General features: G+C 72.5%; 41 protein-coding genes. 17 read left to right on the top strand and 24 right to left on the bottom strand.

Annotation, left to right across the window (positions count from 1 at the left end):
- Both ABD347_RS03150 and ABD347_RS03145 read right to left on the bottom strand, forming a co-directional pair.
- A partial coding sequence (locus ABD347_RS03150; protein WP_344356027.1) for a helix-turn-helix domain-containing protein occupies window positions 1–956 on the bottom strand: 956 nt, incomplete at its 3' end.
- Window positions 957–1,333: 377 nt separating this feature from the next.
- Window positions 1,334–1,654 carry a hypothetical protein gene (locus tag ABD347_RS03145; protein WP_344356025.1) on the bottom strand — a complete coding sequence of 107 codons (321 nt, stop codon included), beginning with the start codon at window positions 1,652–1,654 and terminating at the stop codon, window positions 1,334–1,336.
- 982 nt (window positions 1,655–2,636) lie between these two features.
- On the opposite strand from ABD347_RS03145, the gene ABD347_RS03140 reads away from it, so the two are divergent.
- Window positions 2,637–3,158 carry a universal stress protein gene (locus ABD347_RS03140; protein WP_344356023.1) on the top strand — a complete coding sequence of 174 codons (522 nt, stop codon included), beginning with the start codon at window positions 2,637–2,639 and terminating at the stop codon, window positions 3,156–3,158.
- 158 nt (window positions 3,159–3,316) lie between these two features.
- Entirely contained in the window at window positions 3,317–3,595 is a 279-nt protein-coding gene (locus ABD347_RS03135) for a hypothetical protein (protein ID WP_344356021.1), read from the top strand.
- Window positions 3,596–3,780: 185 nt separating this feature from the next.
- Here ABD347_RS03135 and glmS read toward each other — a convergent pair whose 3' ends face one another.
- The gene (glmS, locus tag ABD347_RS03130; RefSeq protein WP_344356019.1) at window positions 3,781–5,598 is read right to left on the bottom strand and encodes a glutamine--fructose-6-phosphate transaminase (isomerizing); all 1,818 of its coding nucleotides are present in this window, start codon (window positions 5,596–5,598) and stop codon (window positions 3,781–3,783) included.
- A gap of 37 nt (window positions 5,599–5,635) precedes the next feature.
- Window positions 5,636–5,911, bottom strand: a complete 276-nt coding sequence (locus ABD347_RS03125; RefSeq protein ID WP_064069380.1) for a hypothetical protein — start codon at window positions 5,909–5,911, stop codon at window positions 5,636–5,638.
- Between the two features lie 316 nt (window positions 5,912–6,227).
- Between ABD347_RS03125 and ABD347_RS03120 the strand changes: the two genes are divergently transcribed.
- Window positions 6,228–7,841, top strand: coding sequence for a beta-N-acetylhexosaminidase (locus ABD347_RS03120; RefSeq protein WP_344356016.1), 1,614 nt, complete (start codon window positions 6,228–6,230; stop codon window positions 7,839–7,841).
- A gap of 60 nt (window positions 7,842–7,901) precedes the next feature.
- On the opposite strand, the gene ABD347_RS03115 is transcribed toward ABD347_RS03120, so the two are convergent.
- The 10 genes from ABD347_RS03115 to ABD347_RS03070 all read right to left on the bottom strand — a co-directional run bounded on the left by ABD347_RS03115 (window position 7,902) and on the right by ABD347_RS03070 (window position 20,979).
- Window positions 7,902–9,668, bottom strand: a complete 1,767-nt coding sequence (locus ABD347_RS03115) for an IucA/IucC family protein (protein ID WP_344356014.1) — start codon at window positions 9,666–9,668, stop codon at window positions 7,902–7,904.
- Window positions 9,665–10,216, bottom strand: a complete 552-nt coding sequence (locus ABD347_RS03110) for a GNAT family N-acetyltransferase (protein WP_344356013.1) — start codon at window positions 10,214–10,216, stop codon at window positions 9,665–9,667. Before ABD347_RS03110 ends, ABD347_RS03115 begins: the two co-directional genes overlap by 4 nt.
- Window positions 10,213–11,475 (bottom strand): lysine N(6)-hydroxylase/L-ornithine N(5)-oxygenase family protein, encoded by a 1,263-nt coding sequence (locus ABD347_RS03105; RefSeq protein ID WP_344356012.1) that lies wholly within the window; start codon window positions 11,473–11,475, stop codon window positions 10,213–10,215. The genes ABD347_RS03110 and ABD347_RS03105 overlap by 4 nt, the downstream gene beginning before the upstream one ends.
- Entirely contained in the window at window positions 11,459–12,901 is a 1,443-nt protein-coding gene (locus tag ABD347_RS03100; protein WP_344356010.1) for a pyridoxal phosphate-dependent decarboxylase family protein, read from the bottom strand. The genes ABD347_RS03105 and ABD347_RS03100 overlap by 17 nt, the downstream gene beginning before the upstream one ends.
- Before the next feature lie 299 nt (window positions 12,902–13,200).
- Complete coding sequence (locus ABD347_RS03095) at window positions 13,201–14,070, bottom strand: siderophore-interacting protein (protein ID WP_344356008.1); 870 nt, start codon at window positions 14,068–14,070, stop codon at window positions 13,201–13,203.
- A 4-nt stretch (window positions 14,071–14,074) separates the two neighbouring features.
- A complete protein-coding gene (locus tag ABD347_RS03090) occupies window positions 14,075–15,118 on the bottom strand; it encodes an ABC transporter substrate-binding protein (RefSeq protein ID WP_344356006.1) in 1,044 nt (347 codons plus the stop codon).
- A 179-nt stretch (window positions 15,119–15,297) separates the two neighbouring features.
- Window positions 15,298–16,458, bottom strand: a complete 1,161-nt coding sequence (locus tag ABD347_RS03085) for an acyl-CoA dehydrogenase family protein (protein WP_344356004.1) — start codon at window positions 16,456–16,458, stop codon at window positions 15,298–15,300.
- A 3-nt stretch (window positions 16,459–16,461) separates the two neighbouring features.
- Window positions 16,462–17,421: a hydroxymethylglutaryl-CoA lyase gene (locus tag ABD347_RS03080; protein WP_344356002.1), complete on the bottom strand. Its 960-nt coding sequence runs from the start codon at window positions 17,419–17,421 to the stop codon at window positions 16,462–16,464.
- Window positions 17,418–19,355: an acetyl-CoA carboxylase biotin carboxylase subunit gene (locus ABD347_RS03075; protein WP_344356000.1), complete on the bottom strand. Its 1,938-nt coding sequence runs from the start codon at window positions 19,353–19,355 to the stop codon at window positions 17,418–17,420. The genes ABD347_RS03080 and ABD347_RS03075 overlap by 4 nt, the downstream gene beginning before the upstream one ends.
- Before the next feature lie 7 nt (window positions 19,356–19,362).
- Window positions 19,363–20,979 carry a carboxyl transferase domain-containing protein gene (locus ABD347_RS03070; protein ID WP_344356368.1) on the bottom strand — a complete coding sequence of 539 codons (1,617 nt, stop codon included), beginning with the start codon at window positions 20,977–20,979 and terminating at the stop codon, window positions 19,363–19,365.
- 77 nt (window positions 20,980–21,056) lie between these two features.
- On the opposite strand from ABD347_RS03070, the gene ABD347_RS03065 reads away from it, so the two are divergent.
- The gene (locus ABD347_RS03065; protein ID WP_344355998.1) at window positions 21,057–21,635 is read left to right on the top strand and encodes an SACE_7040 family transcriptional regulator; all 579 of its coding nucleotides are present in this window, start codon (window positions 21,057–21,059) and stop codon (window positions 21,633–21,635) included.
- Window positions 21,636–21,705: 70 nt separating this feature from the next.
- Window positions 21,706–22,473 (top strand): phosphatase, encoded by a 768-nt coding sequence (locus ABD347_RS03060; RefSeq protein WP_344355997.1) that lies wholly within the window; start codon window positions 21,706–21,708, stop codon window positions 22,471–22,473.
- 10 nt (window positions 22,474–22,483) lie between these two features.
- Here the strand turns inward: ABD347_RS03060 and ABD347_RS03055 are convergent, their stop codons facing one another.
- The 4 genes from ABD347_RS03055 to ABD347_RS03040 form a co-directional block, all read right to left on the bottom strand.
- A complete protein-coding gene (locus ABD347_RS03055) occupies window positions 22,484–22,951 on the bottom strand; it encodes a hypothetical protein (RefSeq protein WP_344355995.1) in 468 nt (155 codons plus the stop codon).
- A gap of 15 nt (window positions 22,952–22,966) precedes the next feature.
- On the bottom strand, window positions 22,967–23,851 hold the full coding sequence (gene tesB, locus ABD347_RS03050; RefSeq protein ID WP_344355993.1) for an acyl-CoA thioesterase II: 885 nt from the start codon (window positions 23,849–23,851) through the stop codon (window positions 22,967–22,969).
- A gap of 5 nt (window positions 23,852–23,856) precedes the next feature.
- On the bottom strand, window positions 23,857–25,014 hold the full coding sequence (locus ABD347_RS03045) for an acyl-CoA dehydrogenase family protein (RefSeq protein ID WP_344355991.1): 1,158 nt from the start codon (window positions 25,012–25,014) through the stop codon (window positions 23,857–23,859).
- Between the two features lie 107 nt (window positions 25,015–25,121).
- Window positions 25,122–26,540: a PucR family transcriptional regulator gene (locus ABD347_RS03040; protein ID WP_344355990.1), complete on the bottom strand. Its 1,419-nt coding sequence runs from the start codon at window positions 26,538–26,540 to the stop codon at window positions 25,122–25,124.
- A 157-nt stretch (window positions 26,541–26,697) separates the two neighbouring features.
- Between ABD347_RS03040 and speB the strand changes: the two genes are divergently transcribed.
- The 6 genes from speB to ABD347_RS03010 all read left to right on the top strand — a co-directional run bounded on the left by speB (window position 26,698) and on the right by ABD347_RS03010 (window position 37,198).
- The gene (gene speB / locus ABD347_RS03035) at window positions 26,698–27,678 is read left to right on the top strand and encodes an agmatinase (RefSeq protein ID WP_344355989.1); all 981 of its coding nucleotides are present in this window, start codon (window positions 26,698–26,700) and stop codon (window positions 27,676–27,678) included.
- A gap of 548 nt (window positions 27,679–28,226) precedes the next feature.
- Entirely contained in the window at window positions 28,227–29,909 is a 1,683-nt protein-coding gene (locus tag ABD347_RS03030) for a thiamine pyrophosphate-binding protein (RefSeq protein WP_344355987.1), read from the top strand.
- Between the two features lie 116 nt (window positions 29,910–30,025).
- Entirely contained in the window at window positions 30,026–30,943 is a 918-nt protein-coding gene (locus tag ABD347_RS03025; protein WP_425575569.1) for a serine hydrolase, read from the top strand.
- Window positions 30,944–31,106: 163 nt separating this feature from the next.
- Complete coding sequence (locus tag ABD347_RS03020) at window positions 31,107–34,871, top strand: ABC transporter ATP-binding protein (protein ID WP_344355984.1); 3,765 nt, start codon at window positions 31,107–31,109, stop codon at window positions 34,869–34,871.
- A gap of 297 nt (window positions 34,872–35,168) precedes the next feature.
- Complete coding sequence (locus ABD347_RS03015) at window positions 35,169–35,576, top strand: hypothetical protein (protein ID WP_344355983.1); 408 nt, start codon at window positions 35,169–35,171, stop codon at window positions 35,574–35,576.
- A 200-nt stretch (window positions 35,577–35,776) separates the two neighbouring features.
- The gene (locus ABD347_RS03010; protein WP_344355981.1) at window positions 35,777–37,198 is read left to right on the top strand and encodes an aminopeptidase; all 1,422 of its coding nucleotides are present in this window, start codon (window positions 35,777–35,779) and stop codon (window positions 37,196–37,198) included.
- A gap of 250 nt (window positions 37,199–37,448) precedes the next feature.
- Here the strand turns inward: ABD347_RS03010 and ABD347_RS03005 are convergent, their stop codons facing one another.
- From ABD347_RS03005 to ABD347_RS02990, 4 genes are all read right to left on the bottom strand, one after another.
- Window positions 37,449–39,272 (bottom strand): glycoside hydrolase family 3 protein, encoded by a 1,824-nt coding sequence (locus ABD347_RS03005; RefSeq protein WP_344355979.1) that lies wholly within the window; start codon window positions 39,270–39,272, stop codon window positions 37,449–37,451.
- A gap of 168 nt (window positions 39,273–39,440) precedes the next feature.
- The gene (locus ABD347_RS03000; protein ID WP_344355977.1) at window positions 39,441–40,124 is read right to left on the bottom strand and encodes a hypothetical protein; all 684 of its coding nucleotides are present in this window, start codon (window positions 40,122–40,124) and stop codon (window positions 39,441–39,443) included.
- Window positions 40,125–40,619: 495 nt separating this feature from the next.
- Complete coding sequence (locus ABD347_RS02995) at window positions 40,620–41,405, bottom strand: sugar phosphate isomerase/epimerase family protein (RefSeq protein WP_344355975.1); 786 nt, start codon at window positions 41,403–41,405, stop codon at window positions 40,620–40,622.
- Window positions 41,406–41,700: 295 nt separating this feature from the next.
- Window positions 41,701–42,765, bottom strand: coding sequence for a LacI family DNA-binding transcriptional regulator (locus ABD347_RS02990; RefSeq protein WP_344355973.1), 1,065 nt, complete (start codon window positions 42,763–42,765; stop codon window positions 41,701–41,703).
- A gap of 172 nt (window positions 42,766–42,937) precedes the next feature.
- Here ABD347_RS02990 and ABD347_RS02985 point away from each other — a divergent pair, with 172 nt between their 5' ends.
- From ABD347_RS02985 to ABD347_RS02975, 3 genes are read left to right on the top strand one after another with little or no spacing between them, the layout of a single operon-like run.
- Window positions 42,938–44,089 carry a Gfo/Idh/MocA family protein gene (locus ABD347_RS02985; RefSeq protein ID WP_344355971.1) on the top strand — a complete coding sequence of 384 codons (1,152 nt, stop codon included), beginning with the start codon at window positions 42,938–42,940 and terminating at the stop codon, window positions 44,087–44,089.
- Complete coding sequence (locus ABD347_RS02980) at window positions 44,086–45,264, top strand: dihydrodipicolinate synthase family protein (protein ID WP_344355969.1); 1,179 nt, start codon at window positions 44,086–44,088, stop codon at window positions 45,262–45,264. Before ABD347_RS02985 ends, ABD347_RS02980 begins: the two co-directional genes overlap by 4 nt.
- Window positions 45,261–46,073, top strand: coding sequence for a sugar phosphate isomerase/epimerase family protein (locus tag ABD347_RS02975; protein WP_425575558.1), 813 nt, complete (start codon window positions 45,261–45,263; stop codon window positions 46,071–46,073). Before ABD347_RS02980 ends, ABD347_RS02975 begins: the two co-directional genes overlap by 4 nt.
- A gap of 225 nt (window positions 46,074–46,298) precedes the next feature.
- Here the strand turns inward: ABD347_RS02975 and ABD347_RS02970 are convergent, their stop codons facing one another.
- Together ABD347_RS02970 and ABD347_RS02965 are read right to left on the bottom strand one after the other, a co-directional pair.
- Window positions 46,299–46,523, bottom strand: coding sequence for a DUF397 domain-containing protein (locus ABD347_RS02970; protein WP_344355968.1), 225 nt, complete (start codon window positions 46,521–46,523; stop codon window positions 46,299–46,301).
- On the bottom strand, window positions 46,510–47,334 hold the full coding sequence (locus ABD347_RS02965) for a helix-turn-helix domain-containing protein (RefSeq protein WP_344355966.1): 825 nt from the start codon (window positions 47,332–47,334) through the stop codon (window positions 46,510–46,512). Before ABD347_RS02965 ends, ABD347_RS02970 begins: the two co-directional genes overlap by 14 nt.
- A gap of 133 nt (window positions 47,335–47,467) precedes the next feature.
- Here ABD347_RS02965 and ABD347_RS02960 point away from each other — a divergent pair, with 133 nt between their 5' ends.
- From ABD347_RS02960 to ABD347_RS02950, 3 genes are all read left to right on the top strand, one after another.
- Window positions 47,468–47,764 (top strand): hypothetical protein, encoded by a 297-nt coding sequence (locus ABD347_RS02960; protein WP_344355964.1) that lies wholly within the window; start codon window positions 47,468–47,470, stop codon window positions 47,762–47,764.
- Window positions 47,761–48,057 (top strand): hypothetical protein, encoded by a 297-nt coding sequence (locus ABD347_RS02955; protein ID WP_344355962.1) that lies wholly within the window; start codon window positions 47,761–47,763, stop codon window positions 48,055–48,057. Before ABD347_RS02960 ends, ABD347_RS02955 begins: the two co-directional genes overlap by 4 nt.
- Window positions 48,058–48,134: 77 nt before the next feature.
- Window positions 48,135–48,674 (top strand): YrrC family ATP-dependent DNA helicase (locus tag ABD347_RS02950; protein WP_344355960.1); only part of this gene is annotated, 540 nt, incomplete at its 3' end.

Raw genomic sequence — 48,674 nt, 5'->3', positions numbered from 1 at the left:
CGGCGGAAGTGCCCGCGCAGCGCGACCGGCGAGCGGAAGCCGCAGCGGCCCGCCACCTCGTCGACCGAGTAGTCGGACGTCTCCAGCAGCCGCTGGGCCTGGAGCACCCGCTGGGTGATCAGCCACTGGAGCGGGGCGGACCCCGTCAGTGAGCGGAAGCGGCGGTCGAACGTCCGCCGGCTCATGTACGCCCTCGCCGCCAGCGTCTCCACGTCGAACTGCTCATGGAGGTGCTCCAGCGCCCAGGCGACCACCTCGGCGAGCGGGTCGGCCCCGATCTCCTCCGGCAGCGACCGGTCCAGGTACCGCTCCTGCCCACCGCTGCGCCGGGGCGGCACGACGAGCCGGCGGGCGAGTGCCCCGGCCGCTTCCGTGCCGTGGTCCGTGCGCACGATGTGCAGACAGAGGTCGATCCCGGCCGCCGTTCCGGCGGAGGTCAGCACGTCGCCGTCGTCGACGAACAGCTCCTGCGGGTCCACGTGGACCGACGGGTAACGCTTGGCGAGTGTCGGCGCGTACATCCAGTGCGTGGTGGCGGGCCGCCCGTCCAGTAAGCCGGCGGCGGCCAGTACGAACGCGCCGGTGCACAGGCCGACGATGCGGGCGCCCTCCTCGTGCGCCCGGCGCAGCGCGTCGAGCGCCTCGGCCGGTGGCGGCGAGGTGATCGACCGCCAGGCCGGTACGACGACGGTGCCGGCCCGGCTGATGGCTTCCAGGCCGTACGGCGCGCTGAGTTCGAGCCCGCCGGTGGTCCGCAGCGGTCCGTCCTCGCCCGCGCAGACGAGCAGCCTGTATCGCGGAACCCCGGCGTCCTGGCGGTCAATCCCGAACACCGAGAGTGGGATGGAACTCTCGAAGATGGGGCCGCCGCTGAACAGCAGTACTGCGACGACCTCGCGGCGGCGCCGTCCGGACAGTTTCCGTCCGGTCTCCGGTGCGGCGGAGTCCTGGCTCATGACGCTAAGCCCCCCTCGGTGTTCGCGTCTCCTAGGTCCTGTCGCTCCTGCACGTTTCCCCTCGGTTTTGCACGAGTCCCCAGTCTTCGATAGTCATGATCGAATCTACTGCGTCCCGTGGCGCCGGAGTGACAAGTTCCGCATCCGGCACTAAGTCGACAAGGCAACTTGGCGCGAAGCATTCGATCACGAAGCGTTCCACTCGCGGGCCCCGCAGGGAAGGCCGCCTCACGCGCATGGCCCATCCGCGTAGGGTGCGAGCGGCCGCCGCGGTCCTTTCTCGCCTGGTGACAAGGGGGTTGGCAGGCCATTTCGGCAAGGAATGGCCACCCGACCGAAGTTGGCCGAAAACATACGGGCGCGTCTGTGCGAACACGTCAGTCCCGGGGTGTGCACCCCACGCCGTGACGGCCCCCGCGGTGCGCCCCGGGCCCCGGTCGCGAGTGCCGGCCCGCGCGGTGCGGGACGGTTTGGCGCCGGTCCTCCTCGGCCACCCGCTCGGATCGGCGCAGCAGGACCCGGCAGGCGGCGGTCACGGCGGCCAGTCCCACCGCCGTGCCGGCCGCGCCGCCGAAGGACGTGCCGTAGACCAGGAGGACCACGGGGACCAGGGCACAGCTGAAGGCTGCCCAGCGCACCACGTCGCTCGCCGACTCGGACGCGGACGACGGGGCGGGGGCGGGCGGGTGTGCGGGCACGGAGGCTCCCTTGGGCTGTGGACCGCGGACTGGGGACTGCGGTATGACCGGTCGGACCGAGTGGCCAACGACGACCGGCCGCCCCGGTCACTGCCCCGCGCCCCCGGACGGACGGGGGTGGCGGGGGCGCCGGGGGTACGCCTTCGGGCGGTCCGTGATCCTGGCCGGAGCGCCGGTGATAGTACCGGTCGGTCGGCATGGTTCCGGCCATTGCTACGCAGCGTGACGAAGGGCGGCCGCGGGCGCCCCGCCGGGCGTCGAGTCCGGCCGGGCGGTGCCCTTCCCGGCCGGTCGGCGAACCGCCGGCGCGGCGATCCGGACCGCCCGTACGCCCCCGGGGCCCTCGCCACCGGCCCTCGTCGTGCGCCGCGCCGGCCCGGGCCCCGCGCGCGTGCGGCGCGTCGGCCCCGGGGGGCGCCGAACCTGGTGCATCGGCCCTGGGCGGGGCGCCGGCCCCGGGGGCGCCGAACCTGGTGCATCGGCCCTGGGCGGGGCGCCGATCCCGGCCGGTCGGCTCCCGGAGGGCGTGGGGACCGGGTGGTACCTGATGCCGTCGTGTCGGCCCCGGCGGGGCGCCGATCCCGGGCGCGTCGGCCCCGGGTGCGGGCGTCAGGGCCACCGAGCGGGGCGTGCACGGCCCCAGGAGGGGGTGTCGGCCCGGCGTGTTCACCGGCCTCCGGGGCGGGCGGCCCCGGACGGGTGGGCGTCCCGGTGTGGTCACCGGCCCCCGGGGCGGGCGGCCCGGCGGGGCGGCGGCGGACGGCTGTAAGGGGCATCCGGCATTGCCATACGGCACGGGCTCGTGCATGCTCCCTGGAACGCCGTGTGGCCGCCGCGGCAGGGTGGCGGGCACTGGGCAGTGGAGGAGTGTCGCCGTACCCTTGGGGGTATGGGGTTGGGAAGATGATTCCCGGACAGAGCTCCGCCGCCAACCGATGTACCCCTGCTCCTTCCCACGAGGACGTTCTTCGCCGAGACACCGATGGCCGGTCACGAAATCCCTGAACCCGCGGACCGCAGGCAAGTCGCCGACTCCCCGGTCGACCCCCTCGCGGCGGACCAGACACGCCACTCCTGCGACCCCGCCTTCCAGCACGGGGTGGTCGTCGGATTCGACGGCTCGACCTCCAGCGAGCGAGCGCTCGCGTACGCCATCGGCATGGCCCGCCGTTCCGGCTCCGGTCTGATCATCGTGCATGTGGCGAACCGGCTGCCCACCACCGTCTGGGCCGGCTGCGAGCCGCCCGTCTTCGTCGACGTACCGGATCACCGCACCGAGGTGCTCGGGCTGGAGCTGGCCTGCGCCGACTACCTCTCCGAGGTGCCGTGGATCCTGGTCGAGCGCGGCGGCGACATCTGCCACGAGCTGGAGGAGGTCGGCCGGGAGTACTCGGCCGACGCCATCGTCGTCGGCTCCACGCACGGCATCGTCGGCCGCATCTTCGGCTCGGTCGCCGGACGGCTGGCGCGGCGCGCCCAGCGGCCGGTCGTCGTCATCCCGTAGCACGCGCCCTGGCCGCCGTCCCTCGGTGACGCGGCGTCACGTCCCGCTCCCGCAGGGGAGATCGGGCCGCTTCGACAGGTGCGTCGTGCGCTTGTGAAGGGTATATCCAGGTGGCTGGGAAACAGCGCGACCGCACCTGAGCACGGAGGGAGCCCGCTGTGGACGACGACGCCTCCGCGGGGAGTGCCGCTTCCGCTCTCGGCCGCCTCGCTCTCGGCCACCTCGCACTCGGTCCGACGCCGCCGGCGTTCGGTGCCGGCGGCACCGGTGTGCTCGGCAACGTCACGGCGTCCGACGCCGCCTCCCTCGCGACCCGGGCCGGCGGGGTCACCCTCTCCGTCTCCGGCGCCTCCGCGCTGCGCGCGACCGCGTCGCCCGCCACATGCCCCCAGCTCGGAGGACGCGCCGCGGACCGGGGTGTGACGGCCACCGGCTGAAGCGGCCACGAGGCCGGTGCGCGGGCGGCACCGGCCGTACGAAAGGGCGACCCCCGGCGCGTTGGTGGTACGCGCCGGGGGTCGTCGCCGCCTCCCCGCGCCCGAGCCGGCGCCGCTCTCGCGGACGTGGTCGCTCGGCGCGGGGGCTGCCCGGTTGTCGCCTCGGCCGTCAGTGGCGGCGCGAACTACTCGACCGTGACGGACTTCGCGAGGTTCCGCGGCTTGTCGATGTCCCGGCCCAGGGCCAGGGCCGTGTGGTAGGCCAGGAGCTGGAGCGGGATGCCCATGAGGATCGGGTCCAGCTCGTCCTCGTTCTTCGGGACGATGATCGTGTGGTCCGCCTTCTCCTGCTCCTGGTGCGCGACCGCGAGGATCCTGCCGCTGCGGGCCTTGATCTCCTCCATCGCGGCGCGGTTCTTCTCCAGCAGGGAGTCGTTCGGGACGATCGCGACGGTCGGCATGGCGGGCTCGATGAGCGCCAGCGGGCCGTGCTTGAGCTCGGAGGCCGGGTACGCCTCGGCGTGGATGTAGGAGATCTCCTTGAGCTTCAGGGAGGCCTCCAGGGCCACCGGGTAGCCCCGGACGCGGCCGATGAACATCATCGACTTGGCGTTCGCGTACTCGGCGGCGAGCTTCTTGATGTCCTCCTCGCTCTCGAGGATCTCCTGGATCTGACCGGGCAGCCTGCGCAGGCCCTCGATGATCCGCTTTCCGTCGGCGACCGACAGGTCACGGATCCGGCCCAGGTGCAGGGCGAGCAGCGCGAAGGCGACCACGGTGTTGGTGAAGCACTTGGTGGAGACGACGCAGACCTCGGGGCCCGCGTGGACGTACACGCCGCCGTCCGCCTCACGGGCGATGGCGGAGCCCACCACGTTCACGACGCCCAGGACGCGGGCGCCCTTGCGCTTGAGCTCCTGGACGGCGGCCAGCACGTCGTAGGTCTCACCGGACTGCGACACGGCGATGTACAGGGTGTCGGGGTCCACGACCGGGTTGCGGTAGCGGAACTCGGAGGCCGGCTCGGAGTCGGCCGGGATCCGGGCCAGCCCCTCGATCAGCGAGGCGCCGATCAGGCCGGCGTGGTAGGAGGTGCCACAGCCGAGGATCTTCACCCGGCGGATGCCGCGGGCCTCGCGGGCGTCCAGGTTCAGGCCGCCGAGGTGCACGGTGGAGAACTTCTCGTCGATGCGGCCGCGCAGGACGCGGTCCACGGCGTCGGCCTGCTCGGAGATCTCCTTGTGCATGTACGTGTCGTGGCCGCCCATGTCGTAGGAGGCTGCCTCCCACTCCACGGTCTCGGGCGTGGCGGTGGTCAGCGTCCCCGAGGTGGTGTACGTACGGAACTCGTCGGCCTTCAGGGTGGCCATCTCGCCGTCGTCGAGGGTGACGATCTGACGGGTGTGGGCGATCAGCGCGGCGATGTCGGAGGCGACGAGCATCTCCTTCTCGCCGATGCCGAGGACGACCGGCGAGCCGTTGCGCGCGACGACGATGCGGTCGTTGAAGTCGGCGTGCATGACGGCGATGCCGTACGTGCCCTCGACGACCTTGAGCGCCTCGCGGACCTTCTCCTCCAGCGTCTCGGCCTGGGAGCGGGCGATCAGGTGGGTGAGGACCTCGGTGTCGGTCTCCGAGGCGAACACCACGCCGTCCGCCTCGAGCTTCGCGCGCAGCTCGGCGGCGTTGTCGACGATGCCGTTGTGGACGACCGCGACCTTGTTCTCGGGGTCCATGTGCGGGTGGGAGTTGACGTCGCTCGGGGCGCCGTGCGTGGCCCAGCGGGTGTGGGCGATGCCGGTGGTGCCGGTGAAGCGCTTGGGGACGCGGGCCTCCAGGTCACGGACCCGGCCCTTGGCCTTGACCATCTTCAGGCCGCTGGACTTCGGGCTGGTGATGACCATGCCCGCCGAGTCGTACCCCCGGTACTCCAGCCGCGCCAGACCCTCCAGCAGCAGCGGAGCCACGTCGCGCTTACCGATGTAACCGACGATTCCGCACATAAAGTGTTGCCCCTCCGAAATGATTGCGGGTGTGTGCTCAGCCGTAGACGATGCGGCGCAGCTGCCGGAGCGAGAGCTCCGGTGGCGCCACGGCGCGGTGCGGCAGTTCGGCCGCGATCCGCTCGAAGATCGTGGCGTTGACCTCGCCGCCGGACTGCAGTTCGCGGTGGCGGCGGCGGACGAACTCCTCCGTCGTCTCGTCGAAGTACGCCAGCACGTCGAGCACCACCCGGGCGGCCTCACCGCGCTGGAGCGCGGTGCTGCGGACCAGGTGGTCGATGAGGTCGTCGTGCGACGGGCGGTGTTCGAGCACTCGTAGATATTGGAGGACGGGCATGCGGATGGCAACATTCCTGCCCGGTATCGGGCAGGGGTGGGTCCGTTTTGCTTACAGTTGCTGGAGAACTGCCTGTTTTCGTGGTGGTGAACTCGTGGCCGGTGAGGACCCCCGTCCGGTGCGGCTCGCCCGGCTCCCGCAGCAGCCGCGGCAGGGCGTCCGGGTGCGGCCGTACCGTGATCGAGGGAGTCCGGAAGTGGTCTACACCTTGACCGGTCCTGGGGTGCACGGTACGCATGGTGACCGTCCGGTTGCACGGCCACAGTCGCGACGCCCGTCGAAGGGACCGCTTGTGAGACAGCGCAGCACGTTCCCCCGCCTCCGCCTGCTCGGTTCACTGCTGCTCGTCGTGGTGGCCGGGGCCGCCGGCACCGGAGCCGCCCCCGGCGGGACCGCCGCCCCGCCCGCCGCGCGGCCACTCGGCGACATCGTGCCGGCACCCGCCTCCGTACGCCCCGGCGGCAGCCCCTACACCCTGACCGCCCGCACCCGGATCCGCGTGGACGGCGACGCGCGCGAGGCCCGCCGCATCGGGACCTACCTCGCGGAGGTGCTCCGGCCCTCCACCGGGTACGCCCTGCCGGTCACCGGCGACGGCGGCACCGGCGGCATCCGGCTGCGGCTCAGCGGCCGCGAGACGGCGCTCGGCGAAGAGGGCTACCGGCTGGAATCGGGGCCGGGGGGCGTCACCATCACCGCCCGCGAGCCGGCCGGGCTCTTCCACGGCGTCCAGACGCTGCGCCAGCAACTGCCGGCCTCCGTGGAGAAGGACACCCGGCAGCCCGGCCCCTGGAAGGTCGCCGGCGGCACGATCACCGACACTCCCCGCTACGCCTACCGGGGCGCGATGCTCGACGTGTCCCGGCACTTCTTCACCGTCGAACAGGTCAAGCGCTACATCGACCAGATGGCGCTCTACAAGATCAACAAGCTGCACCTGCACCTCAGCGACGACCAGGGCTGGCGCATCGCGATCGACTCCTGGCCGCGCCTGGCCACCCACGGCGGCTCCACCCAGGTCGGCGGCGGCCCGGGCGGCCACTACACCAAGGCCCAGTACCGCGACATCGTCGCGTACGCCGCCTCCCGCCACCTCGAGGTCGTACCCGAGATCGACATGCCCGGCCACACCAACGCCGCGCTGGCCTCGTACGCCGAGCTCAACTGCGACGGCGTCGCCCCGTCCCTCTACACGGGCACCGAGGTCGGCTTCAGCAGCCTGTGCGTGGCCAAGGACATCACGTACGACTTCGTCGACGACGTCATCCGTGAGCTCGCCGCGCTCACCCCCGGCCGGTATCTCCACATCGGCGGTGACGAGGCGCACTCCACCCGCCACGAGGACTACGTCGCCTTCATGGACCGGGCGCAGGCGACCGTGGCGAAGTACGGCAAGACGGTCGTCGGATGGCACCAGCTCGCCGGCGCGAACCCGGCGAAGGGCGCGCTCGTCCAGTACTGGGGCCTGGACCGCACCGGCGACGCCGAGAAGGCACGGGTGGCGGAGGCCGCGCGGAACGGCACCGGCCTGATCCTGTCGCCCGCCGACCGGCTCTACCTCGACATGAAGTACACCAAGGACACCCCGCTCGGCCTGTCCTGGGCCGGATACGTCGAGGTGCGGCGGTCCTACGACTGGGACCCCGGCACCTACTTGCCGGGCGCCCCCGCGAGCGCCGTCAGGGGTGTCGAGGCACCGCTGTGGACCGAGACCATCTCCTCCGGCGCGCACATCGACCGGATGGCCTTCCCCCGGCTGCTGAGCGCGGCGGAGCTGGGCTGGTCCCCGGCCGCGTCCCACGACTGGGAGGGCTACCGGCAGCGGCTCGCGGGGCAGGGGCCGCGCCTGGAGGCGCTGGGCGTGGACTTCCACCGGTCGCCGCAGGTGCCCTGGCGGACCGGGTGAAACAGCCGGGGCGCCGGACGGAGGACCGTACTCCGTTCAGCGCCCCGGCCGGCCCGTGACTTACGCGAAACGCGCGATCGGGTTCACCAGCGTGCCCACGAACTGCAGCGCGCCGGAGGGGTCCGCCAGGTCCACCATCTGCTTGTTGTTGCGCAGCTGGAGGCGGTTGAGGCACGAGAGCGTGAACTCGTCGGCGAACATGTCGTACTGCGCGAACTTGTCCGCCAGCTCCGGCTTCGCCTCCTGGTACGCCTTCACGCACTCGGCGACCGTCCGCCAGAAGTCGTCCTCGCCCACCACGCCCTCGGCGGCGAGGGTCGCGCCCAGGAAGCGGAAGAAGCAGTCGAAGACGTCCGTGAACACGGACAGCAGTTTCGCGTCCTCCGGGACGTCGGCCCTGATCCGCTCGACCGCCGGCGGCAGCACCGCGTCGGGGTCCATCACCACGATCTCCTCGGCGATGTCCTTGAAGATCGCACGCTGGACCGTGCCGTCCTCGATCACCAGGATCACGTTCTCGCCGTGCGGCATCCAGGCGAGGTCGTAGGCGTAGAAGGTGTGCAGGATCGGCAGCAGGTACGCGTCCAGGTAGCGGCGCAGCCACTCGGTGGGCGCGAGCCCCGACTCGGCGATCAGCGCGCCCGCGAACGACGCGCCCTCGTCGTCGGTGTGCAGCAGCGACGCCATGGTGGCCAGGCGCTGCCCGTCCTCGACGGTCGGCACCGGGCTCTCCCGCCACAGCGCGGCGAGCATCTTGCGGTACGGGGAGTACCGGTCGGTCGCGGCCTCGTACTCGAGGTGGCGGTAGCCGACCGCGGCGCGCTCGCGGATGATCGAGAAGCGGGCCGCCTTCAGGACGTCGTCGTTCTCGATGACGCCGGCCAGCCAGTCGTTGATGGCCGGGGTCGCCTCCATGTACGCGGCGGACAGGCCGCGCATGAAGCCCATGTTGAGGACCGAGATGGCCGTCTTGACGTAGTGCTTGGCCGGGTCGTTCGTGTTGAAGAACGTACGGATCGACTGCTGGGCCAGGTACCGGTCGTCACCCTCGCCGAGGAGGACCAGGCGCCGCTGGGCGATCTCGGCGGCGAAGGTGACGGACAGCTTGTTCCACCACTGCCAGGGGTGGACGGGCACGAGGAGGTAGTCGGCGAAGTCCAGGCCCTGGTCGGCGAGGGTCCTGGCGAAGCCGTCGACGGCCGCGTCACCGAGCTCGGCGCGGACGAACGTCTCGTAGTCGATGCCCGCGCCGGCCGTGAAGGTGGTGCGGTCGCGGTGGGCGGCCAGCCAGATCAGCTGGACGGGGTTCGCGGCCTCCGGCGCGTAGGCGTGGTACTCGTCGATGCCGAAGCCCAGGCGCCCGTTGTTGGCGACGAAGCAGGGGTGGCCCTCGGTCATGCCCGTCTCGACGGCCTGGAAGTCGGCCTTCGCCAGCTCGGCGGCGGTGACCCGCGGCTTGGCCGACTTGTAGGCCGTGCCGGAGAGGGTGGAGGAGATCTCCTCCAGGTAGACCGGGAGGATCTCGTCGCTCAGACCGAGGGAACCGCGCAGTTCGATGATGAACCGCAGCGCGTCCAGCGGGAGCTCCTCGGCGCCCCGGTGGCGGCTGATGGAGCCGGCGTCGACCTGCCAGTGGTCGAGGGCGTACCGGTCGGCGGCGAAGCGGTACTCGATGGTGCCGTCGTCGCTGAGGACCCGGTACCGGTCGTCGCCCAGGGGCTCCGGCGTCAGGAGCCGCTCGTGGGTGAACTCGGCGAGGCCCTTGCGGACGAGCAGGCGGTTGGCGTGTGCCCAGCGCTCGGGGGTGAGGTGCGCGACGGGGTTCATCGGGCGGCCCCCACGGCGGCCTGGAACCGTTCCCGGGTGCAGAAACTCAGGTAGGCGTCCTTCTCCGGCTTGGCTATCTTCTCGGCTATCTCGAAGCCGACGGCCTCGTTGAGCGCGTGGACGGCCTTGTTGCGCACGTCGGGCTCGACGACGACCCGCTCGGTCGCCGGGTCGCGGAACAGCTCCGCCATCACGGCGGTGATCACGGCGCGGGTGAAGCCGTGGACGGGGGCGTCGGTCGGGGCGACCAGGAAGTGCATGCCGACGTCGCCGGGCCGGGCCTCGTACAGGCCCACCAGCTCGACCTCCGACGGGTCGTAGCGCTCCATCAGGAACGCGGGCTCGCCGTCGTGCAGGCCGATGAAGGCGTGGTGGTGCTCGTTGGCCGCGATGGCCATGTACTCGCGCTCGACGTCCGCGACGGTGTGGTTCTGCATCATCCAGAACCCGGCCTTCGGGTGGGTGACCCAGCCGTGGACGAGCTCGCCGTCCGTGAGGGGGTCGAGCGGGCGGAAGGTGAACGTCCCGAGGGACAGGGTGGTGCTCATACGGCGAACTCCTGGAACGCGATGGACTTCTCGACGGGGTAGTACTCGGAGCCCAGCAGCTCGCCGATGATGTACGCGTTGCGGTAGGCGCCCATGCCCAGGTCGGGGCTGGTGATCGAGTGGGTGTGCACGCCGGCGTTCTGCAGGAAGATGCCGCGGCCGGTCGTGTCGATGGAGTAGTTGCGGGCGACGTCGAAGCGGCCCCGGCCGTCCCAGCGGATCCGGTCCTTGACCGGGTTCAGGAACTCGGGCGTGACGTACTTGTAGCCGGTGGCGAGGATCAGGCCCTCGGTCTCGATCTCGAAGTCCTTGTCCTGTTCCTCCTGGCGCAGTCCCAGCGTGTACGTGCCGTCCTGGTACGTCGCGGAGTTCAGCGACGAGTTGGTGAGCAGGCGCGTGGGGACCGGACCGCCGAGGTTCTTCTGGTAAAGCAGGTCGAAGATGGCGTCGATCAGCTCGCCGTCGATGCCCTTGAACAGCCCCTTCTGCTGCGACTCCAGGCGGTAGCGGGTGGCCTCGGGGAGCGCGTGGAAGTAGTCCACGTACTCCGGCGAGGTCATCTCCAGCGTGAGCTTGGTGTACTCCAGCGGGAAGAAGCGCGGGGAGCGGGTGACCCAGTTCAGCCGGTAGCCGTGGACGTCGATCTCGCCGAGCAGGTCGTAGTAGATCTCGGCGGCGCTCTGGCCGCTGCCCACGAGGGTGATCGACTTCTTCTTCTGAAGCGCTTCCTTGTGGGGGAGGTAGCGGGAGTTGTGGATGAAGTCGCCCTCCAGGCCCCGGCAGGCGTCCGGGATGTACGGCGGGGTGCCGGTGCCCAGGACGAGGTGACGGGCGCGGAACGTCTCACCGGTGGTGGTGCGCACCGCGTACAGCTCCTCCCCGGCGTCGTACTCGACGGTCTCGACCGTGGTGGAGAAGCGGATGCTGCTCAGCTTGCCGGCGGCCCAGCGGCAGTAGTCGTTGTACTCGGTCCGCAGGGGGTAGAAGTTCTCGCGGATGTAGAACGAGTAGAGCCGGCCGTTCTCCTTGAGGTACTGGAGGAAGGAGTACGGCGACGTCGGGTCGGCGAGGGTGACGAGGTCCGACATGAACGGCGTCTGCAGGTGGGCACCTTCGAGGAACATCCCGGAGTGCCACTCGAAAGCGGGCTTGGACTCCAGGAAGACGCCGTTGAGCTCGTCGATCGGCTCGGTGAGGCAGGCGAGGCCGAGGTTGAACGGACCCAGTCCGATACCGATGAAGTCAAGAGGCGTGGACAAGGTTCTCTCCAAGGTACTGCTCGGCGTGGCCGGCGATCAGGTCGAGGACGGCGGTGATGTCGTGCACGGTCGTCTCGGGGTTGAGCAGGGTGAACTTGAGGTACTGGCGGCCGTCGACCTTCGTGCCGGCGACGACCGCCTCGCCCGACGCGAACAGCGCCTTGCGGGCGTGGAGGTTGGCGCGGTCGATCTCGGCGGGCGAGGTGACGGCGGCGGGGATGTAGCGGAAGACGAGGGTGGACAGGGACGGCTGGACGACCACGTCGTAGCGGGGGTCGGCGGCGAGTACGTCCCAGCCGGCGGAGGCCAGGTCGCACACCTCGTCGAAGAGCTCGCCGACGCCGTCGGCGCCCATGACGCGCAGCGTCATCCACAGCTTGAGCGCGTCGAAGCGGCGGGTGGTCTGGAGCGACTTGTCGACCTGGTTCGGGATCCGCTCCTCCACCGTGCGCCGGGGGTTGAGGTAGTCCGCGTGGTAGGTGGCGTGGCGCAGCGTGGCGCCGTCGCGGACCAGCACGGCCGACGAACTGACCGGCTGGAAGAAGGACTTGTGGTAGTCGACGGTGACCGAGTCGGCGCGCTCGATGCCGTCGAGGAGGTGACGGCGGGTGGGGGAGGCGAGCAGGCCGCAGCCGTAGGCGGCGTCGACGTGCATCCAGGCGCCGTACTGGGCGGCGAGTTCGGCGATCTCGGGGAGCGGGTCGATGGAGCCGAAGTCGGTGGTGCCGGCGGTGGCGACGATCGCCATCGGCGTCAGGCCCTGGGCGGCGCACAGCTCCAGTTCGGCGGCGAGGGCGACGGACTGCATCCGCTTGTCGCGGTCGGTGGGGATCGCGATGACCGACTGCGGGGGCAGGCCGAGGAGTTTGGCCGACTTCTGGACGCTGAAGTGGCTGCACTCGGAGGAGAAGACGCGCAGTTTCGCCAGGTCGTCCGTCTTGGCCTCCTCGCGGGCCAGCAGCAGCGCCTGGAGGTTGGACTGTGTGCCACCGCTGGTGAAGACGCCGTCGGCGGCCGGGCCGAGGCCGATGCGGCCGGTGGTCCAGTCGATCAGTTTGCGCTCGATGAGGGTGCCGCCGGCGCTCTGGTCCCAGGTGTCCAGCGAGGAGTTGACGGCCGAGAGGACCGCCTCGCCGAGGACGGCGGGGATGACGACCGGGCAGTTGAGGTGGCCCAGGTAGCGCGGGTGGTGGAAGTAGACGGCGTCGCGGAGGTAGACCTGCTCGAGCTCGTCGAGGGCGGCGGAGGCGTCGCCGAGCGGCCTGTCGAGGTCGACGGCCGAGACGAGCGGCGCCAGTTCGTCGGGGGTGACGCCGGTGAACGGCCGTCGGGTGGAGGCGAGCCGGCTCGCCACCCGCTCGACTCCTTCGGTGACGGAACGCCGGTACTGCTCGGCGGTTGCGTCATTGAGCAGGTGCGAGCGCATGCGATTGTCCTCCCGGGTACGGGGACTCGAACGGCCCTCAGGGGACAGGAGGGGGTTGAGGAGCCGTGGCGTAAGTAAGGTTAGCCTAACCTAATTTGAATCTGCAACAGCACCCGGGGTCCCACCGGCCCCTTGGGGCCCGGCAGTTGCGCCGCCTCGCCCCGCCCCGCCCCCGGGAGCCGGTGGCGGCGGCGCGGCTGCTCGCGGACGTCCGGACGGCCCCGTGGCGCGGTGCCACGGGGCCGTCCGGAACAGGTGCCCGCCAGGTCCGGCGCCCGGGACCGGTGAGCCGTGCCGGTCTAGGGCTCGTCGTCGGTCGCTTCCGGGGCCTCCCGGAGCGCGTCCTCGCTCAGGCCCCTGCGCCAGTAGCCGACGAACGTCACCCGCCGGCGGTCGATCCCGCGCTCGTTCACCAGGTGGCGGCGGAGCGCCCTGACCGACCCGGCCTCGCCCGCGATCCAGGCGTACGGAGCCGTGCCGGAGAGCTCGGCGGCGCGTACGGCGTCGACGGCGGCGGGGGCGCCCTCCTCCCGGACCAGCCAGGTGACGGTCACGTCCGCGCCGGTCCGCAGCTCCAGCCGGTCGGCCGCGTACGGGACTTCCAGCCACACCCGGGCCCTCGTCCCGGCCGGCAGGGACTCCAGGATCGACGAGGCGGCGGGCAGCGCCGTCTCGTCACCCCAGATCAGCACCTCGTCCGCGTCCTGCGGCAACCGGAAGCGCACCCCCGTGTTGTCGGTGACGGCCGGGCCGAGGACGACCACCCGGTCGCCCTGCGAGGCCTGCGCGGCCCAGCGGCACGCCGGGCCGCCGTCCTCGTGGAGGGCGAAGTCGATGTCGACCTCCTCCGGGTCCCGGCGCTGCTCCCGCACGGTGTACGAGCGCATCACCGCCCGCACCTCGTCCGGCATGGCCCGCCACGCGCCGAGCGCGCCGTACAGGTCCCCGTCCACCACGGGCGGCATGACCGGCTCGGGCTGGCCCGGGTGCGGCAGGAACAGCGACAGACTCTGGTCGAGGCCGCCGGAGGCGAAGGCCTTCAGCTCATCGCCGGTGGCCCCGGTGAAGGTGACGCGGACCAGCGACGGGCCGAGTCGCCGCGTCCGCACCACCTTCAGGCCGAAGAAAGCGAACGGGGCCGCGGGCGCGGCGGACGCGGCGGTCGTCATCGGGTCAGGCCACCTTCTTGGCGTTCTCGATCGCCTTGGCCAGGTCCTCCAGGAGGACGGCGCACTTGTCGTAGGAGTAGATCGGCTCGGTGAAGCGCGGGATCACCTGACCGGCCTTGACGGCGGGCAGCCGGGCCCAGGTCGGCTTGGACTTCAGGTCCGCCGGCTGGATGGCCTGGCTGCGGTTGTCCATCATGACGATGTCGGCCGGGTACTTGTCGAGGTTCTCCCAGCTGAGCTCCTCGAAGTAGCCCTGGGCGTTCACCTTCGGCTTCACGAACTTCACGCCCAGCTCCTCGAAGTACGCGGTGTCCGCGGACATCTTGGCGAGCGAGACGTAGAACAGCTCCGGGCTGGCCGAACCGATCAGGACGCGGATCTCCGGCCGCGCCTTGGCGGCGGCGCGCAGCTGGGCGGCGGCCTTCTCGAAGCGGGCCTTGGCGTCGACCGTCTTCTTGTCCTTCAGGTCCGCGCCCAGCGACTCGGCCAGCTCCGCGTGGCGCTGCAGCGCCTTCGGCATGGTGGTGTTGGCGGCCCACAGGGCGACCGTCGGGGCCAGCTTGACGATCTTGTCGTGGGACTGCGGCGGGAGGTACCACAGGACGTCCTTGTCCCACATCGCCGAGACCAGCAGCTCGGGCTCGAGCTTGAGGTACTCCTCGATGTTGAACGTACCCCAGACGTTGCCGAGGTTCTTCACCTTGGTGACGTCGAGGTCACCGGCCTGGATGTCCGGCTTGTCCTTGCCGGTCTTCGGGTCCTTGACGGTCGTCGGGCCGAAAACGCCCTTGACCTCGATGCCGTAGTCGTGAAGCGCGGCAGCCGTGCCGATGAAGGCGACGATGTTCTTCGGGGTGGACTTCAGCTCGACCGTCTTGTTGCGGTCGTCGGTGAACTTCCAGGGGCCGGACTTCTCGGCGGCCTTGGAAGAAGCCTTGTCGTCTTTTCCGCCTCCGCACGCGACGAGCGCGGCGCCCAGCCCGAGGGCGCCGCCCGCGGCGAGCAGACCGCGGCGGGTGAGATGGGTGGCTCGGGCGTTGCTGGACATGGCGGAGTCGCTTTCGTACGGCCGTATTCGGCCACCGGGCAAGTTCGAAGGTAGGTTAGCCTAACCTCACGCCTTGTCCAGAGGGTGGCCCGGTGTGCGATGGACCACGGTGCGCCGGGGGACCGGACACGGCACAGCCGCCGCCGAAGGACGGCGGCGGCCCCGGGAGACGCCGTCGGTCAGCCGGTCAGACCCAACTCCCGCGCGATCAGCATCCGCTGGACCTCGCTCGTGCCCTCGCCGATCTCCAGGATCTTGGAGTCGCGCCACATCCTGGCCACCGGATACTCGTTCATGAAGCCGTAGCCACCGTGGATCTGGGTCGCCTCACGCGCGTTGTCGACGGCGACCGTCGACGAGTACAGCTTCGCCACCGCCGCCTCCTTCTTGAAGGGCTCACCGCTCACCAGGCGGGACGCCGCGTCGCGCCACCCGATCCGGGCCATGTGCGCCCGCGTCTCCATGTCGGCGATCTTGAACTGGATGGCCTGGTTGGCGCCGATCGGCCGGCCGAACGCCTGCCGCTCCCTGGCGTACTTCACCGACTCGTCCACACACCCCTGTGCCAGGCCCGTCGCGAGCGCCGAGATGGCGATGCGGCCCTCGTCGAGGATGCGCAGGAACTGGGCGTACCCGCGCCCCTCCTCGCCCAGCAGGTTCGACACCGGCACCCGGACGTCGGAGAAGGACAGCTCACGGGTGTCCGAGGCGTTCCAGCCCACCTTCGAGTAGGGCGCGGCGACCGTGAAGCCGGGAGTGCCGGACGGCACGATGATGGACGAGATCAGGGGCTTGCCCTCGGGGGTGCGGCCGGTGACCGCCGTGACCGTGACCAGGCCCGTGATGTCCGTACCGGAGTTGGTGATGAAGCACTTGGAGCCGTTGATGACCCACTCGTCACCGTCCCGCACGGCCGTGGTGCGGGTACCGCCCGCGTCCGAGCCCGCGCCCGGCTCCGTCAGCCCGAACGCGCCCAGGATCTCCCCGCCGCACATGCGCGGCAGCCACTGGCGCTTCTGCTCCTCGGTGCCGAAGCGGTAGACCGGCATCGCGCCGAGCGAGACGCCCGCCTCCAGGGTGATGGCCACGGACGAGTCCACGCGGGCCAGCTCCTCCAGGGCGATGCCGAGGGCCAGGTAGTCACCGCCCATGCCGCCGTACTCCTCCGGGAAGGGCAGACCGAACAGTCCCATTTGCCCCATCTCGCGGACGATCTCGTACGGGAACTCATGGCGCTCGTAGAAGTCGCCGATCTTCGGGGCGACGACCTCGTGGGCGAACTCCTCCACGGTACGGCGCAGTTCCTCGTGTTCCGGGGAGAGCCGGTGGTCCAGGGGCATGACTCAGGACTCCTTGTGGGAGGCCGCGCCGCCGAGGGCGCGGACGGTGCGGGAGGGGCTGGGACGGCCCAGCTGTCCGGCCAGCCACACGCTTGTGGCGGTGAGCCGGCCGAGGTCGACCCCGGTCTCGATGCCGAGGCCGTGGAGCATCCACACGAGGTCTTCGGTGGCGAGGTTGCCGGTGGCGGACTTGGCGTACGGACAGCCGCCCAGGCCACCGGCGGAGGCGTCGACCGTGGTGACGCCGTGCTGGAGGGCGGCGAGGGTGTTGGCGAGCGCCTGGCCGTAGGTGTCGTGGAAGTGCACGGCCAGCGTGTCCGTGGGCACGCCCGCCTCGTTCAGGGCGGTGAGGAGCCGGGTCACATGGCCGGGGGTGGCCACGCCGATGGTGTCGCCCAGGCTCAGTTCGTCGCAGCCCATGTCCTTCAGGCGGCGGCAGACGGCGACGACCTGGCCGACCGGGACGGGCCCCTCCCAGGGGTCGCCGAAGCACATGGACAGGTAGCCGCGCACGGTGAGGCCGTGTTCGACGGCGCGGGTGACGACGGGGGCGAACATGGCGAGCGCCTCGTCGACGGTGCGGTTCAGGTTGGCCTTCGCGAACGACTCGGTGGCGCTGGCGAACACGGCCACCTCGCGCGCCCCGAGCGCCAGCGCCCGGTCCAGCCCCCGCTCGTTCGGTACCAGGACCGGAAGTCCGACCGGTATGTCACGCACCATCGGGAAAAGCTTCTCCGCGTCGGCGAGCTGGGGCACCCACTTGGGGTGGACGAAGCTGGTCGCCTCGATGGTGCTCAGTCCGGCGCCGGCCAGGCGCCGGATGAACTCGGCCTTCACCTCGGTGGGGACGACGCCCTGCTCGTTCTGGAGGCCGTCGCGCGCGCCGACCTCGTGGATCCGCACCCGGGCGGGCAGGCCGTCCGCGGGCACGGTCATGGGCAGACCGGTGGGTGCGGTGGTCATCGCTCCTCCTTGGAGGCCACCACGGCCAGCACCTGGTCCATGGCGACGGTGGTGCCGGGCGTGACGTCCAGCTCGGTGACGGTGCCGTCGTGCGGGGCGGCGATGACGTGCTCCATCTTCATGGCCTCGACGACGACCAGGCCCTGCCCGGCCGTCACCTCGTCCCCGACGGCCACCTTCACGACGGTGACCGTCCCCGGCATGGGCGCGGTGAGCGAGTCGGCTCCGCCGTGCGCGGTCCGGCTGAGCGACGCCTCCACGGGGTCGTGGTCCAGGACGTTCCAGCTGTCGCCGTCCCGGCCGAGCCATGTCCCGGCGCGGTGGAAGGTGTGGGTGACGCCGTCCAGGGTGACGGTGACGCGCTCGCCGGTCACGCGCGCGTGGCCCCGGGTGCGGTGGGCGACGGGTTCCTGGCCCGGTACGCGCAGCCAGTGCGTCAGAGGTGCCGGTTCGCCGCCGAGCCGCCACCCGCTGGGCACCGAGAACGGGTCCGTCCAGCCGCCGGCGTCCGGCCGGGGCCGCAGCGCCTCCTCCCGTACCGCCGCGGCGGCCTCGTACACCTCCTCCGGCACGCCCCCGGGGACCAGGCCGTCCACGTCCCGCTCCACCAGGCCCGTGTCCAGGTCGCCCGAGACGACGTCCGGGTGGGCGAGGAGGCGGCGCAGGAAACCGGCGTTCGTCGGGACGCCGAGGGTGACCGTGCCGGCGAGGGCCGCCCGGAGCCTGCGCAGCGCGGTCGGGCGGTCGGGCGCGTGGACGATGACCTTCGCCAGCATCGGGTCGTAGAGGCTGGAGACCTCGGTGCCCTCGCTCAGGCCCGAGTCGGTCCGCACCCCGTCGCCCGCCGGCTCGGCCAGTGCGAGGACCGTGCCGCCCGACGGCAGGAAGCCCCGGGAGGGGTCCTCCGCGCAGAGGCGGGCCTCGATGGAGTGGCCGGTGAGGGTGATGTCGTCCTGGGTGAACCCGAGGGGCTCCCCGGCGGCCACCCGCAGCTGCCACTCCACCAGGTCCACCCCCGTGATCAGCTCGGTGACCGGGTGCTCGACCTGGAGCCGGGTGTTCATCTCCATGAAGTAGTAGGCGGAAGGGTCACCGCCCGGGACGATGAACTCCACCGTCCCCGCGCCCCGGTAGCCGCACGAGCGGGCCGCCTGCACGGCCGCCTCACCCATCGCCGCGCGGGTCTTCTCGTCCAGCAGGACGGACGGGGCCTCCTCGATGATCTTCTGGTGGCGGCGCTGGAGGGAACACTCGCGCTCGCCGAGGTGGACGACGTTGCCGTGGCCGTCCGCAAGGACCTGGATCTCGATGTGCCGGGGCCGGTCGATCCACCGCTCCACCAGCAGCGTGTCGTCGCCGAACGACGCCCGCGCCTCGCGCCGGGCGGCGGCGATCTCCTCCAGCAGGGCCGACTCGACCCGGGTGAGGCGCATGCCCTTCCCGCCGCCGCCCGCCGAGGGCTTCAGCAGCACCGGCATGCCGATCTCCCGGGCCGCCGACGCCAGTTCATCGTCGCTCAGCCCGCTCCCCGAGGAGCCGGGCACCACCGGCACACCGGCCGCCTCCACCGTCTCCTTGGCGCGGATCTTGTCGCCCATGAGGGCGATCGCGGAGGCCGGCGGCCCGATGAACACCAGGCCCGCGTCCTCGCACGCCTGAGCGAAGGCGGCGTTCTCGGCCAGGAAGCCGTACCCCGGGTGGACCGCCTGGGCGCCGGTCCGTTCGGCCGCCTCCAGCAGCCGGTCCACCCGCAGGTAGCTCTCGGTGGCGGCCGGCGGCCCGATCCGTACCGCCGTGTCCGCCTCCCGTACGTGGCGGGCGTCGGCGTCCGCGTCGCTGAAGACGGCGACCGAGCGGATGCCGAGGGCCCGCAGCGTACGGATGACGCGGACCGCGATCTCGCCCCGGTTGGCGACAAGAACAGTCGTGAACATCAGTCCCTCACATCCGGAAGACGCCGAAGCCGGGCTCACCCAGCGGGGCGTTGGCACAAGCGGTCAGGGCCAGACCCAGCACCTGGCGGGTCTCCAGCGGGTCGATCACACCGTCGTCCCAGAGCCGGGCCGTCGCGTAGTAGGCGTTGCCCTGCTGCTCGTACTGGGCGCGGATCGGGTCCTTGAACGCCTCCTCGTCCTCGGCGGACCAGGACTCGCCGCGCGCCTCGATCTGGTCGCGCTTGACGGTGGCCAGGACGGAGGCGGCCTGCTCGCCGCCCATGACGGAGATCTTGGCGTTGGGCCACATCCACAGGAAGCGGGGGCTGTAGGCCCGGCCGCACATCGAGTAGTTGCCGGCGCCGTACGAACCGCCGACGACGACCGTCAGCTTCGGCACGCGCGTGCAGGCCACGGCGGTGACCATCTTGGCGCCGTGCTTGGCGATGCCGCCCGCCTCGTAGTCCCGGCCGACCATGAAGCCGGAGATGTTCTGCAGGAAGAGCAGCGGGATGCCGCGCTGGTCGCACAGCTCGATGAAGTGGGCGCCCTTCTGGGCGGACTCGGCGAACAGGATGCCGTTGTTGGCGACGATCCCGACCGGATGGCCGTGGATCCGGGCGAAGCCGGTGACCAGGGTCTGGCCGAACTCGGACTTGAACTCCTGGAACCGCGAGCCGTCCACGACCCGCGCGATGATCTCCCGCGCGTCGTAGGGCGTGCGCGAGTCGACGGGCACCGCGCCGTACAGCCCCGCCGGATCGACCTTCGGCTCCTCGGCCGGCTCCACCGACCAGGGCAGCGGGCCGCGCGCGGGGAGCGTGGAGACGATGTTCCGCACGATCCGCAGCGCGTGGGCATCGTCCTCGGCGAGGTGGTCGGTGACCCCGGACGTACGGGAGTGGACCTCGCCGCCGCCCAGCTCCTCGGCCGTCACCACCTCGCCGGTCGCCGCCTTCACCAGCGGCGGGCCGCCCAGGAAGATGGTGCCCTGGTTCCGCACGATCACGGCCTCGTCGCTCATCGCCGGGACGTACGCCCCGCCGGCGGTGCACGAGCCGAGGACGGCGGCGATCTGCGGAATGCCGGCGCCGGACATGCGGGCCTGGTTGTAGAAGATCCGCCCGAAGTGCTCCCGGTCGGGGAAGACCTCGTCCTGCTTGGGCAGGAAGGCGCCGCCCGAGTCCACCAGGTAGACGCACGGGAGACGGTTCTCCAGGGCCACCTCCTGGGCACGGAGGTGCTTCTTGACCGTCATCGGGTAGTACGTGCCGCCCTTGACGGTCGCGTCGTTCGCCACCACGACCACCTCGCGGCCGCTGACGCGGCCCACCCCGGCGATCACCCCGGCGGCGGGCGCCTGTCCGTCGTACATCCCCTCGGCCGCCAGCGGAGCCAGCTCCAGGAAGGGCGAGCCGGGGTCCAGGAGGGTGTCCACCCGGTCGCGCGGCAGCAGCTTGCCGCGCGCGGTGTGCCGGGCGCGGGCCTTCTCACCGCCCCCGAGCCGGGCGGCGGCCAGCCGGGCGCGCAGCCCGTCCGCGAGCTCGTGGTGCGCCGCCTCGTTGGCCTGCCACGCGGCGGAGGCCGGGTCTGCCGTGCTGGTCAGCACGGGCGCCTGCTGCATCATGCCCCCAGTTAATGACCGTTAACGTGTGTCCATCAGGTTAACGACCGCTAACCGCCTTGTCTAGAATCGAATCCATGAGCACCAGGACCGACGCCCCGACGCGCCGCGAACAGATCCTCAAGGAGGCCGCCCGCCTCTTCGCCGAGCGCGGCTTCCACGGTGTGGGCGTCGACGAGATAGGGGCGGCCGTCGGCATCAGCGGCCCCGGCCTCTACCGGCACTTCCCCGGCAAGGACGCCATGCTCGCCGAGCTGCTGGTCGGCATCAGCGAGCGGCTCCTCGACGGCGGCCGGCGACGCGTACAGGAGGCGGCGGGCGACCCCGAGGCGCTGCTCGGCTCGCTCATCGACGGGCACATCGACTTCGCGCTCGACGACCGCCCCCTGATCACCCTGCACGACCGCGAGCTGGACCGCCTCCGGGAGACCGACCGAAAGAGGGTGCGCCAGCTCCAGCGGCAGTACCTGGAGCTGTGGGTCACCGTGGTGCGCGAGCTGTACCCGGCGCCCCCCGAGGCGGAGGCGCGGGCCACCGTCCACGCCGTGTTCGGCCTGCTCAACTCCACCCCGCACATCGGCCTGCTCGGCCGCACCGCCATGGAGTCGCTCCTGCGCCGCCTGGCCCACGGGGCGTTCGGGTCGCTGGGGGCGTGAGCGGACCGCGACACGTCCACGGGGCGGAACGACACCGCCACCGACCGTGTCGGGGCGGCACAATGGGGCCATGCCGATACCCAGCCGCGCCGCCCTCGTCGAGCACCTCGTCCGTACCCGTATCGCCGGAGACGTCGCCACGCCCCGCGACAACAACCTCTCCCACTACCGCAAGCTGGCGAACGGCGACCGCCACTACTGGCTGGGTCTGGAGCTGGGCGACCGGTGGACCGACGAGCAGGACGTGCTCGCCGTGATGGCCGAGCGGTGCGGGGTCAACGACGACCCGGCGCACCGGGCCGGGCAGGACACCATCGACCCGGAGCTGACCGTCGACGCGCTGGACCGGATGGCGGCGCGGCTGCGCAAGGCCGCCGCCGGGAAGCAGCGGGTGCTGTTCGCCACCGGGCACCCCGGCGCGCTGCTGGACGTGCACAGCCGGACCGCCGCCGCCCTGCGGAGCGCCGGGTGCGACATCGTCCGGATCCCGGGCGGGCTCGTCGCGGACGAGGGGTACGTCGTGCAGTTCGCGGACGTCGCGGTCTTCGAGCGCGGCGCGAGCCTGTGGCACACCCACTCGCCGGAGCCGATGAACGCCATCCTCGACCACCTGGACGTCCAGCCGGACCTGGTCGTGGCCGACCACGGCTGGGCGGGCCGCGCGGGGCAGCGGGGCGTCGACTCCATCGGGTACGCCGACTGCAACGACCCCGCCCTCTTCATCGGCGAGGCCGAGGGCACCATGCAGGTCACGGTCCCGCTCGACGACCACGTCGTCGACCCGCGCTTCTACGAGCCGATGACGGCGTACCTGCTGGACGCGGCCGGGCTGCTCTGAGCCACGGGGCTCAGCGGGCCGCCGCCTTCCGGGGGCGGCCGCTCAGCTCGCCGCGCGCCGCCTCCATGAACGTGTGCCGCCGTTCGCGCTTGGCGGGGGCCGCCGTGCCCTCCGTGCCGCCCCGCACGCGCGCGTGCAGCACCCCGGCGTAGTCCTGGGCGGCCCGCGCCGTCTCGTACGCGCAGACCAGCTCGACGGCCTTCGTCGCCAGCCACAGGTCGTGCAGCGCCTCCTCGTCGGTGCCGCACGCGCCGGTCAGACCCAGGCCCCTGCTGTCGAGGACCAGCTCGATCCGCTGCGCCGAGCCGAGGAAGTCCATGATGGCCGCCTTCCGCTCCGCGCGTTCGGTGGCGGCCCGCTCCCACTGGTGGCGGCGGTTCTCGACCCGGGTCGCCAGGTGCTGGCCTATGAGCGTGCCGAGCGTGCCGAGCACAACTCCGGCCAGGGCGAGGGCCGTTCCTCCCGTGAGTGTTTCCATGGCGCCAAGGAAACCTCATCCGCGCGGGACGCGTACGACCCCCTCCTGGATGACGGAGATCGCCAGCCGGCCGTCCTGCGTGTAGATGCGGGCCTGCCCCAGGCCCCGGCCGCCCGAGGCCGAGGGCGACTCCTGGTCGTACAGGAGCCACTCGTCCGCGCGGAAGGGGCGGTGGAACCACATGGCGTGGTCGAGGGAGGCGCCCACCACGTCGCCGACCGCCCAGCCGCCGCGCCCGTGGGCGAGGAGCACCGAGTCGAGCAGCGTCATGTCGGAGACGTACGTCGCCAGGCACACGTGCAGCAGCGGATCGTCCGCGAGCTTGCCGTTCGTGCGGAACCACACCTGGGAGCGGGGCTCCCGGGGCGTGCCCGCCGTGCCGTACGGAGGCTCCTCGACGTACCGCAGGTCGACCGCCGCCCGCGCCTCCAGGAAGCGTTCCACGGTGTCCGGATGGATGAACCGGTCCGCGTACCGGGGGAGGAGTTCGGCGGCCGTCGGGAGCGTCTCCGGAGCGGGGGCGGGCGGCATGTCCGCCTGGTGCTCCAGGCCCTCCTCGTACGTCTGGAACGACGCCGACAGGTGGAAGATCGGCTGGCCGTGCTGGACGGCGACGACCCGGCGCGTGGTGAACGAGCGGCCGTCGCGGATGCGGTCCACGGTGTAGACGATCGGCGCGCCGGGGTCCCCTGGCCGCAGGAAGTACGCGTGCAGGGAGTGGGCGAGCCGGTCGTCCGGGACCGTCCGGCCGGCCGCCACCAGGGCCTGCGCGGCGACCTGCCCGCCGAAGACGCGCGGGACGATCGCCGAGCGGGACTCGCCCCGGAAGATGTCCTGCTCGATCCGCTCCAGGTCGAGCAGATCGAGCAGGTCGTCGAGCGGCTGCGCGCTTTCGGTCACAGGGACTACAGGCCCATCGACTTGGCGATGATGGTCTTCATGATCTCGCTGGTGCCGCCGTAGATGCGGTTGACGCGGTTGTCCGCGTACAGGCGGGCGATCGGGTACTCGTTCATGTAGCCGTAGCCGCCGTGCAGCTGGAGACAGCGGTCGATGACGCGGTGGGCCACCTCGGTGCAGAAGAGCTTGGCGCTGGCGGCCTCGGCCGGAGTCAGCTCGTCCGCGTCCAGGGCCTCCAGGGCGCGGTCGGCGACGGCCTGGGCGGCGTCCACCTCGGCCTGGCAGGCGGCCAGCTCGAACTTGGTGTTCTGGAAGTGCGCGACCGGCTTGCCGAAGACCGTGCGGTCCGTGACGTACTGCTGGGCGAACCGGACAGCGGCCGCGGCCTGCGCGTACGCGCCGAAGGCGATGCCCCAGCGCTCGGAGGCCAGGTTGTGGCCGAGGTAGGAGAAGCCCTTGCCCTCCTCGCCGAGCAGGTCCTCGACCGGCACCTTGACGTCGACGAACGCCAGCTCGGCGGTGTCGGAGGTGCGCAGGCCCAGCTTGTCCAGCTTGCGGCCGATGGAGTAGCCCTCGGACTTGGTGTCCACCGCGAAGAGCGAGATGCCGAAGCGGCGGTCCTCGGCGGAGGGCGCCGAGGTGCGGGCGCAGACGATCACACGGTCGGCGTGGACGCCGCCGGTGATGAAGGTCTTGGCGCCGTTGAGGACGTAGTGCGTGCCGTCCTCGGAGAGCTTGGCGGTTGTCTTCATGCCCGCGACGTCGGAGCCGGTGCCCGGCTCGGTCATGGCCAGCGCCCACATCTCCTCGCCGGAGACGAACTTCGGCAGGTAACGCTTCTTCTGCTCGTCCGTGGCGAGCATCTTGAGGTACGGCAGGGCGAGCAGCACGTGCACGCCGGAGCCGCCGAACTGGACGCCCGCGCGCGCGGTCTCCTCGTACAGCACGGCCTCGAACTTGTGCGTGTCCAGGCCCGCGCCGCCGAACTCCTCGGGGACGTTGATGCCGAAGACGCCCAGCTCGCCGAGCTTGTAGTAGAAGTCGCGCGGCGCCTGGCCCGCGGCGAACCACTCGTCGTAGACCGGGACGACCTCGGCCTCGATGAAGGCGCGGATGGTCTCCCGGAACGCCTCGTGGTCCTCGTCGAAAACGGTACGGCGCACGGACGCCTCCTCGTGGTGTCGCTGGCTACGGTCGCGCTGGATCTGGCTAAGCGCTTGCTCAGACGAAGTTACCGGGCGGTCACCGCGCCTGTCCAGGGTCGTTCACATCACAACCACCGCAGCGCGAACCACAGCTCCATCCGCGCCTCCGCGTCGTCCAGGTCCATGCCGAGCAGCGCCGCGCACCGGGCGATCCGCTGCCGGACCGTGTTCCGGTGCACGCCCAGCGCCGTGGCTGTGCGGTCCCAGTTGCCGTGCAGCGACAGCCACGCGCGCAAGGTCTCCACAAGGGGCTCCGGCAGCGGGGCGAGGAGGGACCGGGCGTACGCGGCCGCCTCGTCCGGGTCCAGCAGCGCGCCGATGCCGCCGGAGCGGTGCCGGGCGAGCGGCAGGTGCGCCGCCCGGGCGCGGCGCAGGGCGCGGGCCGCCTGGAGGTCCGCCGCGCCCAGTTCGGCGGGGTCCACCGGGGCGCTGACCCCCAGGGTCCAGCCCGGCTGCGGGGCGACGTCGCGGCCGGCGGGCAGCAGCGCCCGTACGGTGCCCTGGTGGGCGTCCACCAGTGGCGTGCCCAGCGGCGGCGGGGTTTGCGGCGGGGCGCCCTCACCGCGCGCGTGCACCACGGTCCACGGCGCGTCCCCCAGGAGCGGGGCGGCCTCGGCGGGCGCGGCGCCCAGCAGCAGCCGGACCAGGGCGGCGGAGCGCGTGGCCTCGTCGGCGCCCTGGTGCGGCGCGGTGAGCAGCGACAGGAGGACCACCGCGGCGCCCGCGATCGTGTGGTCGCCCGCCTTCCGCCGCTCCGAGGCCAGGCCCAGCGCGAGGCCCTGGCCGCCCCCGAGGGCGTACGCGGCGAGGTGGGCGCCGCCCGCGGTGTCGGCCGCCGAGGCGGGGCGGCCGCCCGTGTGCAGGACCCGCACCAGACGGACCAGGGCCTCCCGTGCCGCCGGCTCCACGGGCCGGCCTGCCGCCGCGTGCTCCGAGCCGTCCGGGGCGTACAGCGCGGCCCGCCCCGCCAGCCGGGACGCCAGCGCGTGCAGGACGGCGGGCACCGGGTCGGGGCGTGCCGCGGCGGTGGCGAGCGACTGCTGGGCCTCCGTCACCCGGCGCAGCTCCCGGTGGCGGGCCTCCGCCATGAGCCGCCACACCGCGCGCCCCACCGCCGCGAACGGCGTCCCCGGCGGCACCTCCAGCAGAGGCAGCCCGTGCCGGGCGCAGGCGGCGACCAGCCCCTCCGGCACCGTGTCGTACACCGGGGTCACCCCGAAGCCGAGGGCCGCCGCGCCCGCCGCGACGACCCGCGCGACGTACCGCTCCGGGTCCGTGAGCTGCACGCCCGCCGTCATCAGCAGCTCGCCGCCCAGCAGGTACGGGTAGGGGTCGGCCATCTCGGACGTGTGCACCCAGTGGATGTCCGTCCCGGCCGGCCCCGCGAGCAGCCGCAGGCCGAGGTCCTCGCGGGAGAGCAGCGCGCTCAGTGGGACCGGCGGCGCCGGTGGGGCGGGCACCGGGCCCGCGACGGATTCCGTCATGGACGCTTCCTCCATCCGAAGCCCGAGCAATGGAGGAAACGTACACTTCAGCGCCGAGCTCCGGCCACTTACTGTCGTCCCGACCGGCCATGCACACTCGAAGCAGCGCGTACCCGGACGAAGCAGTACCTGACGACCGAAAGAAGGCCAACCGATCATGAGCAGCACCCACGAGACGCCGCGCGGCCCCGTCGACTCGTCCCGTGTCCCGCGCTACGCCGGACCGGCGACGTTCGCGCGGCTGCCGCGCCTCGACGAGGTCGGCACCGCCGATGTCGCGGTCGTCGGTGTGCCCTTCGACTCGGGCGTCTCCTACCGCCCCGGCGCCCGCTTCGGCGGCAACGCCATCCGCGAGGCGTCCCGCCTCCTGCGCCCCTACAACCCGGCGCAGGACGCCTCCCCCTTCGCGCTGGCGCAGGTCGCGGACGGCGGCGACATCGCCGTGAACCCGTTCAACATCAACGAGGCCGTGGAGACGGTGGAGGCCGCCGCCGACGATCTCCTCGGCACCGGCGCCCGCCTGATGACGCTGGGCGGCGACCACACCATCGCCCTGCCGCTGCTGCGCTCGGTCGCCAAGAAGCACGGCCCGGTCGCCCTGCTCCACTTCGACGCCCACCTCGACACCTGGGACACCTACTTCGGTGCCGAGTACACCCACGGCACGCCGTTCCGCCGCGCCGTCGAGGAGGGCATCCTCGACACCGAGGCGCTGTCCCACGTCGGTACGCGCGGCCCGCTGTACGGCAAGCAGGACCTGACCGACGACGAGAAGATGGGCTTCGGCATCGTCACCTCGGCCGACGTCTACCGGCGCGGCGCCGACGAGGTGGCCGACCAGCTGCGCCAGCGCATCGGCGACCGCCCGCTGTACATCTCCATCGACATCGACTGCCTCGACCCGGCCCACGCCCCCGGCACCGGCACGCCCGAGGCGGGCGGCATGACCTCGCGCGAGCTGCTGGAGATCCTGCGCGGCCTGGCTTCCTGCAACCTGGTCTCCGCCGACGTCGTCGAGGTCGCCCCGGCGTACGACCACGCCGAGATCACCTCGGTCGCCGCGTCGCACACGGCGTACGAGCTGACGACGATCATGTCCCGCCAGATCGCCGCGCAGCGCGCCTCCGCCGCGCAGTAGGCCACCGGCGCCCCCCCCCGCCGTGCCGGGCCCGCCACCGCGCGGGCCCTGCGCAGGAGGGGCCTGCACGGGAGGGGCCTGCACGGGAGGGGCACGGGAGGGGCGGCGGGTGGTCGCCGGGCCGACCGGGCCGCCCGCGTGCGCGTCCCGCGCCCGGGCCGCTGTGCCCGCCGTACCCGCGCCTGCTGCCGTACCCAAGCCCGCCGTCGCGCCCACCACCCGGGCCGCCCCACCCGCCGCTGGACCCGTACCCGGGCCGCCGGGTCGCCCACCCGCTGCCGTACCCGTACCCGGGCCGCCGGGTCGCCCACCCGCCGCCGTACCGCACTTCGCCGGCCCCGCCCGCCGCCGCACCCGCCCGCCGCCGTACTGCGCCCGGCCGGCCCCCACCCGCCGTACCGCACTCCGCCCGCCCCGCCCGCCGTCCGGGCGGTCCCGGCGGCGGGGGGAGCGCGCGGGCCCGGGAGACTGGGGGCGGGCGTGGCCGGGAGGCAGCTGCCCGCAGGGCCCGGCGGCACCCTCCGGGCGCACGACCGAAAGGACGCGACGTGACCCACGACCACGACCTCGTGCTGCGGCCCACCGCCGCGCAGACGGAGGCGGCGCTGAACCCGCCGGCCGGCCGTACCGGCGGCGACCTCGTCGTCGAGACCCTCGCCTGGCTCGGGGCCACCACGGTCTTCGGCCTGCCCGGCCAGCACGCGCTCGCCATGTTCGACGCGCTGCGCCGCTCGCGGCTCCGGTACGTGGGCCTGCGCGTCGAGAGCAACGCGGGCTTCGCCGCCGACGCCTACGGCCGGGTCACCGGCGAGGTCGCCCCGCTCCTGCTGTCCGCCGGTCCCGGCGCCCTGATGTCGCTGGCCGCGCTCCAGGAGGCGGGCGCCGCCAGCGCGCCCGTCCTCGCGATCGCGGGGCAGGTCCCGGTCGCCGGGCTCGGCGGCGGACGCCACGGCCACCTGCACGAGCTGCGCGACCAGCAGGCGTCGTTCCGCGACGTCGTCAAGTCCGTGCACACCGTGCGGACGCAGTCGCAGATCCCGTCCGCGATCGCCGCCGCCTGGCAGTCCGCGCTGACCGCGCCGCACGGTCCGGTCTGGGTGGAGATCCCGCAGGACGTGCTGTCGGCCGGGACCTCCCTGCCGGTGGTCACGCCCGTGGACGCCTTCCCGGACGAGCTCGCGCCCCGCCCCGAGCTGACCGCCGTCGCCGCGCACCTGCTGGCGAACGCCGAGCGCCCCGCGATCGTCGCGGGCGGCGGCGTCGTACGCTCCGACGCGTCCGGCAAACTGCTGGCCCTGGCGGAGCGGGTCGACGCTCCCGTCGTCACGACCTTCGGCGGCAAGGGCGCCTTCCCCTGGGAGCACCCGCTGTCCCTCCAGTCGTGGCTGGAGGACCGGCACACCACCGACTTCCTGGAGGACGCGGACGTGCTCCTCGTGGTCGGCTCCGGGCTCGGCGAGCTGTCCTCGAACTACCACACCTTCGCCCCGCGCGGCCGGGTCGTCCAGATCGAGGCCGACCTCGGCAAGCTGGAGTCCAACCACCCCGCCCTCGGCATCCACGCCGACGCCCGTCTCGCGCTGTCCGCGCTGCTGGAGACCGTGGAAGCCCGCCCGGACGAGCACGCCGCCGACCGCGTCCGTACGGTGCTGGAGAAGGTCCGCGAGCGGATCGACGGCCAGGATCTCGCCCTGGAGAGGCAGGTCCTCGCCGCCGTGCGCGAGGCCCTCCCGGACGGCGCGCCCAGCTTCTGGGACATGACGATCCTCGCCTACTGGGCCTGGTCCGCCTTCGACGCCCGCCGCCCCAACACCATGCACTCCGCCCAGGGCGCCGGCGGCCTCGGCTACGGCTTCCCCGCGGCGCTCGGCGCGGCCGCCGCCGATCCGACCACACCCGTGCTGGCCGTCTCCGGAGACGGCGGCGCCATGTACGGGATCGCCGAACTGGCCACGGCCCGGCAGCACGGGCTGAACGTCACCTGGCTGATCGTCGACGACGGCGGATACGGCATCCTCCGCGAGTACATGACGGACGCCTTCGGCGAGGCGACCGGCACCGAGCTGGCCCGTCCGGACTTCGTCGCGCTCGCCGAGTCGTTCGGCGTCCCGGCCGTCCGCACGAGCCCCGGGGCGCTGCGCGAGGACCTCGCCAAGTCCCTTGCGCGGACGGGCCCTTCGGTCGTCGTGCTGCCGGCCCGGCTGAAGATGTTCGCGCCGACGCACCTGTGACGCGAGTCGCGCGGGGCCCACCGAACCGGTGAGCCCCGCACGTACAACCTTTCGCGCGCTGCCGAGTCATGTGATGCGTGAACAGACTCTCCATATCCCGCCGCGGGCGCGGGGCCGTGTGCGCCGCGGTCGCCTTCGGGGTCCTCCTCCCGACCGCCGCGACCGTCACTCCCGCCACCGCCGCGACGCTGGCCGTGGCGTGCACGTCCCAGAAGGCGGGCCTCGCGGCCAAGCTGGTCAAGGACATCAACGCCGCCCTCAAGGGCCGCAAGTCCACCACCGCGATCCTCGTGAACGACCGCGTCACCAAGACCAGCTGCGTCCTGCGGCCGGACACGCGGTTCGACTCCGCCAGTGTGGTCAAGGCGACCGTGCTCGCCACGCTCCTCTGGGACGCGCAGAAGACCAACCGCGCCCTGACCGCGACCGAGAAGTCCCGCGCCACCGCGATGATCACCAAGTCGGACAACGACGCCACCAGCGCGCTGTGGAAGCAACTGGGCCTGACCAAGGTCAAGGGCTTCCTCGCCGCGGCCGGCATGACCAAGACCGTCCCCGGCTCCGGCGGCTACTGGGGCCTCACCCAGATCACCGCCCGTGACCAGCAGCGGCTCCTGGCACTGTTCACCGCGAAGAACACCGTCCTCACCGACGCCTCGCGCGCCTACATCCTCGACCTGATGAACAAGGTCGTCGCCTCGCAGCGCTGGGGCACCCCGGCCGGCGCCCCCGGCACCGCCAGGATCCACGTGAAGAACGGCTGGCTGCCGCGCGCCACCCACGCCTGGCGGGTGCACTCCATCGGCGCCTTCACCGGCACGGCGCACAACTACCAGATCACCGTGCTCACGCACGACAACGCGACCATGCAGGACGGCATCAACACCATCCAGGCCGTCGCCCGCGCGGTCCACGCCGACCTCAACCCCACCGCCGCCCGCAGCGACGCCTTCGTCCCGCCCGCCGTCCCGCAGGAAGCCCTCCCGGCCGTGCCCGGACGGGCCGCACAGGACCTGGTGAGCGCCACCCGCTGAACCCACCCTTGGGCCCATCCCGGACCCACCCCTGGACCCAGGCCCGGGGCCTAGGACCAAGGAACGAATGTCGTGGAGGGATGAAATCCGTCCACGCCCGCGTTGGTGCCTTCCGGTAGATCAGATCATCGACTCGATCACCGGTTCGAACGGGAGGCACCACGTGGCGGCGGCAGAGCAAGGATGGGCACGACGGCTGTCCGGGTACGCCTGGCGCTACCGGCGCAATGTGGTGCTCGCGCTCGGCTCGTCCCTCGCGGGCATGGCCGTGATGGCCCTCGTCCCGCTGATCACCAAGGTCGTCATCGACGACGTCATCGGGGACGGGACGCGCTCGCTCGCCGTCTGGACCGGGCTCCTGATCGCCTCGGCGGTCGCCGTCTACGTACTGACGTACATACGCCGCTACTACGGCGGCCGCCTCGCCCTCGACGTGCAGCACGACCTGCGCACCGACATGTACGGGACGGTCACCCGGCTCGACGGGCGGCGGCAGGACGAGCTGTCCACCGGACAGGTCGTCGGGCGCGCCACCAGTGACCTCCAGCTGATCCAAGGCCTGCTCTTCATGCTCCCGATGACCATCGGGAACATCCTGCTGTTCCTGATCTCCCTGGTGATCATGGCGTGGCTGTCGCCGCCGCTCACCCTGGTCGCGCTCGCCGTCGCCCCCGCCCTGTGGTTCATCGCCAAGCGCAGCCGCACCCGGCTGCACCCCGCCACCTGCTACGCCCAGGCCCAGGCCGCGCAGGTCGCGGGCGTCGTCGACGGGGCCGTGACCGGCGTACGCGTGGTCAAGGGCTTCGGGCAGGAGGAGCAGGAGACCGACAAGATCCGCGAGGCGAGCCGCAAGCTGTTCGCGGGCCGGCTGCGCACCATCAAGCTGAACAGCCGCTACACCCCGGCCCTCCAGTCCGTGCCCGCGCTCGGGCAGGTCGCCATGCTGGCCCTCGGCGGCTGGCTGGCCACCCGCGGCCAGATCACCCTCGGTACGTTCGTCGCCTTCTCCACCTACCTCGCGCAGCTCGTCGGCCCGGTCCGGATGCTCGCCATGGTCCTCACGGTCGGACAGCAGGCCCGCGCGGGTGTGGAGCGCGTCCTGGAGCTGATCGACACCGAACCGGCGATCGAGGACGGCACCAAGGAGCTGCCGGCCGACGCCCCGGCGAGCGTCGAGTTCGACGACGTGTCGTTCGCGTACGAGGACGGGCGGCCCGTCCTCGACGGCTTCTCGCTGGAGATCCGCCCCGGCGAGACCGTCGCCGTCGTCGGCTCCTCCGGCAGCGGCAAATCGACCGTCTCGCTGCTCCTGCCGCGCTTCTACGACGTGACGCACGGCGCCGTCCTGGTCGGCGGGCACGACGTGCGTGAGCTGACCATGGAATCGCTGCGGGCCGCCATCGGCCTCGTACCGGAGGACAGCTTCCTCTTCTCCGACACCGTCCGGTCCAACATCGCGTACGGCAGGCCGGAGGCGACCGACGAGGAGGTGCGCACCGCCGCCCGGGCCGCCCAGGCGGACGGGTTCATCACCGGACTGCCGGACGGCTACGACACGAAGGTCGGCGAGCACGGCCTGACCCTCTCCGGTGGCCAGCGCCAGCGCATCGCGCTCGCCCGCGCCATCCTCGCCGACCCCCGGCTGCTCGTCCTCGACGACGCCACCTCGGCGGTCGACGCCCGCGTCGAGCACGAGATCCACGAGGCGCTGCGGTCCGTCATGGCGGGGCGCACCACCCTGCTCATCGCCCACCGCCGCTCCACCCTGAACCTCGCCGACCGGATCGCCGTGCTCGACGACGGGCGGCTCTCCGACATCGGCACCCACGAGGAGCTGGAGCGGCGCTCGGCCCTCTACCGCCGGCTGCTGACCGACCCCGACGAGCTGGGCGGCGTCTCGCCCGGCCACGCCGTGGCCCCGGAGGTGCCCGAGGACCGTTCCGTCCGGGAGGAGCTGGACGCCGAGTTCGACGCGGAGCGGGGCATCACGCCCGCCCTGTGGGAGCGCGGCGAACCGGTCGCGGAGTCCGCGGCGCCCGGCGCCACGCCCGAGCTGCTCGCCCAGGTCGAGGCGCTGCCGCCCGCGACCGACGCCCCGGCGGTCGACGAGGCGCGGGCGGTCGCGCCCGAGGAGTCGTACGGGCTGCGCCGGCTGCTGGGCGGCTTCGGGGCGGTGCTGTTGGTCAGCCTGGGACTCGTCGCCGTCGACGCGGGCATGGGCCTGTTGCTGCCGATCCTGATCCGGCACGGCATCGACGAGGGCGTCCAGCAGGCCTCGCTGGGCGCGGTGTGGGCGGCCTCCGCGCTGGCGCTGGTGACGGTGCTGGTGCAGTGGGTGGCGCAGACCGGCGAGATCCGGATGACCGGCCGGACGGGCGAGCGGGTGCTCTACGCGCTGCGCCTGAAGATCTTCGCGCAGCTCCAGCGCCTCGGGCTCGACTACTACGAGCGGGAGCTGACCGGGCGGATCATGACCCGGATGACCACGGACGTGGACGCCCTGTCGACGTTCCTCCAGACCGGGCTCGTGACGGCGTTCGTGTCGCTGGTGACCTTCTTCGGCATCATGATCGCGCTCGTGGTGATCGACGTGCAGCTCGCGCTGGTCGTCTTCGCGACGCTGCCGGTCCTGATCGTCGGCACGGTCTTCTTCCGGCGGTCCAGCGTGAAGGCGTACGAGCTGGCGAGGGAGCGGATCAGCGTCGTCAACGCCGACCTCCAGGAGTCGGTGTCCGGGCTGCGGATCGTGCAGGCGTTCCAGCGCGAGCGGTCCGGAGCGGAGAGGTTCGCGGCGCGCAGCTCCGCGTACCGGGCGGCGCGGGTGCGCGGCCAGTGGCTGATCTCGGTCTACTTCCCGTTCGTCCAGTTCCTTTCGTCGGTGGCCGCGGCGGCGGTGCTGATCGTGGGTGGGGGGCGGGTGGAGGCCGGAACGCTGACGACCGGTGCCCTCGTCGCGTACCTGCTCTACATCGACCTGTTCTTCGCCCCCGTGCAGCAGCTGTCGCAGGTCTTCGACGGCTACCAGCAGGCGGCCGTCTCGCTGGGGCGGATGCAGGAGCTGCTGCGCGAGAAGACGTCGACGGCGGCACCGGCGAAGCCGCTGCCGGTGACCTCCCTGCGGGGCGAGATCGCCTTCGAGAACGTGTCGTTCGCGTACGGGGACGACGAGGCCGCGCTGAGCGGTGTGGACCTGCGCGTCCCGGCCGGGCAGACCGTCGCGTTCGTCGGTGAGACGGGCGCCGGCAAGTCGACGCTGGTCAAGCTGGTCGCCCGGTTCTACGACCCGACGTCCGGCCGCGTCACCGCGGACGGCACCGACCTGCGGGACCTGGACCTCACCGCGTACCGGCACCGTTTGGGCGTCGTGCCGCAGGAGGCGTACCTCTTCGCCGGCACGGTCCGCGACGCCATCGCCTACGGGCGCCCCGACGCGACCGACGCGGAGGTGGAGGCGGCCGCGCGGGCGGTCGGCGCCCACGACATGATCGCCACGCTGGAGGGCGGGTACCTGCACGAGGTCGCCGAGCGCGGACGGAACCTGTCGGCGGGCCAGCGGCAGCTGATCGCCCTGGCGCGCGCCGAGCTGGTCGACCCCGACGTACTGCTGCTCGACGAGGCCACGGCCGCGCTGGACCTCGCCACCGAGGCGCAGGTCAACGCCGCCACCGACCGTCTCGCCGGCCGCCGCGCGGCCCTCGCGTCGGCCGACCGCCACTCCTCGTCGGACGCTTACGCGCGCACCACACTGATCGTCGCGCACCGCCTCACCACGGCCGCCCGCGCCGACCGGGTGGTCGTCATGGACCACGGCCGCGTCGCCGAGGACGGCACCCACGACGAGCTGCTGGCCCGCGGCGGCCGGTACGCCGAGCTGTGGCGCAGCTTCATCGGCGAAACCCCGGCGGAGACCCCGGCGGCGACGGCGTAGGGCACGCCCGGCGGCGCCCCGCCACCGGTGGGACGGGGGCGTTCCCCATTCCACCGGTGCGCGTGTCCACGTGACGGTCGGCGCCGTGGCCTTCCCGCCGCCCGCGCGGTGCTCGGTCCCTGACGCCGTTCTCCGAGCGGGCGTCCCCCGGCGGCGTCCCGTGCGGCGGCATGCCCGGGGGTGGCTGTACGGGTCCGGAGCATCGCCTTGTACGCGGTCCTCGACCGCGCCCGGGCAACCGTCCGGCGTTCCTGTGCGTCGTACGCACGTACGCTCATCAGGCGGAGGGGAGCAAGCATGTTCGGTGGGGTGGCCACGGCCAGGACAGGACGACTGCTCACGCACGCGCTCGCGGTGCTCGTCGTCGCGGGTCTCCTCGTCCTCGCCGGACCGGGCACCCCACGCGCCGGCGCGGCGGCGACCGCCTGCTCCGGACGGCTCGTCAAGGCGATGGCCTTCGCCACGGGCGAGCTGCGCGTGTACAAGAACCGCCAGTACGCGTGCGCCCTCACCGTCGCCAAGAAGCCGGGCGCCCGCCGCGCCATGTCGGTGTCCATCCAGCCGCGCGGCGGACGCGCCGCGGTCGACGCGGGGGCGTTCACGCGGCAGGCGGGGCCCGTGACCGTACACGCCCTCAACCGCTGCGTCCGGGCGTCCGGTGCCGTGGCGGGCCGGAGCGCCTCCACGGGCTGGATCCTCTGCTGACCTGACCTGACCTGACCTGACCTGACCTGACCTGACCTGACCTGACCTGACCCAGGCCTGCGCCGACCCAGGCCTGCGCCGACCCAGACCCCGCCCCGGCCCGACCCGCTCCGGCCCGGCCCGGCTCAACGGGGGCTGGCGGCAACCACGTTGACCCCACTAGGTTCGCGGCGACCACCGCAAACCCACGTGGAGGGTGCATGCGCAAGGCGCTCAGATGGCTGCTGTCACTCATGGTGCTCATAGGCACCGTGAGCGCGGCCGGCACGGCAACCGCCGCCGGCTCCGACGGCAGCGGCACGACGACCACCGATATCAAGGACCGCATCCTGGCGATTCCCGGGATGGAGCTGGTCGAGGAGAAGCCCTACCCCGGCTACCGCTACTTCGTCCTCACCTACACCCAGCCGGTCGACCACCGCGACCGCTCCAAGGGCACCTTCCGGCAGCGGCTCACCCTGCTGCACAAGGACACCACCCGCCCCACCGTCTTCCACACCAGCGGGTACACCGTCAGCACCCGCCCCGGGCGGGCCGAGCCGACGCGGATCGTGGACGGCAACCAGGTCTCCATGGAGTACCGCTTCTTCACCCCCTCCCGCCCCCAGCCCGCCGACTGGTCGAAGCTGGACATCTGGCAGGCGGCCTCCGACCAGCACCGGATCTTCACCGCGCTGAAGAAGATCTACGACCGCAAGTGGCTCGCCACCGGCGCCTCGAAGGGCGGTATGACCGCCACCTACTACGAGCGCTTCTACCCCCGCGACATGGACGGCGTCGTCGCGTACGTCGCGCCCAACGACGTGGTGGAGAAGGAGGACTCGGCCTACGACCGGTTCTTCGCGACCGTCTCCACCCAGGAGTGCCGCGACCGGCTGAACGCGCTCCAGCGTGAGGCGCTCGTCCGCCGCGCGCCCCTCCAGGAGAAGTTCCGCGCCCAGGCAGAGACCCAGGGCGCGACCTTCACCACGGTCGGCAGCCTGGACAAGGCGTACGAGGCGGTCGTCCTGGACTTCGTCTGGGGCTTCTGGCAGTACCACACCGAGGCCGACTGCGCCGCCGTCCCGGACGCCGCCACCGCGAGCGACCAGGTCGTGTACGACACCATCGACAGGTACTCCGGTTGGTCCTTCTACAGCGACCAGGGCCTGGAGCCGTACACCCCGTACTACTACCAGGCCGCCACCGAACTCGGTTCGCCGAGCATGCGGATGACCCACCTCAAGGGCCTGACCCGGTACGGCTACCAGCCCGCTCGGAACTTCGTGCCGGGTGACATCCCGGTGCGGTTCAAGCCGTGGGTGATGCGCGACGTCGACACCTGGGTGCGCACCCAGGGGCGCGGCATGCTCTTCGTGTACGGCGGCAATGACCCGTGGGGGGCCGAGAAGTTCCGCGTCGACAAGGGAGCCCGGGACTCCTACGTGATGACCGCGCCGGGCGCCAACCACGGAGCCAACGTCGCGGGACTCACCGAGGCCGAGCGAACCAAGGCCACGGCGCGCATCCTGGCCTGGGCGGGCGTCGCGGCGGCCGACCCGCAGCGCGCGGCACCGCTGACGACGTACGACCCCCGCCTGGACAAGCGGGAGCTGCGGCGTGAGATGACGCTGCGCCCGTAAGGCGTACGTCGCGCACGACACGTACGTCGCGCACGACACGTACGTCGCGCACGACACGTACGTCGCGCATGACACGCACGGGGGCTGCGCGTACCGCTCACAGGCGGCGCGCGCAGCCCACCGGCTCCCGCCCGGCCGGGTCCTCGGCAGGGGCCGCCATGACGGGCGGCACCGCGCCCGCCGCTCCCGGCGCCGGCGTGGCCCGCCGTGGCGAGCTCACGCCAGGCGCGCCGGGGGTACGGCGGCGGCGCTATGGGTACGTCAGGCCGTAGCCCACCGGATACAGCACCCGGGCCGGATCGTCCGCGCGCTGCACGGGCACGGGCAGCCGGCCCTCCGGCCGCGCCCTGCCCGCGATGACCCGGGCGGCGGCGCGTAGTTCGACGTCGGTCCAGGAGTAGGTGGCGAGCGTGGCGCGCTGGCCGCCGAGGCGGGCGATGTCGTACGGGTTGCGGATGGCGACAGTGACGACGGGGACGCCGGTGGCCGCGAGCCGGGAGACCAGGGTGCGCTGGCTGCTGGTGGCCGAGACGTTGTACGTCCCGACGATCACGGCGTCCTTGCCGGCCGCGGCCGCCACCGCTTCGTCGATCTTCGCGGTGGTCGGGGCCGTCCCGGTCGGCAGCACCGTGGTGGTGAAGCCGAGTTCGGTGAGGGCACCGGCCAGGGTGGCGGTCGGCGGGCCGGTCGTCCCGGAGGGGGAGGCGGCGTCGGCGCCGACGACCAGCAGGTTGGGCCGGTCGGTGGCACTGAGCGGGAGCAGCCCGCCGTCGTTGAGCAGCAGGGTCGTGGTCCGCTCGGCGATCCGGTCGGCGGTGGCGAGGTGCGGCCGGGTGCCGACGGTGCGGTCGACGGCGTCGTGGGTGACGTAGGGCTCGTGGAAGAGCCCCAGCTTCGCCTTCAGCCGCAGGATGCGGCGAATCGATTCATCGATCCGCGCCTCGCTGATCTCCCCGCTCCGTACGGCGGTGAGGACGGCGTTCCACGCCACGTCCAGCTTCGGCGGGTTGAGCAGCTGGTCGCAGCCCGCCTTCAGGGCGAGGACGGGAACGCGGTCGTCGCCGTACTTGGTGCGCACGCCCTCCATGCCCAGCGAATCGGTCACGACGACACCGTCGTAGCCCAGTTGCTCCCGCAGGATGCCCGTGAGGATGGGGCGGGAGAGGGTGGCGGGGTCCTCGGCGGGGTCGAGGGCGGGGACCACGATGTGCGCCGTCATGATCGAGTCGATACCGGCGGCGATGGCGGCGCGGAACGGCGGGGCGTCGAGCGTCCGCCACTGCTCGAGGGTGTGGGTGATCGTCGGCAGGCCGTAGTGGCTGTCGACGGAGGTGTCGCCGTGTCCCGGGAAGTGCTTGGACGTGGCGGCGATGCCCGCCCGCTGGTAGCCGCTGACCTGGGCGGCGACCATACCCGCGACGGCCCGTGGGTCGGCGCCGAAGGAGCGTACGCCGATGACGGGGTTGGCCGGATTGACGTTGACGTCGGCGACGGGTGCGTAATTCTGGCGGATGCCCAGTGCGGCCAGTTCGGTGCCCGCCACGTGGGCGGCGCGCCGGGCGTCGGAGCGTGAGCCGCCCGCGCCGAGCGCCATAGCGCCCGGCATGAGGGTGGCGGGTTCCCCTATCCGGGCGACGATGCCGTGCTCCTGGTCGATGGAGATGAGCAGCGGAACGGGGGTGGACCGGTCGAGCGCGGCGCGCTGGATGCCGTTGGACAGGTCGGCGATCTGGTGCGGGTCGCGGGTGTTGCGGGCCCAGGAGAAGTAGATGATGCCGCCGACGTGGTACTTCGCGATCAGCTCGGCGGCGGTGCGGACACCGATCTCCTTGAGGTTGGCGTCGACGTCGGCCTGGTCGGGGTGGGTGGCGGAGTGCCCGTACACCCGCATGACGAAGAGCTGACCGACCTTCTCCTCCAGGCTCATGCGGGAGATGAGCCGTTCGAGGCGGCGCTCGTCGGAGGCTGCCCCGGCCGGGGCGGCGGCCCCGGTGACAGCGGCGGCCGCGGCGGCGGCCGTGACGGTCAGGAGGGTGCGTCTGGAGGGGGTGGTGGCGGTGGCTCGGTGGTGCATCGGTGCTCCTTCCGGCCATGCGGATGAAGGAAACTTCCAAGGAGTCACGCATAGCCGGAAAGTAACTGCCAGGTCAAGGACCTGAGCACCCCGCGCCGGGAAAGGGGGCCGGAGGGCGGCGCGCCACCGTCGGCGCCCCGCACGGCACCAGTCTGCGGCGCGGCGGCGTCAGCCCCGGCCCGGGGCGCCGTCAGCGGCCGGCCGCCACGCCTCCCGCAGGGCGTCGGCCCACGGCGCCGGTGTCGTCCCCGGCGCCGTCCCCGGTCCCGGCACCGGCGTCGTCGTCGCCGCCGTCGGCTCGCCGCCTCCCGTCCGTGCCTCTTCGATGAGCGCGCGGGCCTTGGCCTCCGCCTGGTCGTACCGCTCGGGGAAGGCCGACCGCTGCACGCTCTGCGCGACTTGGCCGGCCGTCCACTCGGGATGGGCGCGGTCGGACTCGACGGCCCGGGTGAAGAACGAGTTCGACGCGTACGGCACGTCCATGCACTGTTCGCGGGTGCCCCAGCCCTGGCTCGGGCGCTGCTGGAAGACACCGACCGAGTCGAGGTGCCCGCAGGGGAGGTTGTTCATGTGCGACTCGACCCACCCGGCCTCGAAGCCGGCCAGCATGACCTTGTCGTTGACCCCCAGTTCACTGCCGACCCGGTACACGGTCCGGATCACCTCGGGGTCGTGGCCGGGAGGCACCGCACAGTCCGCCGCGCTCCCCAGCTCCGTGGCCGGAATGTGGTCCCCGACAGGAGGGGGTTCCCTCGTCGTCGCCGCCGCCATGGCGGGCCGCTGCGGGCCGCCCAGCGTCCAGGCGACGGCGCTCAGACCGCCGGCTTGCACGAAACTGCGTCTGGACACCATGGGAGAGGTTCCCCTTTCGGGCGAAGCCGTGCGGGTTCCCCGGCCCGTTTCCGAGGACTCCGGGACACAGGTTCACACCCTGTGGCCGATACCCGGGGCAGTACGGCGACGTGTCGCCCCGCGCCCGCCCGAACAGTGCACGCGCGCGGTCCATACGCACAGGACCGGCGTGGCGGGCCGCCGCCTGCCCGCCAGCCGCCCCGGCGGCGCGGTCGCCCTGACCACCTCGGGCGCGGACCACCACGGGCGGCACCCCGTCGGCCTCACCACCCCCCGGACCCGCACGAACCGGGCCCTCACCACCCGCCCGGACCCGTACGTCCCGCCCGGGCCCTCACCACCCGCCCAGCCCCGCACGTCCCGCCCGGACCCCCACGCCCCGCCGGACCCTCACCACGGCCCGGACCCCTGGTACGACCCGGGGTTCTCACCGCCCGCCCGGACGCTTACCGCCCTCCCGGACCCGCACGTCCCGCCCGGACCCTCACCGCCCGCCTACACGATCCCGGCCAGATGCTCCCGTCCCGCCACCAGCAGCGGCGGCAGGTCGGCCGCCTCGGGGTGCCACCGCTTCTCGTACTCCCAGCAGACCCATGCCTCGCCGTCCTCGTCGCCCACCAGCGCCAGGCACTCCGCGAGCGGCAACACCCCGGCTCCCAGCGGCAGCGGCGTGGTGTCCTGCGCCGAGGCGATGTCCTTGACCTGGACGTACCCCAGGTACGGCGCCAGCACCGCGTGCGTCGCCGCCGGTGCCTCACCGGCCGCCCAGGGGTGCATGACGTCCCACAGCGCGCCCACGTGCTTGTGACCGACCGCGCCCACGATCCTGGCCACGTCCGCGCCCGTACGGTGCGAGTCATGGGTCTCCACCAGGACCCGTACCCCCAGGTCCGCCGCGATCTCCGCCGCCGCGCCCAGCCGCCGGGCCGCCGTGGCGTCCGCCTCCGCCGGGTCCTGGTCGCCGCCGCCCGGGAACACCCGGACGTACGGCGCGCCCAGGTCGGCCGCGAGGTACAGCAGCCGGTGCAGCTCCTCGTACACGGGCTCGTCGTCACCGGCCTCGGCGACCCGCGCGTACCCGGCGACCGTCAGGATCTCGACGCCCGCCCGCGCGAACTCCTCGGCCACGGCGCGCCGTTCGTGCCCCAGCAGCCCCGGGTGCACCGGCTCCTCGGGGTGGGCGCGCAGCTCCACGCCCTGGTAGCCGCTCTCCGCTGCGAGGCGGGCGACGTCGGTGACCGGCATTCCGGGGACGCCGAGGGTGGAGAAGGCGTACTTCACGGTCTGGAGCTCCTTCGTGCGGTGCGGGCGCCGCTCCGGGCCCGGGTGCGTTCCCGGGGGAACGTACCCCGCGGGTGCGTCGTCATGGCCCGCGCAACCCCATGAGCGGGGGGATCGATCCTGGCGAAGCCGGCGACGACCCGGGGCCACCGGGCCCCGGAGGCGGTGTCCCAGCCATACTCGGCCGCCCACGGCGCGCCTTCACGGCTGCCGTGCCACGACCTCTCTCGGCCCTCCGACCCCCGCTCCCCGCGCCCCCCGACCACCGGGTCGCGCGAAGCGCGCGGTCGTCCGCTCAGGAGGCCGGCCGGCCCGTGGACGCGCGGACCATAAGCTCCCCGCCGATCGTCGCGACACCGCCCGGCGGCGGGGTCTCCGCGCCGGTGGCCAGCCGCCCGGCCCGCGCCCCCGCCTCGTGCAGCGGCAGCCGTACGGTGGTGAGCGCGGGCACCGCGTCCACCGAGAACGGCAGGTCGTCGAAGCCCGCCACGGAGATGTCGTCCGGGATGCGCAGCCCCCGGTCCCGCAGCGCGGCGCAAGCGCCCAGCGCGACCGTGTCGTTGGCCGCGACGACCGCGGTCAGGCGCGGTTCGCGCCGCAGCAGCTCCAGGGTCGCGTCGTACCCGGAGCGCCGGTCGTAACGCCCGTGCACGGTGAGCCGCTCCAGGCCGTCGCCGCCCAGCCCGGCCGCCTCCATCGCGGTGCGGTGGCCCTCCAGGCGGTGGCGGGTGGTGGTGCGCTCGGCCGGGCCCGCGATGTACCCGATCCGCCGGTGCCCCAGCGTCAGCAGATGCTCCGTCAGACGCCGTCCGCCGCCCCGGTTGTCGAACGTCAGCGCGGCCGTGATCGCCTCGCCCGCGGCCGGTACCGGCGGCCGCCCGCACAGCACCACCCGTGTCCCCGCGTCCGCGAGCCTGGCCAGCTTGACGGCCATCGTCGCGATGTGGTCCGCGTCCTCGACCGCCCCGCCGGTCAGCACGACCGCGGCCGCGCGCTGCCGCTGGAGGAGGGTCAGGTAGTTCAGCTCGCGCTCGGGGGAGCCCCCGGTGTTGCAGACGACGGTGAGCTTCTCGCCGCCCGCCCGGCCCGGCGCGCCCTCGCCGATGGCGTGCTGCGCGGCCCCGGCCATGATTCCGAAGAACGGGTCGGCGATGTCGTTCACGAGGACGCCGACCAGGTCGGAGGTGGCGGCGGCGAGCGCGCTGGCGGGGCCGTTCAGCACGTAGTCCAAGTCGTCGACCGCGCGCAGCACCCGTTCGCGGGTGGAGGCGGCGACCGGGTAATTGCCGTTCAGGACGCGGGAGACGGTGGCCGGGGACACCCGGGCGCGCGCCGCCACATCGGCCAGGGTGACTGTCATCGCGTTCCTCCGAGGAGAGTCGGGCCAGGCCCTTGTCCGGGCCGCTGTCGGCAGGCTAGCGTCATCACCGATAGAAAGCGCTTGCTACGACGTTGTCCGGGCATGACTCCCCTGGCGAGCCGCCTCGCGGATCGGCCGCGTCCACGGCGTCGACGACACATGGAGGACCTTCGTGACACGCAGAACCGTGCGGATCGCCATGAACGGCGTCACCGGGCGGATGGGTTACCGGCAACACCTGGTGCGCTCGATCCTCGCCATCCGCGACCAGGGCGGCCTGGACCTCGGCGACGGCCAGGTCGTGTGGCCCGAACCCGTCCTGGTGGGCCGCCGCGAGCACGCCCTGCGCGAACTCGCCGACCGCCACGGGCTGACCGAATGGTCGACCGACCTCGACGCCGTCCTCGCCGACGACACCATCGACATCTACTTCGACGCCCAGGTCACCTCCGCCCGCGTCGACGCCCTCACCCGGGCCATCGGCGCCGGCAAGCACGTCTACACCGAGAAGCCCACGGCCACCGACACCGCCGGGGCGCTGGAACTCGCCCGCCTCGCCCGCGCCGCGGGCATCAAGCACGGCGTCGTCCAGGACAAGATCTTCCTGCCTGGCCTGGTCAAGCTGAAGCGCCTCATCGACGGCGGCTTCTTCGGCGAGATCCTCTCCGTACGCGGAGAATTCGGCTACTGGGTCTTCGAGGGCGACTGGCAGGAGGCCCAGCGCCCCTCCTGGAACTACCGCGCCGAGGACGGCGGCGGCATCGTCGTCGACATGTTCCCGCACTGGGAGTACGTGCTCCACGAACTGTTCGGCCGCGTCACCGGCGTCACCGCCCACGTCACCACCCACATCCCGCAGCGCTGGGACGAGGAGGGCAAGCCGTACGCCGCCACCGCCGACGACGCCGCGTACGGCATCTTCCAGCTGGAGAGCGGCGCCGTCGCGCAGATCAACTCCTCCTGGGCGGTACGCGTCCACCGCGACGAACTGGTCGAGTTCCAGGTCGACGGCACCCACGGGTCGGCCGTCGCCGGACTGCGCGGCTGCCGTATCCAGCACCGCTCCACCACCCCCAAGCCGGTCTGGAACCCCGACCTGCCCGTCACCCACTCCTTCCGCGACCAGTGGCAGGAGGTCCCCGACAACACCGAGTTCGACAACGGCTTCAAGGCCCAGTGGGAGCTGTTCCTGCGCCACGTCGTGCTCGACGAGCCGTACCACTGGGACCTGCTGGCCGGCGCGCGCGGCGTACAGCTCGCCGAGCTGGGCCTGAAGTCCTCGGCGGAGGGCCGCCGTCACGACGTGCCGGAGCTGTCGCTGTGACGATCCGACTCCCGCACGGCACGTACGAGCCGCGCACCGCGCCCGCGTCCTTCGGCCACGGCGGCGCGCCGGGCGCCGGCGGAGCGCTCGGCCCGGGCACCACGCCCCTCGCCTCCCGTACGGTCTTCTCCGCCGCCCACGTCGTCGCCGACCCGTACGCGGACGTCACCCCCGACTCCCCGGCGGCCGTCGACTGGGACGCCACCCTCGCCTTCCGCCGCCACCTGTGGGCCCACGGGCTGGGCGTCGCCGAGGCCATGGACACCGCCCAGCGCGGCATGGGCCTGGACTGGGCGGGCGCGGCGGAGCTGATCCGCCGCTCGGCCGCCGAGGCGAAGGCGGTCGGCGGCCGGATCGCCGCGGGCGTGGGGACGGACCAGCTCGCCGCCCCGGCGGACCTGGCCACCGTCCGCCGGGCGTACGAGGAGCAACTGTCCCTCGTCGAGGACACCGGCGCGCAGCCCATCCTCATGGCCTCCCGCGCCCTCGCGGCGGCCGCGCGGTCCCCCGACGACTATGTGACCCTCTACACCCATCTCCTGCGCCAGGCGAGCGAACCCGTCATCCTCCACTGGCTCGGCCCCATGTTCGACCCGGCCCTGGAGGGCTACTGGGGCTCGGCCGACCTGGACGCCGCCACCGACACCTTCCTCAAGGTCATCGCCGAGCACCCGGACAAGGTCGACGGCATCAAGGTCTCCCTGCTGGACGCCCGGCGCGAGGTCGAGCTGCGCCGCCGCCTCCCCGGGGGCGTGCGCTGCTACACCGGCGACGACTTCCACTACCCCGAGCTGATCGAGGGCGACGAGCACGGCTTCAGCCACGCCCTGCTCGGTATCTTCGACCCGCTCGGCCCCCTGGCGGCCGAGGCGGTACGAGTCCTCGACACCGGCGACAAGGAGGGCTTCCGCGCGCTCCTCGACCCGACCGTCGCCCTCTCCCGCCACCTCTTCCAGGCGCCCACCCGCTTCTACAAGACGGGCGTGGTGTTCCTGGCCTGGCTGGCGGGCCACCAGGACCACTTCACCATGGTCGGCGGCCTCCAGTCGGCCCGCTCGCTCCCGCACCTCGCGCGGGCGTACGAACTGGCCGACGGACTGGGCCTGTTCCCGGACCCGGGGCTGGCGGAGTCCCGCATGAAGTCCCTGCTGTCGGTGTACGGAGTCGAACAGTGAGCGATCTGGCCCGCTTCAGCATCAACCAGATGACCGTCAAGCAACTGGCGTTGCCCGACCTCGTCGACGCCTGCGTGCGCCTCGGCGTCCCCGGCATCGGCCTGTGGCGCGAACCGGTCGCCGAGTACGGCCTGGAGGCCACCGCCAAGCTCGTCCGTGACGCGGGGCTCACCGTCACCACCCTGTGCCGGGGCGGCTTCTTCACCACCGCCGCGGACCTGGACGACAACCGCGCGGCCGTCGACGAGGCGGCGACCCTCGGCACCGACACGCTGGTCCTGGTCTCCGGCGGCCTCCCGCCCGGCGGCAAGGACCTGTCCGTCGCACGGTCACTCATCGGCGACGCCATCGCCGAACTCGCCCCGTACGCCGCCGAGCGGGGCGTCCGGCTCGCGATCGAGCCCCTGCACCCCATGTACGCGGCCGACCGCTGCGCGATCTCCACCCTCGACCAGGCCCTCGCGCTGGCCGAACCCTTCCCGGCCTCCCAGGTGGGCGTCGTCGTCGACACGTACCACGTCTGGTGGGACGACCGCGCCCCGGCGGCGGTCGCCAGCGCCGGCGCCCAGGGCCGCGTCCACTCGTTCCAACTCGCGGACTGGACCACCCCGCTGCCGGCCGGCGTCCTCAACGGCCGCGGGCAGCTCGGCGACGGCGCCATCGACATGCGCGCCTGGCGCGAACTGGTCGACGCGTCCGGCTACGACGGCCCCATCGAGGTGGAGCTGTTCAACGACGCCCTGTGGGCCCGGGACGGGATGGAGGTCCTGGAGGAGACGGTCCGCCGGTACGTCGAGCACGTGCTCTGAGAATCGCCCGTCGCGTCCGTACAACCCTTCCGGCGGGACGCGTGTCATACCTGGCGTCGGGCTTCCGGGGGGATCCGGGGGGATTCAGGGAGCCCAGCTGGGGGGAGCGCTCGGGGCCCGGTCCACGGACCGGGCCCCTTCGTCGTGCCGCCGCCGGGCCAGCCAGGCGATCAGGCAGGGTGACCGAGCCGGACCGCGCAACGCACCGAAGCGGTGCGGCCCCTGTCAGCCGGGGAAGTGCCCGTCCTTGACGGCATCGACGAACGTCGACCAGCCGGGCACCGAGAAGACCAGCGCCGGCCCGTTCGTGGCCTTGCTGTCGCGCACGGGCACACCGGCGTAGCCACGGGCGACCTCAAGGCACTCGCCCTGGTTGCCCCCGCTGTGACGGGACTTGTACCACCCACCGAGGATGTTCGAGTCGGGGACGCTGCGATCACTGCTGACCATGTGCGTGTTCCTCTGCTGCCGCCCGGACGAGGTCCAGCGATTCCTGCTGCGACATCGCGTCGCTCAGGGCAAGAGCGTATGCCGTCTGGCTGGCGCTCACCAGGGCCGGGTCATCCATCAAGTGCCCGGTCAGCAGCCCTTCCACGTACGCCACCGGCGCGGAATCCGCGAAGTTCATAAGGGTGAGCAGGCTCTGTTGCAGCGCGTGTGCTCCTGTTCCGAAAGGCAGCACATGCAGTCGCAGCCGCCCGTTCTCCGCCATGTCGGCGATCTTGTGCAGCTGTTCGGCCATGGCCTGGGGCCCACCGACCTGGCGCCGGAGGACAGCCTCGTCCAGCAAGGTCCACATCGCCGGAGCCATCGGCTTGTCGAGGATCCGGGCGCGCGTTGTTCGGATGACAACTTCTCTGTCAAGTTCCTCCGGCGTGTGGTTGGCCCTGTAGGCGCGGAAGACCTCGCGCGCGTAGTCGGGGGTCTGGAGTACACCGGGCACCAACGAAAGCGCGAACTGCTGGATCAGAGTGGCCTGCTGCTCCAGCTCCGCCACCGCCGCGAAGCCCTCGAAATATGTGCTTTCCAGGTCCACCAGCCACCGGGCGAAGAACCCGTCGGTCCCCAGCGCCCGGTCGATCCGCTCGGCGTCGTCCGGCTTGGGCAGCCGTCGGCCGGCCTCGAAGTGGCTGATGAGCGTCGGCGAGCACACCACCTGCTCGCCCAGCCCTTCCTGGGTCAGCTTGGCGGCCGTCCGGCGCAGTCGCAGCTCCTCGCCGTACTTCTCGCGCTGCGTTCGAGGCTTGCGGCTCTTCTCCACGTGATCAACTCCACCTGACGGGCGTGCTGTCAAGCACCAACTACTGGCAGCCTAGCCAGCGCTGACGTCAGTCTGTGAGGGGTTCGCCACCGTACGCAGTGGCGTGTGGATGCCACCAGGAAAGCAGGCTGACGTGACAGATCTCCTTCGCCGCCTCGTCGAGGCTCTCGGATGGACGCGCCGGACGCGCCGCCGGGAAGGGCGCGCCGAACCGGACCGGAATCCGGCCGCGCCCCCCTGTGCGTACGTTCCGGGCCCGACCACCCACCGGACCGGTGAGCGTCCACCGCGAGGTGAGGACAGTCCGCTCGTCCGGCCGTACCTGCTGGCCCACGAGCGGCAGGAGGCGCGGCGGGCCGTGCTGTGGATCGCCGTGCGGGGCGCGGACCTCGACCTCCGCCCCTCCGTGCGGGGCGAGGCGACGGCATGAGTGACGAGCGGCGCGTGGCGCGGCTGTTGCCCTGGGCGGGAGCGGAGGGGCGGCCCTGTTACGTGCTGGGGGACGGCACCGGCCCTGTGTCGCGGGTCGCCGACGAGATCGAGAGCGTCCAGCTCGGCATGGCGGGCGACCTCATCGGGCACGCCGACGACATGCTGGCCGACCATCGGGCGACCGGCCGGGAGCTGCGCTTCCTCGCCGGCTGCCTGGTCCAGTCCCTGCGGGAGGTCAAGCGGGTCGCCGAGAGCCGGGGAGCGCGGTTGGAGCACCGGGGGCAGGGGTAGTCCGGGACGCGGGCCGGTCGCGCCGGGGTTTTCCACAGGCCGTACGCGCTGTCGGACCTGCCGGGTAGCGTCGGAGCATGTCCAACATGGCAGTGGTCGAAGGGGTCCTGGAGCGGATCACGTACGCCAACGAGGAGAACGGCTACACCGTGGCCCGGGTCGACACGGGACGCGGGGGCGGGGATCTCCTCACGGTGGTCGGCTCGCTGCTCGGCGCGCAGCCCGGCGAGTCGCTGCGCATGGAGGGGCGCTGGGGGTCGCACCCGCAGTACGGCAAGCAGTTCACGGTGGAGAACTACACGACCGTCCTGCCGGCGACCGTCCAGGGCATCCGCCGCTATCTGGGCTCCGGGCTGATCAAGGGCATCGGTCCCCGCATCGCCGACCGGATCGTGGAGCACTTCGGCATCGAGACGCTCGACGTCATCGAGCAGGAGCCGAAGCGGCTCATCGAGGTGCCGGGGCTCGGCCCGAAGCGGACGAGGATGATCGGTGCCGCGTGGGAGGAGCAGAAGGCGATCAAGGAGGTGATGGTCTTCCTCCAGGGCGTCGGCGTCTCCACGTCCATCGCGGTGCGGATCTACAAGAAGTACGGGGACGCCTCGATCTCCGTGGTG

Source organism: Streptomyces gobitricini (assembly GCF_039532985.1).
Lineage (GTDB): Bacteria > Actinomycetota > Actinomycetes > Streptomycetales > Streptomycetaceae > Streptomyces > Streptomyces gobitricini.
This window is presented reverse-complemented; position numbering and strand designations above follow the sequence as displayed.

What these genes read in the sequence shown, in the direction of transcription:
- ABD347_RS03140 (WP_344356023.1), top strand. Translation starts at nt 2,637, where the DNA reads ATGGCCGGTCACGAAATCCCTGAACCCGCGGACCGCAGGCAAGTCGCC.
- glmS (WP_344356019.1), bottom strand. Translation starts at nt 5,598, where the DNA reads ATGTGCGGAATCGTCGGTTACATCGGTAAGCGCGACGTGGCTCCGCTG.
- ABD347_RS03115 (WP_344356014.1), bottom strand. Translation starts at nt 9,668, where the DNA reads ATGAACCCCGTCGCGCACCTCACCCCCGAGCGCTGGGCACACGCCAAC.
- ABD347_RS03110 (WP_344356013.1), bottom strand. Translation starts at nt 10,216, where the DNA reads ATGAGCACCACCCTGTCCCTCGGGACGTTCACCTTCCGCCCGCTCGAC.
- ABD347_RS03100 (WP_344356010.1), bottom strand. Translation starts at nt 12,901, where the DNA reads ATGCGCTCGCACCTGCTCAATGACGCAACCGCCGAGCAGTACCGGCGT.
- ABD347_RS03095 (WP_344356008.1), bottom strand. Translation starts at nt 14,070, where the DNA reads ATGACGACCGCCGCGTCCGCCGCGCCCGCGGCCCCGTTCGCTTTCTTC.
- ABD347_RS03090 (WP_344356006.1), bottom strand. Translation starts at nt 15,118, where the DNA reads ATGTCCAGCAACGCCCGAGCCACCCATCTCACCCGCCGCGGTCTGCTC.
- ABD347_RS03085 (WP_344356004.1), bottom strand. Translation starts at nt 16,458, where the DNA reads ATGCCCCTGGACCACCGGCTCTCCCCGGAACACGAGGAACTGCGCCGT.
- ABD347_RS03080 (WP_344356002.1), bottom strand. Translation starts at nt 17,421, where the DNA reads ATGACCACCGCACCCACCGGTCTGCCCATGACCGTGCCCGCGGACGGC.
- ABD347_RS03075 (WP_344356000.1), bottom strand. Translation starts at nt 19,355, where the DNA reads ATGTTCACGACTGTTCTTGTCGCCAACCGGGGCGAGATCGCGGTCCGC.
- ABD347_RS03070 (WP_344356368.1), bottom strand. Translation starts at nt 20,979, where the DNA reads ATGCAGCAGGCGCCCGTGCTGACCAGCACGGCAGACCCGGCCTCCGCC.
- ABD347_RS03065 (WP_344355998.1), top strand. Translation starts at nt 21,057, where the DNA reads ATGAGCACCAGGACCGACGCCCCGACGCGCCGCGAACAGATCCTCAAG.
- ABD347_RS03060 (WP_344355997.1), top strand. Translation starts at nt 21,706, where the DNA reads ATGCCGATACCCAGCCGCGCCGCCCTCGTCGAGCACCTCGTCCGTACC.
- ABD347_RS03055 (WP_344355995.1), bottom strand. Translation starts at nt 22,951, where the DNA reads ATGGAAACACTCACGGGAGGAACGGCCCTCGCCCTGGCCGGAGTTGTG.
- ABD347_RS03040 (WP_344355990.1), bottom strand. Translation starts at nt 26,540, where the DNA reads ATGACGGAATCCGTCGCGGGCCCGGTGCCCGCCCCACCGGCGCCGCCG.
- speB (WP_344355989.1), top strand. Translation starts at nt 26,698, where the DNA reads ATGAGCAGCACCCACGAGACGCCGCGCGGCCCCGTCGACTCGTCCCGT.
- ABD347_RS03015 (WP_344355983.1), top strand. Translation starts at nt 35,169, where the DNA reads ATGTTCGGTGGGGTGGCCACGGCCAGGACAGGACGACTGCTCACGCAC.
- ABD347_RS03010 (WP_344355981.1), top strand. Translation starts at nt 35,777, where the DNA reads ATGCGCAAGGCGCTCAGATGGCTGCTGTCACTCATGGTGCTCATAGGC.
- ABD347_RS03005 (WP_344355979.1), bottom strand. Translation starts at nt 39,272, where the DNA reads ATGCACCACCGAGCCACCGCCACCACCCCCTCCAGACGCACCCTCCTG.
- ABD347_RS03000 (WP_344355977.1), bottom strand. Translation starts at nt 40,124, where the DNA reads ATGGTGTCCAGACGCAGTTTCGTGCAAGCCGGCGGTCTGAGCGCCGTC.
- ABD347_RS02990 (WP_344355973.1), bottom strand. Translation starts at nt 42,765, where the DNA reads ATGACAGTCACCCTGGCCGATGTGGCGGCGCGCGCCCGGGTGTCCCCG.
- ABD347_RS02970 (WP_344355968.1), bottom strand. Translation starts at nt 46,523, where the DNA reads ATGGTCAGCAGTGATCGCAGCGTCCCCGACTCGAACATCCTCGGTGGG.
- ABD347_RS02955 (WP_344355962.1), top strand. Translation starts at nt 47,761, where the DNA reads ATGAGTGACGAGCGGCGCGTGGCGCGGCTGTTGCCCTGGGCGGGAGCG.